This is a genomic window from Archangium violaceum Cb vi76 (assembly GCF_000733295.1).
Lineage (GTDB): Bacteria > Myxococcota > Myxococcia > Myxococcales > Myxococcaceae > Archangium > Archangium violaceum.
The window spans coordinates 1-40,702 of record NZ_JPMI01000173.1 but is presented as its reverse complement, the minus strand read 5'-3'; the positions used below and the strand labels follow the sequence as shown (position 1 = coordinate 40,702).

Annotated in this window: 42 protein-coding genes and 1 pseudogene; 22 read left to right on the top strand and 21 right to left on the bottom strand. The window is 68.3% G+C overall.

All coding sequences use genetic code 11. The features are described 5' to 3' along the window. The 4 genes and pseudogenes from Q664_RS25210 to Q664_RS25195 all read right to left on the bottom strand — a co-directional run. Window positions 1-787 (bottom strand): annotated as a pseudogene (locus Q664_RS25210) (DUF2380 domain-containing protein); the annotation flags it as partial. A gap of 56 nt (window positions 788-843) precedes the next feature. Next, window positions 844-1,026 carry a hypothetical protein gene (locus Q664_RS25205; protein WP_043400810.1) on the bottom strand — a complete coding sequence of 61 codons (183 nt, stop codon included), beginning with the start codon at window positions 1,024-1,026 and terminating at the stop codon, window positions 844-846. Between the two features lie 83 nt (window positions 1,027-1,109). Next, complete coding sequence (locus Q664_RS25200) at window positions 1,110-1,505, bottom strand: hypothetical protein (RefSeq protein WP_052518643.1); 396 nt, start codon at window positions 1,503-1,505, stop codon at window positions 1,110-1,112. A gap of 77 nt (window positions 1,506-1,582) precedes the next feature. Beyond that, window positions 1,583-2,257, bottom strand: a complete 675-nt coding sequence (locus tag Q664_RS25195; RefSeq protein ID WP_235216865.1) for an ROK family protein — start codon at window positions 2,255-2,257, stop codon at window positions 1,583-1,585. Window positions 2,258-2,280: 23 nt separating this feature from the next. On the opposite strand from Q664_RS25195, the gene Q664_RS25190 reads away from it, so the two are divergent. The 6 genes from Q664_RS25190 (at window position 2,281) to Q664_RS25170 (ending at window position 7,271) form a co-directional block, all read left to right on the top strand. Further along, window positions 2,281-3,381, top strand: a complete 1,101-nt coding sequence (locus Q664_RS25190; protein WP_043400806.1) for a hypothetical protein — start codon at window positions 2,281-2,283, stop codon at window positions 3,379-3,381. Between the two features lie 107 nt (window positions 3,382-3,488). Continuing rightward, window positions 3,489-3,890: a phage holin family protein gene (locus Q664_RS25185; RefSeq protein ID WP_052518642.1), complete on the top strand. Its 402-nt coding sequence runs from the start codon at window positions 3,489-3,491 to the stop codon at window positions 3,888-3,890. Window positions 3,891-3,998: 108 nt separating this feature from the next. Continuing rightward, the gene (locus tag Q664_RS25180; protein WP_043400803.1) at window positions 3,999-5,252 is read left to right on the top strand and encodes a hypothetical protein; all 1,254 of its coding nucleotides are present in this window, start codon (window positions 3,999-4,001) and stop codon (window positions 5,250-5,252) included. A gap of 60 nt (window positions 5,253-5,312) precedes the next feature. After that, complete coding sequence (locus Q664_RS61180; protein WP_235216864.1) at window positions 5,313-5,897, top strand: DMT family transporter; 585 nt, start codon at window positions 5,313-5,315, stop codon at window positions 5,895-5,897. Beyond that, window positions 5,885-6,286 (top strand): EamA family transporter, encoded by a 402-nt coding sequence (locus tag Q664_RS61175; protein WP_235216863.1) that lies wholly within the window; start codon window positions 5,885-5,887, stop codon window positions 6,284-6,286. Before Q664_RS61180 ends, Q664_RS61175 begins: the two co-directional genes overlap by 13 nt. 358 nt (window positions 6,287-6,644) lie before the next feature. Further along, window positions 6,645-7,271, top strand: coding sequence for a TIGR02265 family protein (locus Q664_RS25170; RefSeq protein WP_160174493.1), 627 nt, complete (start codon window positions 6,645-6,647; stop codon window positions 7,269-7,271). Window position 7,272: 1 nt separating this feature from the next. On the opposite strand, the gene Q664_RS25165 is transcribed toward Q664_RS25170, so the two are convergent. Beyond that, window positions 7,273-8,307 carry an alpha-hydroxy acid oxidase gene (locus Q664_RS25165; RefSeq protein ID WP_043400800.1) on the bottom strand — a complete coding sequence of 345 codons (1,035 nt, stop codon included), beginning with the start codon at window positions 8,305-8,307 and terminating at the stop codon, window positions 7,273-7,275. A 50-nt stretch (window positions 8,308-8,357) separates the two neighbouring features. Here Q664_RS25165 and Q664_RS62255 point away from each other — a divergent pair, with 50 nt between their 5' ends. Genes Q664_RS62255 through Q664_RS62250 form a run of 3 tightly spaced genes read left to right on the top strand, consistent with a single transcriptional unit; the run spans window position 8,358 to window position 9,240 of the window. Next, a complete protein-coding gene (locus Q664_RS62255) occupies window positions 8,358-8,579 on the top strand; it encodes a DUF6402 family protein (RefSeq protein WP_326938743.1) in 222 nt (73 codons plus the stop codon). Beyond that, the gene (locus tag Q664_RS52630; protein ID WP_152622329.1) at window positions 8,576-8,980 is read left to right on the top strand and encodes a hypothetical protein; all 405 of its coding nucleotides are present in this window, start codon (window positions 8,576-8,578) and stop codon (window positions 8,978-8,980) included. The genes Q664_RS62255 and Q664_RS52630 overlap by 4 nt, the downstream gene beginning before the upstream one ends. Beyond that, a complete protein-coding gene (locus Q664_RS62250) occupies window positions 8,944-9,240 on the top strand; it encodes an SDR family oxidoreductase (protein ID WP_084610356.1) in 297 nt (98 codons plus the stop codon). Before Q664_RS52630 ends, Q664_RS62250 begins: the two co-directional genes overlap by 37 nt. 58 nt (window positions 9,241-9,298) lie before the next feature. On the opposite strand, the gene Q664_RS25155 is transcribed toward Q664_RS62250, so the two are convergent. Next, window positions 9,299-11,560 carry a hypothetical protein gene (locus tag Q664_RS25155; RefSeq protein WP_043400797.1) on the bottom strand — a complete coding sequence of 754 codons (2,262 nt, stop codon included), beginning with the start codon at window positions 11,558-11,560 and terminating at the stop codon, window positions 9,299-9,301. A 235-nt stretch (window positions 11,561-11,795) separates the two neighbouring features. Here Q664_RS25155 and Q664_RS25150 point away from each other — a divergent pair, with 235 nt between their 5' ends. Further along, window positions 11,796-12,314 carry a transglutaminase domain-containing protein gene (locus tag Q664_RS25150; RefSeq protein ID WP_084610355.1) on the top strand — a complete coding sequence of 173 codons (519 nt, stop codon included), beginning with the start codon at window positions 11,796-11,798 and terminating at the stop codon, window positions 12,312-12,314. A 5-nt stretch (window positions 12,315-12,319) separates the two neighbouring features. On the opposite strand, the gene Q664_RS25145 is transcribed toward Q664_RS25150, so the two are convergent. Continuing rightward, on the bottom strand, window positions 12,320-13,429 hold the full coding sequence (locus tag Q664_RS25145; protein WP_052518639.1) for a spore photoproduct lyase family protein: 1,110 nt from the start codon (window positions 13,427-13,429) through the stop codon (window positions 12,320-12,322). Between the two features lie 137 nt (window positions 13,430-13,566). Here Q664_RS25145 and Q664_RS25140 point away from each other — a divergent pair, with 137 nt between their 5' ends. The 5 genes from Q664_RS25140 to Q664_RS25120 all read left to right on the top strand — a co-directional run bounded on the left by Q664_RS25140 (window position 13,567) and on the right by Q664_RS25120 (window position 18,269). Beyond that, a complete protein-coding gene (locus tag Q664_RS25140; protein WP_043400793.1) occupies window positions 13,567-13,875 on the top strand; it encodes a hypothetical protein in 309 nt (102 codons plus the stop codon). Window positions 13,876-14,025: 150 nt separating this feature from the next. After that, window positions 14,026-14,640, top strand: a complete 615-nt coding sequence (locus Q664_RS25135) for a C1q-like domain-containing protein (protein WP_043400790.1) — start codon at window positions 14,026-14,028, stop codon at window positions 14,638-14,640. Between the two features lie 224 nt (window positions 14,641-14,864). Continuing rightward, window positions 14,865-15,593: a L,D-transpeptidase family protein gene (locus Q664_RS25130; protein ID WP_043400787.1), complete on the top strand. Its 729-nt coding sequence runs from the start codon at window positions 14,865-14,867 to the stop codon at window positions 15,591-15,593. Between the two features lie 235 nt (window positions 15,594-15,828). Beyond that, a complete protein-coding gene (locus tag Q664_RS25125; protein ID WP_043400784.1) occupies window positions 15,829-16,674 on the top strand; it encodes an aldo/keto reductase in 846 nt (281 codons plus the stop codon). A gap of 125 nt (window positions 16,675-16,799) precedes the next feature. Then, complete coding sequence (locus Q664_RS25120) at window positions 16,800-18,269, top strand: methyl-accepting chemotaxis protein (RefSeq protein ID WP_152622328.1); 1,470 nt, start codon at window positions 16,800-16,802, stop codon at window positions 18,267-18,269. 25 nt (window positions 18,270-18,294) lie between these two features. Here the strand turns inward: Q664_RS25120 and Q664_RS25115 are convergent, their stop codons facing one another. The 10 genes from Q664_RS25115 to Q664_RS25070 form a co-directional block, all read right to left on the bottom strand. Beyond that, window positions 18,295-19,092 (bottom strand): cell division cycle protein 123 family protein, encoded by a 798-nt coding sequence (locus tag Q664_RS25115; protein WP_043400778.1) that lies wholly within the window; start codon window positions 19,090-19,092, stop codon window positions 18,295-18,297. Next, a complete protein-coding gene (locus Q664_RS25110) occupies window positions 19,089-19,550 on the bottom strand; it encodes an SMI1/KNR4 family protein (RefSeq protein WP_043400775.1) in 462 nt (153 codons plus the stop codon). The genes Q664_RS25115 and Q664_RS25110 overlap by 4 nt, the downstream gene beginning before the upstream one ends. 24 nt (window positions 19,551-19,574) lie before the next feature. Next, window positions 19,575-20,435, bottom strand: coding sequence for an HNH endonuclease (locus tag Q664_RS52625; RefSeq protein WP_052518638.1), 861 nt, complete (start codon window positions 20,433-20,435; stop codon window positions 19,575-19,577). A 21-nt stretch (window positions 20,436-20,456) separates the two neighbouring features. After that, window positions 20,457-20,864: a hypothetical protein gene (locus Q664_RS25100; protein ID WP_043400770.1), complete on the bottom strand. Its 408-nt coding sequence runs from the start codon at window positions 20,862-20,864 to the stop codon at window positions 20,457-20,459. A 72-nt stretch (window positions 20,865-20,936) separates the two neighbouring features. Beyond that, complete coding sequence (locus Q664_RS25095) at window positions 20,937-21,686, bottom strand: ankyrin repeat domain-containing protein (protein ID WP_043400766.1); 750 nt, start codon at window positions 21,684-21,686, stop codon at window positions 20,937-20,939. A gap of 89 nt (window positions 21,687-21,775) precedes the next feature. Continuing rightward, entirely contained in the window at window positions 21,776-24,919 is a 3,144-nt protein-coding gene (locus tag Q664_RS25090) for a type VI secretion system Vgr family protein (protein WP_084610353.1), read from the bottom strand. Window positions 24,920-24,924: 5 nt separating this feature from the next. Continuing rightward, entirely contained in the window at window positions 24,925-25,815 is an 891-nt protein-coding gene (locus Q664_RS52620) for a DUF4123 domain-containing protein (protein ID WP_052518636.1), read from the bottom strand. Window positions 25,816-25,822: 7 nt separating this feature from the next. Beyond that, window positions 25,823-26,221 (bottom strand): PAAR domain-containing protein, encoded by a 399-nt coding sequence (locus Q664_RS25080; RefSeq protein ID WP_043400763.1) that lies wholly within the window; start codon window positions 26,219-26,221, stop codon window positions 25,823-25,825. A 27-nt stretch (window positions 26,222-26,248) separates the two neighbouring features. Beyond that, window positions 26,249-28,402, bottom strand: a complete 2,154-nt coding sequence (locus Q664_RS25075) for a type VI secretion system Vgr family protein (RefSeq protein ID WP_052518635.1) — start codon at window positions 28,400-28,402, stop codon at window positions 26,249-26,251. Between the two features lie 382 nt (window positions 28,403-28,784). Then, entirely contained in the window at window positions 28,785-29,282 is a 498-nt protein-coding gene (locus Q664_RS25070) for a hypothetical protein (protein ID WP_043400760.1), read from the bottom strand. Window positions 29,283-29,616: 334 nt separating this feature from the next. Between Q664_RS25070 and Q664_RS25065 the strand changes: the two genes are divergently transcribed. The 3 genes from Q664_RS25065 to Q664_RS25055 all read left to right on the top strand — a co-directional run bounded on the left by Q664_RS25065 (window position 29,617) and on the right by Q664_RS25055 (window position 31,694). Further along, complete coding sequence (locus tag Q664_RS25065) at window positions 29,617-29,946, top strand: helix-turn-helix transcriptional regulator (protein ID WP_043400757.1); 330 nt, start codon at window positions 29,617-29,619, stop codon at window positions 29,944-29,946. Window positions 29,947-30,014: 68 nt separating this feature from the next. After that, the gene (locus Q664_RS25060; RefSeq protein ID WP_043400754.1) at window positions 30,015-30,476 is read left to right on the top strand and encodes a hypothetical protein; all 462 of its coding nucleotides are present in this window, start codon (window positions 30,015-30,017) and stop codon (window positions 30,474-30,476) included. 222 nt (window positions 30,477-30,698) lie between these two features. Then, window positions 30,699-31,694, top strand: coding sequence for an inositol monophosphatase family protein (locus Q664_RS25055; protein ID WP_043400752.1), 996 nt, complete (start codon window positions 30,699-30,701; stop codon window positions 31,692-31,694). A gap of 165 nt (window positions 31,695-31,859) precedes the next feature. Here the strand turns inward: Q664_RS25055 and Q664_RS55105 are convergent, their stop codons facing one another. The 3 genes from Q664_RS55105 to Q664_RS25040 all read right to left on the bottom strand — a co-directional run bounded on the left by Q664_RS55105 (window position 31,860) and on the right by Q664_RS25040 (window position 35,099). After that, entirely contained in the window at window positions 31,860-32,618 is a 759-nt protein-coding gene (locus Q664_RS55105; RefSeq protein WP_043400750.1) for a DUF5131 family protein, read from the bottom strand. Beyond that, the gene (locus tag Q664_RS55100; protein ID WP_075207506.1) at window positions 32,618-33,553 is read right to left on the bottom strand and encodes a three-Cys-motif partner protein TcmP; all 936 of its coding nucleotides are present in this window, start codon (window positions 33,551-33,553) and stop codon (window positions 32,618-32,620) included. Before Q664_RS55100 ends, Q664_RS55105 begins: the two co-directional genes overlap by 1 nt. A gap of 277 nt (window positions 33,554-33,830) precedes the next feature. Then, on the bottom strand, window positions 33,831-35,099 hold the full coding sequence (locus Q664_RS25040) for an MFS transporter (protein ID WP_043400744.1): 1,269 nt from the start codon (window positions 35,097-35,099) through the stop codon (window positions 33,831-33,833). Between the two features lie 78 nt (window positions 35,100-35,177). Here Q664_RS25040 and Q664_RS62245 point away from each other — a divergent pair, with 78 nt between their 5' ends. Next, a complete protein-coding gene (locus tag Q664_RS62245; RefSeq protein ID WP_200883766.1) occupies window positions 35,178-36,125 on the top strand; it encodes an AAA family ATPase in 948 nt (315 codons plus the stop codon). Window positions 36,126-36,245: 120 nt separating this feature from the next. Here the strand turns inward: Q664_RS62245 and Q664_RS25030 are convergent, their stop codons facing one another. Further along, window positions 36,246-36,812 carry a PIN domain-containing protein gene (locus Q664_RS25030; RefSeq protein ID WP_043400741.1) on the bottom strand — a complete coding sequence of 189 codons (567 nt, stop codon included), beginning with the start codon at window positions 36,810-36,812 and terminating at the stop codon, window positions 36,246-36,248. A gap of 154 nt (window positions 36,813-36,966) precedes the next feature. On the opposite strand from Q664_RS25030, the gene Q664_RS25025 reads away from it, so the two are divergent. From Q664_RS25025 to Q664_RS62240, 3 genes are all read left to right on the top strand, one after another. Further along, window positions 36,967-37,443, top strand: a complete 477-nt coding sequence (locus tag Q664_RS25025; protein ID WP_043400738.1) for a helix-turn-helix domain-containing protein — start codon at window positions 36,967-36,969, stop codon at window positions 37,441-37,443. Window positions 37,444-37,573: 130 nt separating this feature from the next. Next, entirely contained in the window at window positions 37,574-38,785 is a 1,212-nt protein-coding gene (locus Q664_RS25020; protein WP_043400734.1) for a DUF58 domain-containing protein, read from the top strand. Beyond that, a partial coding sequence (locus tag Q664_RS62240) for a transglutaminase domain-containing protein (protein ID WP_043400731.1) occupies window positions 38,782-40,702 on the top strand: 1,921 nt, incomplete at its 3' end. The genes Q664_RS25020 and Q664_RS62240, both read left to right, overlap by 4 nt.

The window sequence follows — 40,702 nt, the reverse complement described above, 5'->3', positions numbered from 1 at the left end:
CGAACTCGTGCGTGAGGTGGCCTACCAGGGCGGGCATGTCCTCCGCCGCTGACTCCACCTGTTCCGGCTCCAGGGAAGCGAGGGCGGTCATGGAGGGCTCCATCATCTTCTGCCAGCGCTCCAGCTTCACGTACAGCATCTCCACGCTGTAGAGGCGCCGGGAGAGCGTGGCGTCGGTGAGGGTGAGGAAGTCAAACCAGACGGCCAGCAGCAGCGAGCCCATCATGGCGGCCTCCAGCCGTGGGCCCGCGAGGCGCAGCAGGGCGAGCTGCATGTCCGGATCCTCCACCTCCGACGCCTCGGCGGCGAGCTGCGTGGCGGTGGCAAGCTCGGCGTCAATCCACCGCAACCGGGCTTCGCCATGGTCGACGTAGCGGACGAAGAGGCCGTTGCCCGCGCCAGCAATGCCCAGGTCGCTGGCCCTGAGTCTGGAGAGCTCGCGGGAGATGCGGCGGGTGGAGCCGGACACCTCGCCCACGCTCTTGCGAAAAGCCAGGTGGGCCGCGAGGGCGCTCCGCCACACGGTCGCGTCGACGCTGCCTGGGCCGGCCTCCGTCACCTCCTCCCGGGAGCCACGGCGACGGTGCAACCGCGCTGGTGCCTCGGGCCCAGGAGGGGAGGGCGGCTGGGCGTCGAGGACGAGCGGCGACTGCTCGCTCGTCCCTCCGGCCACGGCGGGCCCGGTGGCGCCCTGCGGGGTGTAGAGCAGGTGCCGCCCCGGGCCAGGCGGTGGCGTCAGCGACACACAGGCGTTGGACAGGGCCAGGGCAAGCAAGACAGCGCGCATCCCATCTCCTGGCCCATGGATGCGAAGAATCCGGCTCGAGCCCGACACGCGGCTCCTCAGGTGTCTGTCTTGGGGCGCGAGGCGTCTCCGGCTTCCAGCGCCTTCTCCGCGGGCTCCCGCCCCACGCGCTTCTTCTCCTTGATCATGCCCAGGCTGTTGCTCCACCACTCCGGGCACAACAGCAGGAAGAGACCACCGAACAGCAACATACCCACCAGCGATACCAGGATGACTTCCATGGCTTCTTCTCACTCCATCTCGATGTCAATCATTGGCCGGAGCGCGAGCGCACCCGGCCCTTCAGGGCTGTCGAGAGGGGCTCTCAAATGAGCAGTGAGCGGATGCGGAGGAAGACGGGGGGCCCCTGGGCGTGGGGTGTGTCCCAGAGGGCGAGTGACAAGCGGCCCTCCTCCACGGGAGTCCGAGGAGGGAGCCATACCGGCGTCGAGACTGGAGGGAGCGCGAACAGGGAGCCGTGGCTGGAGACATCCACGAGTGCGGGGGCGGGGATGTCCCGCTCCAGCGCGTCGCAGCAGTCCTTGCGCCACGTCTCCCCGTCGTGGGAGGCCTTCTCCGCCTTCTTCTCTTCATGCGGGCACGGGCAGGCGGAGGTCGTCGTGGCCTGCTTCGGGCAGTAGTGCGCGAGCCCCACGCCGCTGGCGACGGCCTGCCAGCCGAGAAGAAGCGCGAGCGTGAAGATGCGAAGGGCCAGCGACACGGTGCCCTCCCTATATGGAGGCCGGATATCCGCCGCAACCGGGAGTGGGCGGCGGGGAGCCTCGTCCAACAGGCCCGCTATTGGGAGCATTCACCCCACAGCCAGGCGGCTCCCCGGACGCCGCTCGAGTCACCGTGCAGGGCGGGGCGCAGGGGCGTGTCCACCTCCGCGCCGAAGACCCAGCGCCCCCACTGCTCGGGGATCAACCGGTACAGCGCGGAGACGTTGGACATGCCGCCGCCCAGGACGATGACGTCCGGATCCAGGATGCCGATGACGTGGGCGAGGCCGCGCGCCAGCCGGTCCGCGTAGCGCTGGAGTGCGGTGACGGCCGCGGGCTCACCGGCCTCGGCGCGCGCGGCGATGTCCGGCCCCGGGAGGCGGGTGCCGGTGAGGCGTGCGTAGTCGTTCTCGAAGCCGGTGCCGGACACCCATGTCTCCAGGCAGCCGCGCTTGCCGCAATAGCAGTCCGGGCCGGGAGTCTCCTCGGACGTGGTCCAGGGGAGCGGGTTGTGGCCCCACTCGCCGCCCACGCCATTGCGGCCCACATGCGGGCGCCCGCCGAGCGCCACGCCCGCGCCCGTCCCCGTGCCGAGGATGGCGGCGAACACCACGGCCTTGCCCGCGGCAAGTGACCAGGCAGCCAGGCTCACGCGCGGGGTCGCCCCGTGCTTGCGCAGCCGGGCGGGCTCGAAGCGGCTGGCTGCCCTGCCTTGCCGGGAACCGTTCAGCGTCCCACGTTTCCCAGGCACGGAATGGGCTCCGGAGGGACGGAATGCTGCAACCGCTGGTGGCGCTGCTGGCCGTGGCCAGCCTCGGCACGGCAGGAGGGACGGCGACTCCGCCGCGCTGCACGGTGGACTCGGAAGCGGGTCAGGTCACCATCCTGCGCGACGAGGACTGCGCCGAGCTGACGCGGTTGCGCGAGGAGCGGGACTCCCTGCGCCAGCGCTTGCTCGAGGTCCAGCGGGAATCCGGGGAGAGCGCCACGGGAGGCTCGGGCGAGGAAGGCCTCTCCGAGCCGCCGCCTCCACCCCCCGCCGCGGCCGTGGAAGCGAGTCCTCCCGAGGTGCCGAGCGCGGTGACGGAGGAGTTGCGCGCGCTGCGCCGGGAGGTGGCGGAGCTGCGTCAATCCCTGTCCGAGGCGGAGGCCCGCCGCGCCGCGGCCGTGGAAGCGCCGAAAGCCGAGCAGCCCGCGCGCGAGGAGAAGTCCGAGCGTGAGCAGGCGTTGGAGCTGTTGCGCAACACGGACATGTTGACGGTGCAGAACGCCAACCCGGCGGAGCGGCAGGTGCTGGGCGAGGTGAATGTGGCCAACCGCACGCAGACGGGCGAGGTGGGCTTCGTCCTGGAGCCGCAGGTGCGGGTGGGGACTCCGTGGAACGTGGAGTTCGGCGCGGGCGCGCAATTGCAGAACCTCGCGGGCGAGCAGGAGGGCACCACGGGCGCGGTGTCGGCCTATGCGCTGGGGCAGCTCGTGGACGAGAAGGGGGCGCGGCCGCGGTTTTCACTCTGGGGCCAGGTGACGAGTCCTCAAGGGGACGAGGGCGTGAGCGCGGAGGCGCGGGTGCTGGCGACGAAGACGTTCGGCCAGACGCGGCTGCACGGCAACGTGGGCTACAGCGCGCGCCAGGACTCGGCGGATGACTACCTGCTGGGGCTCGCGGCGGACCACCCGATTGGAGACAGGCTGCTGTTGCAGGGAGACGCGTACTTCGTGAATCCCCTGGGCGCGGACGAGGCGTCGGTGAACGCGAGCGTGGGCACGGGCCTGCGGGTGGGCCGCGCGTTCGTGGTGACGGGGGCGGTGGGGGTGAACGCGACGAGTGACGACGTGGCGCCACGGCTGTTGTTCGGAGTGCTCGGGCGCATCTAGGGAGGAGCCATGCCCATTCTCTATCCGCTGATGGGGTTGGGCGCGTGGAGGCGGAGGGCGACGTGAGCAGGTGCCGCGGTGACGCGGCGGTCGAGAGGAGGCAGGCCGTGGAGAGCTGGAAGATGCCCGAGAAGGAGCTGCCGACGAACGAGCTCGTCCGGCGGGCGATGAGCGAAGCGCGGCTGTTGGCGAAGGCGGAGCTGCTGCACGCGAAGGTGGAGCTCGCGCAGGAGGTACGGGCCGCGCGGACCGTGGGCATCTTCGCGGGCAGTGGAGCGGCGCTGGCGCTGGTGGGGCTGGCCATGCTCTTCGTCGCCGGGGCGGCGGCGTTGGCGCTGCCGCTGTGGGCCGCGGCGCTCCTCGCGGCGGGGGTGGCCTTCGTGCTCGCGGCGGTGCTCGGGGCCATCGCCTGGACGAAGCTGCCGAAGAAGCCCATGCGTCACACCCTGGAGCGCATGTCGATGGACCTCGAGGAGCTCCGGCAGCACATCGAGCTCGCGAAGCACTGAGGCCCCCCGAGACCTCGGACGGCTGGCCACGCCCCGAGCCGGGCCGGTAGGGTTCCGCGCGCGCCGGAGCCATGCGGGCTCCCGCGACACCTCCCGGAGACATCGACGATGCGGCTGCGCACGACCCTCCTGCTGGGCCTGCTCACTGGCTGTGCCACCCCGGCCTCCTCCTCGAAGACGGACGCCCCGGCCCCCGCCGGGGCCGCCCCATCTTCTTCCGAGTCCGCTCCCGCCTCGGGGAAGCTCGACCTGAAGGCGCTCTCCGCGCGCGAGCTGGCGCCGCTGTCCAAGCAGAAGGTGTCCGCGCCGGATGGCTCCTTCACCGGCGAGGTGGAGGCCACGGGCGCTCCCACCCTCCAGCGGGGGGAGGAGCTGTTCGTGCTCAGTGTGCCGCTGGGCACGGGCAGCCCGCTGACGTGCTTCGTGTACTCGGGGCCGGTGGACGCGGGGGGCGCCATCTACCGGCTGGTGGAGATGGCGGGACAGCGCACGGAGCTCACCCGGGTGCGCACCACGGACATCCGGCTCGTCGGCGAGAGCCCGGCCGTGTACGCCGAGGCGGAGTACCTGGTGAACGTGCCGAAGGGCAAGGCGGCGGGCCTGGCCAAGATGATGGTGTACCCCCATGACCGGCTGCCGCTGGTGTGCACGCACGACGAGCTGGGCTACTCGGAAAGCTTCAAGCGGGTGACGAGCGGGCTGGCCGCTTCGCTCCAGGGCCCCGGCGAGGCGCCTCCGGCCTCGCGCTACTTCGAGCTCAACGTCATCCGCGTGCAGGGCCACCCGGTGGGCTTCGAGAAGCGCGTGATGCGCGACGCGGCGGGCGGCGGGCGGCTGACGGAGGTGGAGTCGAGTCTCTTCTTCCCGCGCTCGCTCAAGGAGTTGAGCGTGCAGGACACCGTCTCCTCGGAGCTGTCCGACAAGGACGGCCGGCTGGTGGCGCGCGACTACGCCCGGGCCAGCAACGGCGCGCTCGACATCCAGATGGCGCTCAAGCAGGTGCAGGGCCGCCAGTACCACTACGAGGGCACGCACCTGGGCAAGGCGCTCAACGGCGACTTCACCGCCCCGGCGGACCTGTCCACGGATCCAGGCACCGCGCGGCTGATGCGTGAGCGCCTCCTGCCGGGCAAGGACCCGGAGCTGACGCTGCACTACTACATGCCCGCGGCCAACCCGGTGGCGCCCACGCAACAGGTGTTGCGCAAGGGAGCGGCCGGCTCGCGCGAGCTGACCGTCGAGATGGGCCCCCTGAAGGCCACGCTCACCCTGGACGCCCAGGGCATGACCGAGAGACTGGTGACCCCCATGGGCGGCTCGGAGCTGGTGCAGGAGCGCGTCCACGCGCGCGGGACGCCGTGAAGCGCGTCTGAACGCCAGGTCCATGGCGGCGGGGCGGTGCGCGTGGTAGTGCGCCCCGCCATGTCGTCCGCCCCCGGGGCCTCCCGCGCCCGCCTGCTGCTCGCCTACTTCGCCTGCTTCGTCTTCTGGGGCTCCACCTGGGCCGTCGTGAAGGTGGGCCTCGAGGATCTCCCGCCGCTGCGCTTCGCCGGTGTGCGGATGATGCTCGCTGGCCTCGTCCTGCTGCCCTTCAGTGGACTGCTCCGCGTCCGGCCGGATGCGCGCACCACGGGGCTGCTCATGGGCGTGGGGGTGCTGCAGATCGCCCTTCCGTACGGGCTGCTCTTCATCGCCCAGCAGTGGATTCCCTCCAGCTGGTCCGCGCTCCTCTTCTCCACCTACGCCGTGTGGCTGCTGCTGGTGGGGCGCCTGTTGCTGCCGGATCAACCCCTCTCGCCCCGCAAGCTGCTGTCCGCGGGGCTGGGGCTCGCCGGCATCGTCGCGCTCCAGTACGAGCACCTGCACGGCATGGGCCTCACCGGCCTGGTGCTGGCCGGGTGCGTGCTCACGCTGGTGGCCACCGTCTCCATCTCCCTCGCCAACGTGCTCGTCCGCCGCTCGCTGGCGCACGTGCCCCCCCCCTCTCCGTGTGCGTGCAGACGCTGAGCAGCTCCCTGCTGCTGCTGGCCGCCTCCTCCGCCTTCGAGTCCCACCTGCCCGGCCACTGGACGCCCCGCGCCCTGCTCTCCATCACCTACCTGGCCGTGTGCGCCACCGCCCTCACCTACCAGCTCCTCTTCTGGCTCCTCTCGCGCGTGCCGCTGGCCGTCATCGGCGTCATGCCCCTGTTGGACACGCTGGTGGCCGTGCTGCTGGGCGTGGTGATGCTCGGCGAGCGCGTGGATGCCTCGCTGCTGATGGGCGGCGCCCTCATCCTCTCCAGCGCGGCCCTGGCCAACCTCCCGTCCTCGCCTCCCGCCCCGGCCCCCTCCGAGCCCACCGGGACTTCCACCGGCGCCGGGCCCCTGGCGTCCTCCCCCCGGCGGGCGGCCTGAAGTGTTCACCGGCCCTTCCCGGGGGCGCGGTGTCGGCTAGAATGCTGCCCCCGTCGAGCGATGGGGCAATGTGCCCCACCCGTTGCAGGGCCTGTCGCTCACCCAACAGAGGGGGTTCCGGAAATGATCACACCGAGGGTGGATGCCCCTCACGGAGCGTTCGGGCGCGGGGCTGATCGGCTATACCGGGGGCATTCCCATGAGTCGTGGGCAGCGGCAATCAGGAGGACCCCCCGGGGCGCCGTTTTACCCGGAGCCCCGGTTGTGTCAGGATTTCCCGGATGCGCATGGACGCCAGCGGCCCGTGGTCCAGGAAGCGGGCAGGCCGAACGGGGCCGGTAACGGGAGGGTGCACGGCATGAGCGGCGTCAGCGAGGACTTGCGTGCGGTGCCGTCGGAGGCGGAGCTCGAGGTGGAGCACCGCCTGATGCAGGTGACTCCCCAGGACACCATGCGCGGCATGTTCTTCCGGAGCGTGAAGGAGGCGATCTTCGCGCTCCGGGGCCAGCCGGCGATGGAGGAGTGCCTGAAGGAGTGCGGTGGGGTGCGCTCCTTCGTGGACCTGTTCGCCTACCCGGCCGAGGACTTCCTGCGGATGGCGAGGCGGGCGGCGTGGTTGATGCAGGGGCCGGCCGGGGGCTTCGAGCAGTCGATGCGGATGCTGGGGTACATGGGGACGGCGGTGTTCCTGGGCAGCCAGGTGGGCAAGGCGATGCAGGTGCTCATCTCGGGCACGCCCAAGCGCGTCATCGAGTACCTGCCCATGGCCTACAAGGTGACGACGCCGGCGGGAGGCACCTGCTCGGTGATGTTCCCGGGGCACACGCGGGCCATCGTCACCTTCGAGCGCGACTTCCTGCCGAGGCCCTATGTGGAGGGCTCGCTGGAGGCGCACCTGAAGCAGGCCGGGGCACGCTCGGCGCGCATCGTCGGGAGGATGTCGAGCCCGGTGAGCTGCGAGTACGACATGAGCTGGGACTTCTGAATCAAGCTCTGAGCGGGGCGAGCACGTCGGCGCCCACGTCGGAGAGGCGGGGCAGGCCGGCGAGCGCGAGCACGTGGGCGGTGTCCTCGCGCAGCGAGTCGAGCACCTGACGTACCCCCTCGGCGCCACCGGTGGCGAGCCCCCACAACACGGGCCGGCCGAGCAGCACGGCGTGGGCCCCGAGGGCGAGGGCGCGCAGCACGTCGCGGCCGGAGCGCACGCCCCCATCCACGAGCACGGGGACGCGGCCCTGGGTGGCCTCGACGACTTCGGGGAGGGCCTCGGCGGTGGCGAGTGCGCCGTCGAGCTGGCGGCCGCCGTGATTGGAGACGATGAGGCCGGCGGCGCCGTGGTGGAGGCACTCGCGGGCGTCATCCGCGCGCAGCACGCCCTTGACGAGCACGGGCAGGCCGGAGTCCTCGTGGAGGCGGGAGATGTCCTGGAAGGTGACATCGGGGGCCTGCTCGGCGAGGGCGCGGTGGGTGAGGCCCTCGAGGTTGGCGAGGAAGTCCTGCTCGGGGAGGGGGAGGGAGGAGTCACCGCGGTTGCGGCGCTTGTGGCCCACGTAGGGCGTGTCGGCGGTGAGGACGAGGGCGCGGGCGCCGGCGGCGGTGGCGCGCTGGACGAGGGCGCGGGTGAGGCCCCGGTCCCGGAAGACGTAGACCTGGAACCACCAGGGCCCGGCGGAGGAGGCGACGTCCTCGAGGCGGCGGGAGGAGCGGGAGGAGAGGACGAGGAGGGAGCCGGCGTCGCGGGTGCCTTGGGCGGTGGCGAGCTCGGCGTCGGGGTGGGCGAGGGAGTGGAAGGCGGTGGGGGCGACGAGGATGGGGGAGGAGAGCGGGGTGCCGAGCAGGGAGGTGGAGGTGTCGACGGAGGAGACGTCGCGCAGGATGCGGGGACGAAGGCGGAGGCGGGCCCAGGCGGCGGAGTTGGCGGCGAGGGTGGACTCGTCGCCGGAGCCACCGGCGTAGTAGTCGAACACGGCGGCGGGGAGCCGCTCGCGGGCGAGGGCCTCCAGCGCTTCGTAGGGGAGCATGATGCGGGGAGTCTACACGTCACTCCCTCTCCCTCTGGGAGAGGGTTGGGGTGAGGGTCTTCCGTCCGAGCGCACCTGTCCCGGCCTCGTGTTGCCTCTCAGCAGTGCGGTACTTCCGGGTGATGAACAGGGATGACAACGCCTATCGTCGCAGGACCGGGAAGGGGGACGATTTCATGGTGTTCTCCACGGTCAAGCGGGTCCCGGTCTCCATCCAGGTCCACTTGAGCGGTATCGACTTCGACGAGTACCTGGGCAGGAAGGGTGGTTGATGGAGGCGCGCCCGTCACGCTTCGTGCTCCTGGGGGGAGTGCTTCTCCTCTTCCTCCCCGTGGCCTACTACTTCTTCCTGAAGTGGGCCGCCGGCCAGAAAGCCGAGGTGGTGAGCGTGAGCTGGAATCCCAGCCACACCTGCTCCGTCACCACCTACTTCCCCTCGTTGGGTGAGGAGCGGACGGTCAGCAGCCGCTTCTTTCATTTCTTCAGCTCGCCCGCGTTCTTCCGGGTGCACGACGCACGCGGCGCGCTCCTGCGCAGCTCCGAGTGGAAACTCTTCCAGAACGAAGCGGATGACGAGGTGGCCAGGTGGGTGGGAGACGGTCAGGCGGTCTACCCCACCCGCCAGGGATATGAGGGATGGACGCTTCCGGAGTGCGTGGGCCCCGTTCCCTGAGGCGCGGGGAGGCCCTTCCACACCCGGGTGAACGTGGTGTGCCCGGGCGTCATCGACATGATGGCGTCCACCCACCGGTTGCTCTCCCCCGGCGCCGCGGAGCAGATGAAAGCACCCTCGCGGCGCGCGTTCCCATGAAGCGCTACGCGACCAACGAGGAGATCGCCCAGATGTACCTATTCCTCGCCAGCAACGACAGCAGCTACTGCACCGGCGGCGTGTACCTGTCCGACGGCGGCATCACCTCCGGCCTCATGTAGCCGCTTCCGGAAGGATGCGCGCGCCCAGGGCTCGGGCGCGCGTCAGAAGCACCCGGGGTCAATCATCATCGTCATTCTGGGCGGCGGCTGCCTTCTGCTTCTCGTCCTCGATGCGAGCGATGGCGGCGGAGGGCAGGGCCTGGGAGGCTTCGGAAAAGAGCGCGGAGCCACGGAACCGGATGTCCGCGCAGTAGCGCTCGCCCAGGAGGTGGATGCGCTTGGGGAGCCTGGCTCCGAAATCGTATCCGCCCTTGACGGTGTGAGTCGTGATGAGGTCCGACACCCCGGAAACCTGTCCAAGTACTTTCGTGGTGTAGTCGGCGTAGATCCTCAGGTCTTCGAAGTCGATGTCCAACTGCAGGCTCGCCTGGATCGGTGCCGGATCCGTACGGTGGGCGGGCGGGTTGATGCGGATTTCGGCGAAGAAGGGACCGCCCAGCCTCAGGAGGACGGCGCCATCGGGGAGACGGATGGTTTGCGGATTCAAGAGCGCCATCCGCAGGGCGAGCCACACCATCGCCAGCTCCCGGTCCGCTTCCTCCCAGACCTCCGGGGAGATGTCGAAGCGGCCCATCTTCCAGTGCTTCAGGTAACCGGGAATCAGAAGTGACGTCTTCTTTTGCCAGATATCAGGTCGCTTTCTGCTCCAAGCTTCAGCCGTGAAATCACAAGCCTCGTAGACATCTAGCCAGAATTCCGAATCCCGCGCGGTCTCGGGGGCGTTCGGGAGCAGGATGCCCGGAGCCTTCTGTGCGTAATCCCAGTCTTCTCTCTGGACGTCCTTTTCCGTGACCACGAGCAGTTCCTCTTGACGGCTCAGCAGCAGGTCTCCCACGGGGGGGACTTGCTGTAGCTGCGGGTTGCTGGCCTTTTCGAGCTGTTTCACTCGCGCCTGGGTAATGGGAAAGGGCAGCCGCTTCTGGCCTGCGTAGTCGATCTGTTTGCCTCGCAGGTGTACCCGCAGCAGAGCGGCGGGCGGGTCGTTCGCGAGCAGCTCCTCGAGGACGGGCTTCCAGTCCGTTACCGGAGTCCGGGCCTTGGGCCGTAGGGCCTGCGTCAACAGGAGCCCGGCCCGCGCGTGCAGGAAGGCGGTGCGCTGCTTCTCTTCGGGATCCAGCCGGGCGATGAGGTGCTCGAGGAATGGGTCGGACAGGAAATCGAACTCGGACCACTCCGCTACCGCTTCCAGCAACCGGCTCAGGGGAGTGGGGTCGGGTTGGATGTCATGGGTGCGGATGAATGGGCGGTTCGCGGCGAGCCGGGCTGCCTCGGGGACGTTGAGCAGGTGCACGGTGTCGTCGACCCAGAGCGCGAGAGGCCCGGTGCGGCGACGGCGCGCCTGCTCCAGCCGGTTCTGGAGATCCGTGGCGGAGCCCTGGGTGAGCTCGACCGGGAGCTCGCGCGTCAACGCCCCAATCTGTGCCTCTGTCCGCTCCCGGGAAGTGGACGTGGCGGTGATGCCCAGGGCCAGGGCCATGCCCTGTCGGATGGACGCGTTGAGCTTGAGTCCAGCCGAGTCCTCCTCGGAGCGGAGTGCTCGCATCAGCCGGTGCTGCTCGCACGAGAACTCGGGCAGCGAGGACCTGTACGCGTATTGCTTGGGTACCAACTCCGCCAGGTCATGGGTCACCGGCTCCAGCGAGGGCAGGCGCCCCTGGGTCCGGAACAGCTCCAGCCCGTTCGTGGGCTCGATGAGCAGTGTCCTGCCGTCGAAGTCCGCGGCCAACCACCGCTCGAACTCCGGGAACTGGCGCGCGGACAGGACGAGCCCCTGCTCCTCGGCCAGCTCCTGTGCGCGCTCCCAACCCTGCTCCGGGGTCTTCACCTCCTGGTAGCGCAGCTTCTCCTTGTTCATCAGGGGGTCGAAGCTGCGCGGCAGCTTGTCGTACTGGTCCTCCAGGATGAGCAGCGTGATGGGATAGGGGCCCTCCATGATGAGCAGGCGCTTGAGCTCCGCGAAGAGCACGTCCGCCTTCTCCACACTCCACCGCCAACCCGTGGCGTCGATGATGATCCGCGCCGGGGCACCCTCGGACTTCAGGGCCTGCTCGGCCAGGTCGAACAGCGCGGGGAGTTCGGCTTCTGGAACCCGAAGCACCTCGAAGAGCAGGGCCCCCCGGGTCCGATCCTGGAAGAAGAACCGCAGCCCCTGCTCCTGGTCCTTCACCAGCCGGTTGAGCTGGGAGCTGATGGTGCTGGGGCTCCAGGACTTGTTGCCGCTGGCCCGCTGCTTCCACAGCTCCAGCCAGGCCATGGCGACCGCAGCTTGCTTTTCGCCGAGCTGCTCGATGTAGGTGTTGAGCTTCACTCCAAGGGTCATCGCCACTCCTCCGGGAATCGCTGTCAGGGATGATTCCACCTGACTACGCCTCGAAGCGAGCTGTAACTCCTTGAAATGATTGCAGTGCAACCGATTCTTGCCGGAGGGGGCTGCAAGGCGGGGTCATGCAGGAGCCACTTGCAAGGCTTGCAAGGGCTTACCTGTCAGATCCACGGAGTACCGATCGTCCTGAGCACGTACGGAGTCGTGTCCCCCCATCTCCTCAGGTGTTTTCATGAACAATCTTCTTTCGTATCCGCGGCCGGAGATCATCCGGATGATTCCGAGCCCCCACGCGCAGCGCCAGGCCATCCAGCGGTTGATCCGTCCCTGGGAGGTGGCCCATCTCGTCCGCACGGTTCCGCTGGGTTACCTGCCCGTGAACCACTCCTTCACGGAAAACGTCGCCGGCTGGTTCCAGGAGGGGGAACTCCAGTACATCGCGGATCCCTCCGGACCCTTCGATTACTGGTGTTCGCCCGCAGTGACCCTGGACCGGAAGGGAGGCGACTGCGATGACCTCGCCATCTTTGGGGCGTCGTTCCTGCGGCGCGGGGGCGTGAAGGCGAGCGTGGTCGTCGGGTCCCTGTGGTCCAACGGGACCTGGGGTGGCCACGCCTGGGTCGAGGGCTCGGACCGGTTCGGCTGGTTCCTGCTCGAGGGCACCTCAGGCGGCCTCTACCGGGGGCAGAGGCCCGCTTGGTATGTGGCGAGCCACGTCCTCTCCCCGGCGGTGTCCCCGCTCGAGGCCTGAGCGCGTCAGAACGCGTAGCGCACGCGGCAGTACGGCATGCGCCGGGCGAGCAACTCCTGGAACTCCTCGACGAGCCGCCCCTTGTACCCGGTGCGGTAGCGCACGTTGACGCCGCCGCCCTGCGACACCTTGCTCTCCTGCAACTCCGGCCGCCACAGCAGCTCCTCGGCCTTCGGGTGCCAGCGCAGGTTCACCTCGTGCAGCCGCTCGTTGTGCGTGAGGAAGATGATCTCCGCGGCCAGCTGCTCCTTCGCCCTGTCTCCAATCGTGTCGTCGATCTGCTGGAAGAGCGCGTCGTACTCGGCCTGCCAGCCGTCGGTGACGACCACGGGCGAGAAGTTGAGGTGCACCTCGTATCCGGCGGCCACGAAGTCGTCGATGGCGGCGATGCGCTCGGAGATGGGGCTGGTGCGCACGTCGAGCAGCTTCGCCTTCGCGTGCGGCATGAGGCTGAAGCGGATGCGCGTCTTGCCCCGGGGCGCGTAGGAGAGCAGCTCGCGGTTGACCAGCTTGGTGGCGAAGGAGCCCATGGCGTTGGGCAGCACGGTGAAGAGCCGCACCAGGTCCTTCACGTTGTCACTCAGGGCCGCGTCCGCCGAGCAGTCGCTGTTGCAGCCGATGTCATACACCCAGTAGCGCGGGTCCACGCTGTTGGGCTCCGCCTTGGGCCCGAGCCTCCCCGCGTGCCGGCGGATGGCCGCGAGCACCTGCTCGATGTTGACGAAGACGGTGACGGGGTTGGCGTAGCCCTTGTGACGCGGCACGTAACAGTAGGCGCAGCTCATGACACAGCCGTTGGCCGTGGAGGGCGGCAGGAAGTCGGCGCTGCGGCCATTGGCCTCGAAGCCCATGGACTTCTTCACGCCCAGCACCAGGGTGCTGCCCTTGATGCGATTCCACGCCTCGGTGTTGCCCTCGTTGCCGAAGAGGCCGGGGATGTTCCAGTGCGAGCGCACCGGCACCCGCTCGGCGCCGGGGAAGCGCGCGAGGAGGTCCCGGCCCCGGGTGAAGCGCTCGACGTCGGGCTCCAGGTAGATGCGGGACACCTTCAGCAGGTGCTCCAGCGGTCCGGTGGTGGGGGGCGGCTCGGGGGGAAACAGGTCCAGGTTCGTCACGGCGGGAGGTGGGATGCGCGGGGAGGCCCCCGGTTCCAGGCCACGTGTTACCTGGACGACCCGGCATGCGTTAGGATGTCGGCTCGCCCCACGAACGAGCCGGGCCGGTTCCCTGAGGGGTGGGCTAGGATGCATGCATGTCCAGCAAGGCGCCAGGAAGGGTCATCGACCTCCAGAGCGAGCGACTCCGCCGGGGCCTGCCGCGCTACCACCGCGAGCCCGTGCAGACGTGGCGCCGCAAGGTGAAGCTGGCGGTGGCGGGCGCCTGCCTGCTGGGCATCCTGGCCGGGCTGCTGTCGGTGGCCATGGAGTCCACGGACACGCCGCCGGGAGAAGAGGGCGAGGGCCTGTTCAGCGGCTCTCCCTTCCGCTCCTCGTCGGGCGCGAGCCCGGGTGTGGAGCCCGGGTCGGCCTGGTTCACCACCTCGGGCAGCGGCCGGCGCTGAACGCCCGCGGGCCCGTCACGTTGCCTCACCGACACCCCGTGGGAGCCATCCGTTAACCGACCGCCTGCCTGACCGTCAGGCGGGGTTGTGGGATGGGCCCGCCGGGCCAAGTCTCCCCGGACCCCTGGAATCCTGGGAAGGGAGGCTCTCATGAAGACGTCGCGGGTGGTGCTGTGGGCCGGCGTGGTGTCGCTGCTCGGCGCGGGCCTGGCATGGGCGGAGGAGCCTGGCTCGGCCCCGGGGACCCAGAAGGCGCGGGTGCTCTTCGCGAACTACAAGACGGTGGACCCCACCACCGCCCGGCAGGCCGAGTTGCTGGCCGGGGCCCGTTGTCCCGAGTCGGGCATCGTCGCCTTCAGCGCGAGTGGGACGGGCCACGTGTCGGAGGGAGGGCTCTCGCTGCTGAGCTACGCGACGACGCACACCCAGGAGGGCGGAGGCTGGGGCGCGGGAGGGGGCACCTTCGTGGCGCCGTGCACGGGCCTGTACTTCTTCAACGTGTCGTTCGTGAAGGATGCGTACCACTACGGGGCGACGGCGAACGACGTGTTCGTCCACGTGCTGAAGAACGGGATGTCCAAGGGGCGCGCCATGAGCGGCCAGGGCCACGTGGATCGGGACACGGGCGTGTACAGCGTCACGTTGTTCCTCGAGAAGGGGGACTACGTGCAGACGTTCGCCGCCAGCGACGGCCACCTGAAGCGCCACCTGCTCGAGTACAACTTCACGGGCCACCTGGTGAAGCAGGCGGCCCATGACATGTGACCATTTCCCCTCGCCCTCCGGGAGAGGAGCCCCCCGTCGTTCAAAGGGGGGGCAAGCCCCCCGGGGTGAGGGTGCCACGCCTCCCGGGTTGAACCCTCTGTCCACACTGGGGTCCACGGGTTGAAGAACGGGCCCGGGCACCCTCACCCCCACCCTCTCCCGAGGGGAGAGGGAGTATGGGTTTCCCGAGGAACGGCCGTCTCCCCTGGGGTGTCCAGCCCGGCATGACGAGACTGCTGTTGTTGCTGCTGGGGGTGCTGCTGGCGTGGCCGGCGGGGGCCACCGACAAGAAGGTGGAGGCGGTGCGCCGGGCGCGGGAGCACGAGGTGGCCAGGCTGTTCACGAAGGCGGGGGTCTCCTGGCCGCCGGAGGAGCTCTACGTCCGGGCCTTCAAGCAGGAGCGCGAGCTGGAGGTGTGGGCGGGGGCGAAGGGCGAGCGGCTGCGCAAGGTGAAGACGTTCCCCTTCTGCGCGGCCTCGGGGGACGTGGGGCCCAAGCGGCGCGAGGGCGATGAGCAGGTGCCCGAGGGCTTCTACACGCTGGACCAGTTCAACCCGCGCAGCCAGTTCCACCTGTCCATGCGGGTGAGCTACCCGAACGAGGCGGACCGGCGCCTGGGCCAGCGGCCGCTGGGGGGCGCCATCTACGTCCACGGCAACTGCATGAGCATCGGCTGCATCGCCATCCAGGACGGCCCCATCGAGGAGCTGTACCTGATGGTGTGGGCGGCGCGGGGGAAGATGAAGCGGGACGTGCCCATCCACATCTTCCCGCGCCAGATGGATGCCCGGGGCCTGGCCGCGCTGGAGAAGCACCCGAGGGCCACGCCGCACCTCCTCGCCTTCTGGCGGGGCCTGGAGCCGGGCTGGCGCCTCTTCGAGGAGACGCGGCGTCCACCTCGCGTGTCCGTGGACGCGAGGACGGGCGCCTACACCGTCAAGCCCGGGCGCTGACTGACGGAGGCAGCGCGCCCTCCGGTGCCGGTTCCGAGCAACTGGTCCAACTGTTGGACCAGTTGGTGACGCGCGCGTCCGGGGCGCGGAGGGGGGCCGTGCGAGGCGGGACGAGGGCGGAGGTGTCGGGCGTTGGCACTCGAGGGGGGCGAGTGTGGGGCAGGAGACGCCGGGAGGGGAGGCGGCATACCGGGAGCGGGGAGGAGTTGAGACCCTGGCCCCACGGGGGAGTCACATGGACAAGCGCGTCTTCGGGCCCACGGGAGTGGAAGTGCCGGTGCTGGGGCAGGGCACCTGGCAGATGGAGGACGACGACCGGCAGGAGGCCCTCCGGGCGCTCCAGGTGGGATTGGACCTGGGGATGACGCACGTGGACACGGCGGAGCTGTACGGCTACGGCGACGTGGAGTCGCTGGTGGGCGAGGCGCTGGCCGGGCGGCGTGACGAGGTGTTCCTCGTGTCCAAGGTGATGCCCAACAACGCCACCTACGCGGGGACGATTCAAGCCTGCGAGCGCAGCCTGAAGCGGCTGCGGACGGACTGGCTGGACTGCTACCTGCTGCACTGGCCGGGGCCGCACCCACTGGAGGAGACGCTGCGGGCCTTCGAGCGGCTGCGGACGGACGGGAAGATTCGCTCCTGGGGGGTGAGCAACTTCGACGTGGATGACCTGGAGGAGGTGCTGGCCCTCGCCGGACCGGGGCGGATGGCGTGCAACCAGGTGCTCTACCACCTGAGGGAGCGGCACATCGAGCACCGGGTGCTGCCGTGGTGTGAGCGGCACGGGGTGACGGTGGTGGGCTACAGCCCCTTCGGGAGCGGGGACTTCCCGGAGCCGGACAGCCCGGATGGGCGGGTGCTGGCGGAGGTGGCCCGGGCGCATGGGGCCACGCCCCGGCAGGTGGCGTTGGGATTCCTGATGAGGCGGCGCTCGCTCTTCTGCATCCCCAAGGCGAGCCACGAGGCGCACACCCGGGACAACGCGGCGGCCGGGCGGCTGCGGCTGACGGCGCACGACCTGGCCCGGCTGGAGGAGGCCTTCCCCCCGGGGCCGGTGCAGCGGGAATTGCCCGTGGTGTAGGGAGAGGTGACTGCCGGTCCAGGTGGAGCAACCGGGCGAGCGAATGCCCCCGCCGGGGTGCGGCCCTCGTCTGATAGCGTGCGCGGACGGTCCCGAGGCAGTTCCTCGGGGACGTGGCCGAGCACATGGATAACAACCCCCCATCTCCCGAGACCCAGGAGAGCTACCGTGAGTTCCTGCTGACGCGAGGGCCGTTGCGGCTCGGGAAGCTCACGCTCACGGCGCTGGTGGCCAGCCCGGTGCTGTTCGTGTTGGACGTGCTGTACGCGCGGTGGGCCCTGGGCTCGAGCCCGGACATGGGCTGGCTGGTGCTGGTGCGTCTGGGCTGGCTGCTGGTGCCGGCGCTGTTGCTGGCGATGCGCCGGGTATTGAGCCCGAGAGATCTGCCGGCGGCGATGTTCTGGACCACGCTGGTGTACGCGCTGGGCAACGACTGGGCCTTCTACCAGCTGGGCATGGAGGGCTCGGGCTACCACGTGGCCATGGTGTTCCTCAACCTGCTCACGGGCCCGTCCATGCTGCCGGTGGGCCGGTGGGCGCGCCTGTGCTTCTACGCGCTGCTGGGCGTGGCGCACGTGGGCTTCGACCTGGTGCTGTCGGCCGCGCCGCTGGCGGGCACGCTGGTGTTGGACCTCATCCTGCTGCTGTGCTCGCTGGCGGTGGCCATGCTGCTGGAGGCGCTGCACGCGGGGCACCGCAAGCAGTTCTACCTGCGGCGCAACATGCAGCGGGCGTTGCGGGAGCTGGAGACGTCGCGCGGCAAGGTGGTGGAGACGGGGCGGACGCTGGCGGGCTCGGCGCAGGTGCTCTCGACGACGATCTCCGAGATGTCGCAGCAGGCGGTGCACGTGCGCACGTCCGCGCTGCGGATCGCCACGGCGAGCGAGCAGATGGCGAGCGCGGCGGGCGCGCTGTTCCGTCACTCGAGGGCGAGCGCGACGCAGGCCGAGGAGGCGCAGCGCTACACGGGCGAGGTGGACTCGCTGGTGAGCGGCATGGAGACGAGCCTGACGGCGATTGCCCAGGCGGTGGGCCGCAGCGCGCTGAGCGTGCAGAAGCTGGAGGAGAGCTCCGAGCGCATCCACGGCTTCGTGGAGACCATCCAGGAGATGGCGGCGGCGACGAACATGCTGGCGCTGAACGCGGGGATTGAAGCGGCGCGGGCGGGCGAGCACGGGCGGGGCTTCGCGGTGGTGGCGAAGGAGGTGGGCAAGCTGGCCGAGGAGTCGGGGCGGAGCTCGGCGCGGATTGGCGAGGTGGTGGGCGGGGTGACGAAGCAGATGTCCGAGACGCTGATGGCGGTGGGGCACATCCGGGAGACGACGGAGCGCTTCACGCCGGTGCTGGAGTCGGCGCGGACGACGTTGCGCTCCATCCGCGAAATCGTGCTGCAGAACCAGAAGCTGATGGAGAAGAGCGCGGGCGAGGCGGAGCGTCAGGCGGAGCAGACGACGCACATCTCCCAGGGGTGCGCGACGCTGCTGGAGCTGGTGGACACGTACGCGCAGATGGGGACGGACGTGGCGGCCACGGCGCTCAAGCTGGGCACCATGGCGGACGAGCTGCGCAAGCTGCTGCCGGAGGAGGGGAAGTAGCCCTGGCTTGAGTCCTGGAAGGGCCTCACCCACCTCTTCCATGGCCGAGGTGGTCCCTCCCCTTCAGTGTAGAAGCGCCGAGGAAGCGAAAAGAGCCATCGAAGTCAGCGGGCACTGACCAGTCGAAGAGACATGGGTCGGTCTTGGGGAAGAACGGATTCAGCTCGAGCAGGCGGACGTTGAGGGGGCCGGATGTGTCCATTCCCTCGACGAAAACGTCGAACACCACGTTGTCGAGATGGGAAGCCTCCGCGAAGCGCTGGGAGAATTCGCGTATCGCGGTATGGAGGCTCTCCGCATTCCGCGTGATTTCAGGACGGATGCCAAGGGTCAGGCAATCGTACTGGGAGATGCCGACGAGCCTTCGCTCCTTCATGAAACAGCGGAACTCCGTCCAGCGGGGAATGTCCATCCACTTGCGGACGAAGATGTGCGGAGCGTAATGGACCTGGGCTGCCAGCCGGAGATCGAAGGCTGTTCGCTCGGAGCCCTCGGTGAGCATGCGTACCGCGGCTTCGCCTGTTCTGACGCGCAAGCCATGTTGGAGGGCATACGCGGAGTCCTTGCTGCTTCGAGAGCCGAGACGTACGAAGGCGCCCTCCGGAAATTGACGGAGGGCGACATTCAATCGCCACATCAATGAATCGATGGGAATGTGCTCGGACCTGTCTGTGCTCTTCTGGTGCCAAGTCCGGGCCTCGAGCGCCTGGGTTTCCAGCCGGGACAGGGGCACATCGGCCTGAGGGATGGACAGGTCGTGGAGCGCGGGCGCCCAGTTCTCGATGAAGGTGGGGGAGACCCTATCGAAATAGGCCTTGCTCATGTATCGAACAGGGAGTTCATGAATGAGTCGAAGTCGTCAGCCACCTCGTGGAGCAGCTCGGGCGGTGTGGGCGAGCCGTCCAGGGGCTCAAGCTTTTTGGTCCAGAAGAAGATCTTGCCTCGCAATGGGCCTCGGAGACCGAGCAGGATGAGATCTCCGCCTGGATCCCGGGCAATGGCAACCGTGTCCCCGGGAATCCGCCCCTGGAAGTCCTTGAAGTGCTCCAGGAAGTTCTCGTACGGCCCATCATGGATGGCGAGGAACCATGAAAGAATGGCTGGCCTGGGAGGCTTGTCCTTGCTGCGGAAGAGGAATTCACAAGGCGTTGGTGTCCCCCCGTTGTGTTTCAACAAGAATCGTTTGTAGGGCTCGGGCAGCTCACTTCCGATGAGTTTCTCGACTTCTTGAATGCGGGCCTTCGAAACTGGCGGCTCGGAGTCTTTGATGATAGGGCTCATGGCTCTGCTTGCTCCAAGGGCTTATCAGAACTGCGAGGGGCCATAGCGATTGCCGTCAACGATGGCTGCTCCTCCAGTATGCGGCACCTTGTTGTGGAGGTCTTGTGGGACGAGTTCCATGGTAACTCCGTCCTCTTTGTGGTGCCAGGTAAAGCCCTTGGGAGGGCTGCTCCCTTCAAGGCCTGCGGCCTTGTTCGCGTTTTTGAAGTCTTGCGAGTGGTCACCAATCATGTCGATTTCGACGCTCTTTTTGGCGTAGGGAGAGAAGTCTGGGTAGCCATCCTTGAAGGTGATGGGTTTCCCGCCTGTTACCTCCAGTATCTTCTTGCCATTTTCGGTGTTGGGGTCCGGGATCCAGTCAGAATTGCCAGGATTGTTAGGGTCAGACCAACGGCCGCCTGTCCTCGGCAGCCGCGTACCATAAGTAGGTGATATTTCTTCGTCGTCCGGACAGTCCTTGCATTTTTTCTTCTTGGCGGCCCGTTCGGCGGCTTCCTTCTTGATGCGGGCCCGCTCGGCAGCCGCGGCCAGGGTGCGGTTGTTCCGGCGCAGTTTGTTGATGGACGTGATCGTCACATCGATTCTGCGCTTGAGATCGACCATCCTCTGGGTGATGCGGGCTGCTTTCGCAGTTTTACCCAGCACGTCTCCGAGATAGGGGAACGCGGAGACCACTGACAGGCCTGCGTCCAAGAACTGTCCTCTGTACAAGCTGAGGCCGGCACTGGCGAGGTCTGAAATGGGCGTAGGATCAATCGTTCCAACCGCATCAAGGGCTGCCTGTGCCATCTCCAGGTCGAGGTTCTTGGTCAGCTTGTCCAACAGGCCCTCTGCCCTGCGAAGCTCCAAGGAGTTCGCATTGAGGGAATCCAGTTCCGCTCCCATATGGAGATGCTCCTCTTTTCATCAAGACAGGTGGATATCCCCTGTTTCGGAATACCAGGCTTCTGGGTCGTAACACCGCTCGGCCTGCTCCCAGGCGGAAGGGGGCAGCTTCGTGAACAGCGCATCCATGCGCTCGTCGATGGGGATGGACGAGTCCCTCAACACCTTGGCAATGGCCGGATGCTCATCGAAGTTGGGGGCTATTTCGAACATGATGGACACAAAGGCCGTCAGGTTCTCGGGGGTACGCAATCCATGGCCGCGGGCACGCTTGAGTCCGGCCACGACCATGTCGCGCAGTGAGTCGAACGGCAGCCCCAGCACCAGGTCCGGGCTCTCCTCTTGGATGTGCTTGGCGACAAAAGCAACGAAGCTGCTTTCGTCGTATAAAATCATACCGTCAATTTGAGCCTTCGTGAGGCGAAGCATGGGGGGCCATCCTTGCTTTCGAGGGCGTGGGTTCAGGCCGGTACCTGGACTGATGGTGTCGGGCCGGAGCCCTCAGGGCGCCGCGGGGCGGGGTGCCTTCCCGGGGACGTTGGGCGGCGGCCACTTCCCGGCTTCGCGGAGGGCGTGGCCCTCGTTGGCCGTGGGCGCCGGGTTGGGGAAGCCGATGGCGTGGAGCCGCTCCAGCAGCAGCAGCCGCTCCTGGTTCATCGGGCCGCGGTGGTCCCACGCGGGGACCTTTCCCGCTCTCTCCGCCGCGGAGCCCAGGGTGGACCCGAGCGAGTCCATCACCCAGGGCGAGGCGCCCCGGTCGAGGAACTCATTCACCAGGTCGAACCGTTTGGCCTGGGCCGTGGACAGCGCCACGGAGCCGCCGGCGTTCGTGCGCATGTTCAGGTCGGCGCCATGCTCCAGGTAGAAGTCCAGCGTCTCCCGGTTCCGGGTATCCACCGCCACCTCGAGCAGGAGATCCCCACCGCCGTAGTTGTTGAGGTCCGCGCCCGCGGCGTGGAGCCGCTTGAGCCAGTACAGGTCATCGAGCAGCGTGGCGGCGTAGAGGGCCTGGCCGGCGATCTTCCCCTTGGGGTCTCCCAGGGCGCCGTGCTCGAGCAGCGTGTCGAGCGAGCCCTTCTGCCGCGCGGCGACGGCGAGGGTCAGCCAGTTGGTGGCATCGCGGCCAACGGCCAGCGGATCCACCTCGCCACTCTCGAGCAGCCGGCGGACGGTGTCGACCTCTCCGTCGGCGACCGCCCGCGCCATCTGCTTGTCGGTGGGTTTCTCGAAATAGCTATCCGGCCCGGACACTGTGGCTCCTCCCTGTTTCGAACACCCGCCCCACAACGAGAGCATGGCGGCCCAAGCCAGCCACGGCCAACGGCGCATCATGGGTCACCCTATCGCTTTCCAAGCTGAGCCTCGCACCCGTTGGCGACGTACTGGTTCTTGAGGTTCTCCTGGTGTGTCTCCAGGCTGTTCTTCACCTGATCCATGCCATGCAGGTCCACCCGGTACAGCACCGGATCGTACCAGGCGTGCTTGAAGTCCTTGGGCTGCGGGAGGTTCACACGCCGGCCAGTGGCCTGGGGCAGGGTGCCGTTGACGAGCATCGCCGCCACCATTCCGCCCAGCGGGCCTCCCAGCTTCGTGCCCGCGATGACGGCTCCTCCCTGCACCACCGCCCGGTTGTCCTGGACCCAGTTGAGGACCTCGCCCTCCACGACGTAGGCGTTGATGTTGGCACTGGCGTTGGACATGTTCATGCCGCCCACCGTGTTGGGATGGACGCCCGCGGGGTTGAAGGTCGTCGTCTTGGCGCCGGTCATCAGGCCCGCCGCGGCCGCCATGCCTCCCCCCTTCGAGTGGCCGATGATCTCCATGTTGCCGTCCGTGGCCACATCCAGGAGCTCGGCCAGCTTCTTGGCCTTCTCGTAGTGCTGGCTCTCCATGCCGGCGCCCTGGAGGAGGTTCTCCTTCCAGTCCTTGAAGCCTTCCTTGTTCTCCGTGCCGCGGAACGCCAGGTACGCCTTGCCCTTGTCGTCCTGGTAGATGGCGGCGCGGTAGCTGGAGCCCTCGGGGGCGGTGAGGTTCTTGAGCTGCTCGTCGGAGAGGCGGCCATGGAAGATGGCCTTGAGCTGCTCATCGTTGGCCCGGGTGAAGCCCTCGGGGAGGGGGCCGGGGACGCCGCTCTGGTTGTACACGTCCGCCGCGAGCGCGGCGCGGAGCTTGGCGTGGTCCATCTCGTCAATCTGGTTGGCGAGCTGGACGCAGGTGACGGTGGGCGCGCGAGCCTGCAGCAGCGCCGACGCCAGCATGGTGGCCGCCAGGTTCATCGGCTTGACGGGCGCGAGCTCCGAGGCGCCCTGGGCCACCGCGAGTCCGCTCGGCGCCCGCACCTTTCCATCGTCCGCCAGGGCTGGCACGGTGGGTTTGGCCTCCACCGCGTCCTTGGGGGCGGTGGGCGCCACGCCACTGCCGGACAGGGCCGAGCCTCCGCTGTTGATGAGCACCTGCGCGCCCTTGATGGCGATGCCGCTCGCGTCGATGGTGATGAAGCCGCCCGGTGCCTGGATGGTGATGCCGCTCGCCGCCTCGACGACGATCTTGTTGGACTTGAGGTGGATCTCCTTGCCCGTCTCCACCGCGGTCAGCTGGCCCACCGAGGTGTGCAGGTCCTTGCCGACTTGCAGCGACTGGGTGCCATCCACCTTCTCGAGCAGCCACTGTTTGACATGCAGGTGGCTGTTCTTGTGCACCAACTCCATGCGGTTGGACTTGATGACGACGTCCACGTTCCCCGCGCCATCGATGCCGCCCACGTGGCGTTTCAGGTTCCCGCCCACGTGCTCCTGGCTGTGGCGGTGCACCGTGAGGCTCTTGTCCCGGAACACCAGCTCGTTCTGATCGCCGACCTTGCCGCCCTTCCCCTGGCCGCCGATCGTCTGGTGCCGGTCGTGCAGGATGTTCTCGAACGAGTCGTTCTTCACGTGCACGTCCATGTTGCGCTCGGCGTGCAGGAAGTACTGCTCCTTGCCCTTTTCGTCCTCGTAGCGCACCTCGTTGTAGCCCTCCCCGTTCAGCGACGAGTTGGACTTGATGGTGCTCTTCGTTTTCTCACCGGGCAGCTCGTAGGGGACCAGGTTGGCGCCGTTGTACACGCGGCCGGTGATGATGGGCCGGTCCGGGTCGCCCTCGATGAAGTCGACGATGACCTCCTGGCCGATGCGCGGGATGAACATCCGTCCCCACAGCTCGCCGCCCCAGGGTTGGCTCACGCGCACCCAGCAGGAGCTGTTCTCGTCCAGCTTGCCCTGCCGGTCCCAGTGGAACTGGACCTTCACGCGGCCCCACTCGTCCACGTGGATTTCCTCGCCCGAGGGCCCCACCACCACCGCCGTCTGTCCTCCCTGGACGTGCGGCCGGGGCGTCACCCGGGGCGGACGGTAGGGTGTCTTCTCCGGGATGCTGGTGAAGGTGTTGGTGTAGTGGAAGTCCGCCAGCGGGGCTTCCTCCTCCATCACCTGGGGCTGGCTGCCCGAGTGGCTCACGTGGGTGAGCAGGTAGCGGCCGTTGTAGTCCGCGCGCGTGTGCTCCTGCAGCGAGAAGAGCCGCCCCGGACACAGGCGCTCGCAATCACTCTCCCCCTGCGTCTGCACCCGCGAGGCCTGCCACGCCTCGAGCCGCAGCTTCGCCACCGTGGTGCCCTTGGCCGAGGAGCCGCGCCCGGGATCCTGGTACTCGCCCGGGTAGTCATACACCTCGAGGTCCGCATCCACCTCGGCCGTGTGCTCGGCGGACATGGGCAGTCCGGGCTTCTTGTAGTTGAAGTCGCGCAGGCTCGTCTTGCCCGGCCGCACCTCCTGCACGCGGCGGAAGCGCGCCACATGGTCCTCCTGCACCACACCGCCGGAAGCGCGCCGGAAGGGCAGCGTGTCCCCTCCGTCGATGGGCTTGAGGGCGGACTCCGTGTCCCCGAGCACGAGGATGTGTTTGTCCTCGTGGTGCTCGAAGAAATAGAAGATGCCGTCCTCTTCCATGAGGCGGCTGGCGAAGGCCCAGTCGGACTCGCGGTACTGCACGCAGTAGTCGCGCGGCTCGTAGGAGTTCACCAGCGAGAAGCGCACCCGGTCCGCGGGGATGCCCGCCGTCTCGAAGACCTTCTTGAGGATGGCGGGCGTGTCGAGCTTCTGGAAGATGCGGCAGTCGTGCCGGTGTTGGAGCCGCCACACCACGGGCACCACCGTGGCCCGGTAGATGGCGTAGCGCGGCAGCTCGTTCACCTGCTCGAAGCGGCTGATGATGCCGCTCAGGTGGCGGAAGCCCGAGTCCCCGCGGATGGCCAGCAGCGCCGTCTTGCCCACCACCTGCGCGGAGTCGACGTCCGGATTCTCGCAGGCCAGCTCCACCTGGAACTCGAACAGGCTCGACAGCCCCTCCGAGCCCGAGAAGTGGAGCACCCGCATCGGCTCGTCGTGGTCGCCGATGTCGAACAGGAAGACCGGAGCGCCTCCCACCTCGTGTACGTGTGCGCGAGCAACCATCGGTATCAGCCCCTTGTCCCGTTCCGGCCCGGCGGACGTTTGCCGTCCAGGGAAGGCAGCTCGACGGTGACCTCTCCATTCGAGCCGCTGAAGATGAAGCCCTCGATGTCCCCGAAGAACTCGTCCCGCGAGCCGGGCGGGCTCGAGGGGAGGAAGGCGCTCAGCACACGGGGATCGTAGTAGCGGAAGTAGAGCCTGCCCTCGACGCCCTCCGCCTCCACCATGAGGAACTTGCGGAAGTGCCGCCGCACCTGGAGCATGGGCGCGGCGCTGGTGAGGAAGATGCCCCAGTGGGCACCCCAGCCCTCCTGGACCAGCGCCTCCAGCAGCCACGAGTCCTTGCGGGGCAGGCTCACCAGGTAGGGAGCCACCTCCGCGAGTGCCGTGCCCTGGCGTCCCTCGTACAGCGAGAGGCAGACCTCCACCGACTCGTGCAGCAGCTCGAGGATGCGCGCGTCGCGTGCCGTGTCGACGATGGCGTACAGCGGGGCCTCCTGGGCGCGCAGCACCTCCAGGGCGCGGGCCTTGTGGGCCACCAGCACGGGAGGATCCGGCTGCTCGGGCTCGCGTGGTGGGGTGGTCTTCTCGAAGTACACCGAGAAGTCCGTCTGCCCCGCGCGCACCCAGGTGCCGTTGAAGATTTCTCCCTGCTCCACCGGCTCGCCGTCCAGCAGTGTCCCCGAGACGCCCGGCACCCCGTGCAGCCAGCCCCGCTTGCCGCTCCAGGACAGCTCGAACTGCTCCTCCGCCATGTCCTTGTCGTGCGGCACCGCCAACCCCGAGGAAGGAGCACGCCCCACCTTCAGCACCTGGCCGGGCTCGATGAGGGTCTTCTGATAGGCCAGCGGTCCCCAGCGCACCTGGAGGATGGCGTGGCGCATGGTTCCCGTGCTCATCGGTCCCTCAGCCCTCCTGCGCCTGGGCCTGCTCCTGCTTGCGCTTCTCGCACTCCTCGCAGAAGGGCACGCCGTCGCGCGCGGCGATGGTGATGGTCAGCCCCTGGGCGGACGAGCCGATGACCACCGTGGGGCAGCCGGCCACGATGACGCCTCCATGGGAAGTGGAGTCCCCCAGGCGGGCGGCGGGCTTGCCGCCGATGATGACGCTGGCCTCGCCCTGGGAGATGGAGTCCGACACGCCCGGGCCCGTGCACAGCAGGGAGTCTCCCACCCGCGCCGCCGGCTGATAGCCAATGAGGACGGTACCCTCTCCCGAGGTCGTGGGCCCACCCACGTGCGGTACGGGGCCCGGCTCCACCTTGGGGCACACATGCATGTCCGTGATTCGCGCTGCTGGAGGCATCGGGGTTCTCCTCTCAGGGACTGCGTCTCAGGGCGAGCTTCCGTCGTCCGCCGGGGTGGGCACGACGGGCACTGCCTCCACCGCGTCCGTGGGGGCAGTGGGCGCCACGCCGCTCCCGGACAGCGCTGTGCCGCCGGTGTTGATCTGCACCAGCGTGCCCTTGATGGCGATGCCGCTCGCGTCGATGGTGATGAAGCCGCCCGGCCCCTTGATGGTGATGCCGCTCGTCGCCTCGAGGACGATCTTGTCGGATTTGAGGTGCAGCTCCTTGCCCGCCTCCAGCGCGTGCAGCCCGCCCACCTTCATGTGCAGGTCACCGTCCACCTGCAGTGACTGGGAGCCGTCCACCTTCTCGTTCAGGTTCTCCTTGACGTGCAGGTGGCTGTTCTTGTGCACCAGCTCCATGCGGTTGGACTTGATGACGATGTCCACGTCTCCCGCGCCGTCGATTCCGCCCACCAGCAGCTTCAGGTCTCCGCCCACGTGCTCCTGGCTGTGGCGGTGCACGGTGAGGCTCTTGTCCCGGTACACCAGCTCGTTCTGGTCGCCGGCCTTCCCGTTCTTCCCCACGCTGCCAATCGTCTGGTGCCGGTCGTGCAGGATGTTCTCGAAGGAGTCGTTCTTCACGTGCACGTCCATGTTGCGCTCGGCGTGCATGAAGAACTGCTCCTTGCCCTTCTCGTCCTCGTAGCGCAGCTCGTTGTAGCCGTCGCCCCCGAGGGAGGAGTTGGACTTGATGGTGCTCTTGGTCTTGTGAGCGGGCAGCTCGTAGGGGACCAGGTTGGCGCCGTTGTAGACGCGGCCGATGACGAGCGGCCGGTCCGGGTCACCCTCGATGAAATCGACGATGACCTCCTGGCCGATGCGCGGGATGAACATGGCGCCCCAGCCCTCGCCGGCCCACAACTGGCTCACGCGCACCCAGCAGGAGCTGTTCTCGTCCTGCTTGCCCTCGCGGTCCCAGTGGAACTGGACCTTCACGCGGCCCCACTCGTCCACGTGGATTTCTTCCCCCGAGGGGCCCACCACCACCGCCGTCTGGACTCCCCGCACATGCGGCCGGGGCGTCGCGCGGGCGGGCCGGTAGGGCACCTTCTCCGGGATGCAGGTGAAATAGTTGGAGTAGCTGAACTCGCCCTGCTGCGACTCCTCCTCCATCACCTGGGGCTGGCTGCCCTCATGGCTCACGTGGGTGAGCAGGTAGCGGCCGTTGTAGTCCTCGCGCGTGTGCTCCTGGAGGGTGAAGAGCCGTCCGGGTGCCAGGCGCTCGCAATCACTCTCGCCCTGCGCCTGCAGCCGCGCCGCCTGCCACGCCTCCAGCTTCAGCCGGGCGATGGTGGTGCCCTTGGCCGAGGAGCCGCGGCCTGGATCCTGGTACTCGCCCGGGTAGTCGTACACCTCGAGGTCCGCGTCCACCTCGGCCTCGTGCTCGGCCTCCATGGGCAGCCCGGGCTTCTTGAAGTTGAAGTCGCGCAGGCTCGTCTTGCCCGGCCGCACCTCCTGCATGCGGCGGAAGCGCAGCACGTGGTCCTCCTGCACCACGCCGCCCGTGGCGCGCCGGAAGGGCAGCAGCTCCACCCCGACGATGGGCTTGAGGGCCGACTCCGTGTCCCCGAGCACGAGGATGTGTTTGTCCTCCTGGTGCTCGAAGAAATAGAAGATGCCGTCCTCCTCCATGAGGCGGCTGGCGAAGGCCCAGTCGGACTCGCGGTACTGCACGCAGTAGTCGCGCGGCTCGTAGGAGTTGACGAGCGAGAAGCGCACCGTGTCCGCGGGCACGCCGGCCGTCTCGAAGACCTTCTTGAGGATGGCGGGGGTGTCGAGCCTCTGGAAGATGCGGCAGTCATGCCGGTGGTGGAGCCGCCACACCTGCGGCACCACCGTGACGCGGTAGATGGCGTAGCGCGGCAGCTCGTTCACCTGCTCGAAGCGGCTGACGATGCCGTGCACGTACCGGGGGACCAGCTCGCCATTGAGCGACAGCACCCCCGGCTTGCCCACCACCTGCGAGAAGTCCAGGTCCTGGTTCTCGCACGCCACCTCCACCTGGAATTCGTAGAGGCTCGACATTCCCTCCGAGCCGGAGAAGCGCAGCACCTTGAGCTGCTCTCCCAATCCCGTCACTTCGAAGAGGAATAGCGGAGTCTCTCCCAACAGGTGCACGAGTGCCCGAGCGACCATGGTGCAACTCCAATCCGAATAGAGTGGACCGGCTCAACCCCACCCAAGCCGACGCCGAGGAAGCGCGACATCCTACAACGCCTCGGCCCACGAGACGGGAGCTTTTACTGGCCGACATCTCCGGGTCCACCCAGGAGGCGGCCGCTTCCAGCTTCCGAGAAACCGCTTGGGGCGGAACTGTCCACGTGGCTCGAATTTCCCGCGGTGGGCGCGTCCAGGCGGTGGGCTCACCGGGGAGGCGGGAGCCGCGCGGACGGGCCTTCACGGAGCCGCGGCCCTTCTCGGGGCCTCGGCCCGGACCGTGCGGGGGGGGGAGTGACGGCGGGGGGCACTCCACCGTCACGGCGCCGTGGGGCGCATGGGTGTGGCGCGCCGCGTGTGGCTAGAGGGCGTGCGTCTGGGCCCAGTAGGAGATGACGGCCTCGTCATCGACGATGCGGGAGTGGAAGTGGTCCCAGATGTCGGTGACGGCGACGGCGTGGCCCCGGGACAGCTTGGGGGTGAGGTAGAGGGCGTAGTACTGGGCGCCGCTGCCATCATCCACGGGGCCGAGCTTGTCGAGCGGGCGCTTCGTGACGGGGCAGAGCAGCTCGCAACGGGTGCCGGGGGGGATGTCGGTGAAGCCCGTCTTGCGCTTGTCGCCGTGGATGGGGGAGAGGTGCACGAGGCCCTCGCGCCCGTCCGGGGTGCGCAGCAGCAGGCTGACGGCGGGGTAGCCGTTGAACTTCACGTCCGAGTAGCCGACGAGGTTGTCACCGCCGGGGCCGAACGCCTGGGTGACCACGAGCGTCACGTTGTCGGAGATGGCCTGAAGGCTGTCGTGCTGCTGGGGGATGTCGTGGACCTGGAGGTTCCGGGTGTCGACGTGTTCCTTGGGCATGGTGTGGCCTCCTGGGGGGCGGAGCCGAAAAGCCGGGGGGAGATGCACCATAACGATGGAGGTTGCGCACGAACACCCCCCGCGGCGTGGCTTTTTCGGGGGCCTCGTCCCCCAAGCCACACTCGGAGCGAATCAGGGGAGTTCACGGAGAGCGGGGAGTCACCACACGCACCTGGTGCGCCAACTCCCCGGGTCGGGTCACCATACCTCCAAAGAGGGGGCCCATCGAGTCCACCCAACAAATGGGTAGTGGGCATTGACAGGACGTGGCGAGTCCGTAAGGTAGGGGCGTCTCCCATGGAGGACCCGTCGCATGCCCCGGCTCTCGGCTCGTATGGAACGTCCACTGGCGATGAACCTCGGTACCGTGGCCCATGCCGCGCGCCGGAGGGCCGGGCTCACCCAGGCGGAAGTGGCGCGCCGGGTGGGCGTGCAGCTCGAGGTGTATGGCCGCATCGAGCGCGGGGAGATGTTCCCCAGCGTCCCCACGCTGCGGCGCATCTGCGTGGCGTTGGAGATCGGCTCGGACGAGCTGCTGGGGCTGGAGCTCTCCCAGCCCTCGGGCCTGCGCCGGCTGGTGGACGCCGCGCGCGGCCTGCGCCAGCCCCAACTGCGGCTGCTGCACCGGCTGGCCCGCACGCTTCATGCCGAGCCCCGGGAGTGAAATTGAAATAGGGTCCGTGCGCGGACGGGCCGGCGTCCCTTCTTCACCTCCGAATCGAGAGACACGACATGCAGAAGCGCCAGTGGACCGTGGTCGCCGCCCTCGCCGTCATGGCGACGCAGACCGCCTGCTACAACACCCGCATCGTCACCCGCGCCCCGCCCGAGGGCCCGGCCTACACGGACCGGCAGTGGTTCACCCTCGGCGGGCTCGCCAACCTGTCGCGGCCGGCGGGACAGTCCTGCCAGAACGGTGTCTCCTGGGCGGAGAGCAAGCTGAGCGGCACCGACTGGCTCATCAACGTGGGACTGTCCGTGGCCGGTGGCATCGCCGGCACGCTGGCGTGCGCCAACACCGGGGACCCCTATGCGCAGATAGGCTGCGGCACGACGGGCGCCGCGCTGGTGCCCTTCCTGCTGTCCTCGCGGACGGTGGAGTTCACCTGCGCCGCGGCCCCCGTGTCCGACCGCCCGGCGTACCTGCCGCCCCCGTCGAACAACATGGCCCCGGCGCCCGCGCCGGTACAGTAGGCGGAGCGTGAGGCCCGGTGCCCGTGTCTCCCAGGGCACCGGGGCTCGAGTCCCCGGCGTTCCCGGCGCCCGCGCGCGGGTGGCCGCGAGGACGGGGTGGGGGTCCTCCGGGGAAGCAGGCGCCCAGGGCGCGCGGAACGGACACGGAGTCCGCTACTGTTCGCCGGGTGGTGCGTGGCCTGGAGTCCCTCTCTGGACTCCCTCTAAGGAGCGGTCCCCTTCATGGAGCAGTCGAGCGTTCGAGAGCTACAACCCATCATCGACGCGGTGCGGCTCGCCTGTGAGCTGTGCCGCCGGGTGCAGGCCGCCAAGGCGGGTGTCAGCCGCAAGAGCGACGCGAGCCCGGTGACGATCGCCGACTATGGGGCGCAGGCCCTGGTGTGCCGCGCGCTCGCCCACTCCTTCCCCGAGGAGGGCGTCATCGCCGAGGAGGGCGCGGAGGCGTTCCTCACCGTGCCTCCCGGAGAGCGCGAGCAGGCGGTGCGGCTGGTGGGGAAGCTGCTGGGCGAGCGGGTGACGGAGGAGACCTTCCTGCGCTGGCTCAACCACGGCCGGGGCGTGCGGAGCGACCGGGTGTGGGTCATCGACCCGGTGGATGGGACGGAGGGCTTCATCCACGGGCGGGGCTACGCGGTGTGCGTGGGGACGCTGGTGGAGGGCCAGCCGGTGGACGGCATCATCGGCGTGCCGGTGTCGCCGCTGGACGCGGGCGGAACGCTCTTCTTCACGGACGCGGGGCGGGCCTGGGCGGAGACGCTCGAGGGCGATGAGCCGCGCGCGTTGCACGTGTCGGATCGGGTGGATCCACCGAGCATCCGGGTGGTGGAGAGCTACGTGATGGGCCGGCGCTCGCGGGAGATGGCGGACCGGGTGTACGCGGCGGCGGACTTCGATGCGCGGCGGGCGAAGCGTTATGACGGGATGGTGAAGTACGCGCTGGTGGCGGCGGGGGCGGCGGACCTGTTCATCCGGGGGCCGCGGGACATCCGCAAGAATCCGCACAAGACGTGGGACCACGTGGCGGGCACGGCGCTGGTGCTCGCGGCGGGAGGCCAGGTGACGGGGCTGGATGGGCGAGGGGTGGACTTCTCGCAGGGCGCGGAGCTGCGCGGCACGTTGGGGCTCATCGCGAGCAACGGGCGCATCCACCCGCGCGTCGTCGAGGCGATGGCGCGGGCGGCCGGCGAGGAGTGGGGTTTCCTGCCTCAGCCGGAGTGAGGCGGGCGGTAGGCGGCGAAATACGAGATTTGAGTGCTCTGACGCCAGTAGATCTGCTTCGTACCAGTGGGGGCGAGTGAAGGTTGGAGGTTGAGCACGATGTGGCACGGAAACGTGTCAATCAGGTAGGTGCGAAGCCGAACCGTGTGGGTGGTTTGAGTCAACCTACGGCGCGGGCAGCATCGACTCCATTGATGGAGTCTGAGTATTTGGTTTTGGCAAAGGCATTTCCTCCCACGTTCTACCTTCAAGCATGCGTCCTGCCTTCTTCTTGTTTCGTCCGCCCCATTGTTTGAAGAAGAACGCCACACCGGCTTGATTGCACTGATTTCGGATATCTTTCACCCACGACTCTTCGATCTTTCGTGCCTTTGGTCCGGACTCTCCGCCGACTATTGCCCAGTCGATGCCCCGCAGGTCGAGCCCCTGAAGGGGTCCGAGGAGTGGCTCCAGGGACAAGAATTTTACCTGCGCGCGAGTTGTGCGAAGGTCATCGATACGGAAAGTATATTTTTCGTTCTCAACGCTTACGCCCATCCAGACGTTGGAGGGCCAGTCAAGGTGTTGATCGAACTCGACAAGTCGCTTAGAGCGCTTTGTGAGTATCTGAAAGCGATGCCAGTGGGCGCGCCTCATAACGTCGAAAACGCGCTGGACATATGAGAGTTGTACCTGCTCGTGGAACAGGTCGCTCATGGAGTTCACGAAGATGGTCTGTGGCTTCTTCCAGCGGAGCGGCAGCTCTAGCATGTGAGGCTGTAGCGTGAGCTCGAAGCCATTGCGGTAGTTCGGCTGTCGCATGGCATGCAGGCGCTCAGCCATCCGCTCCGCGTAACAATATTTGCACCCCGGGCTCACTTTGTTGCAACCGGTCACCGGGTTCCACGTAGCCTGAGTCCATTCAATGCCTGACCCAAGTGCCATCACTGCACCCCCTTGGTGAGCAAGTGATTCGCAATGCGGAGTGCAATTGGGGCGCCTTTTGGATTGCCAACCGCAAAGCACAGTAGATACAGCGGGCAGTTCGCTGAGTTGCGGAGTACTCGGGGGTCTGGTGCAACGTCTGCGAAGACTGACTTGAGTCTTTTGTTGAAGTATCGGCCGATGGTCTCCATGGAGGCCTTGATGACGCGTTCCTCTTCAGTTCCGAAGAGATCTGGCGTGGACTCTACTTTGTAGAATTCTTCGTACCAGTCCTTTGTGCCCAGCAAGAGATCGAGTCGCTTGCGCCACATAGGAGGAATTTCTCCCGAGCGGGTCAGGAGCCGGTTCACGCCAATACCAAGTGGAAAAAGTACCCAGAGATCGATCGCTCGTGTCTTTGCGATTGCTTCTATAGTGCTCCATTCAACCTGCATTCCATAAGGGTCGAGGAACAAGACAGCGCGACGGGAGCGCCAGTCTTTATTGCAGAGTGCCTGGATCTCCTCGTTCGCGTCACCCTGGTGGATGAGGATGTCGTTTGCGAGATCGGGGAACTCCTGCTTGAGCGCTTCCAGTTGGGCGCAGCGATCTGGGCTGCGCTCAATGAAGATGTATCGATCGAAGCGCGGTTGAGTCTTCAATGCGAGTCGAGCAGAGCCATCGAGAAGTTGTTGGGGCGCCGACGCTGCGAGATCGGGGAACAGCAGAGCTGATTGACCACCATCACTCTCTTCGTACTGGCGTGTGCGATAACCTGTCCCCGCGAAAGCATCAATGTACGCTTTCCTGAACGGACTCTCTTTTGAGGGCTTGTCCTTCAGAGCCGTCGTGTAACTCTGGAGATAGTTTGCAAGCACGTCGAGCTTCTCGGAGGTCCAATCCCCTCCGAAGCGGTGGGCTCTACCTTGAGAAGTCGTGCGCTTGCGAGTCGCCATAGCGCAATTATTCTGAACACAAGTTCAGACTATGTCTACGGTAGTCTTCACTAGAAGAGGGGCAGGTCCTCACGGTGTGTGTGGTGAGTGGCCTGGGTCTGGCTCTTTTGCTCGGCTGTAGTCCTCCCTGGGGGACGGCGCCCACCCCCTTGCCATACCGCCGGGTAACTTCAGGGCCACTGCCTGCCTTGGCTGTAGGCCTGTGCAGCCCTCTCGCCTCGTGTTGGCACTGTAGGCAATGCGTTTCCCATGCCGGCGAGGAGTGGGGTTTCCTGCCTCAGCCGGAGTGAGGCGGGCGGTACGCGGCGAGCACGTCCGTGTTGCCGCGCCACAGGCCGCGCGTCCACCCCAGCCACCACAGGCCATAGAGGATGGACGCGCCGGCGAGGGCCCAGGAGGCGGGCGCGAGCCCCACGAGCTCGGCGGCGCCACCGGCCACGAGTGAGGACACCCCGACGGCGAGCGTGGCGAGGCCGAAGTCGAGGGCGAGCACGCGTCCGCGGAGCCTGTCGGGGGTGGACACCTGGAGGCCGTAGGTGGAGAGGACCCACTGCGCGCCGCCGCCGAGGTGGGCCAGGAGCACGCACAGGGCGGCCAGGGGCAGCGAGGGGGCGAAGGGGAGCAGCACGTAGGCGAGCCCGTACGTCACCATGGAGCCGCCACACACGAGGAAGAGACGGCGGCCGTCGTCGCCGGCCCAGCGCTGGCCGAGGAAGGGTCCGAGGAGGGCGCCCAGGCCGCGTGCGGCGAGCAACATGCCCACGCCCGCGTCTCCGGAGGCGAAGCGGGCGGTGGCGAAGGCGGGCAGCAGGCCGACGATTCCATTGCCGAGCCCCACGCCCGCCTTGGTGGCGAGCAGCGAGAGGGTGATGCGGCTCTGACGGGCGAGCGTCCACACCTCGCCGAGCTGGGCGCGCACGCCATGGGCGGAGGGGGGCCCGTGGTGTTGGAGGGGGCGGCGGATGCCGGCGACGAAGAAGGCGGAGAGGAGGAAGGTGGCGGCGTTGAGGAGGAGACTGGCCTCGCGGCCGAAGGCGAGGGTGGCGAGGCCTCCGACGGCGGCGCCGATGAAGAGCATGGTGCCCCAGACGGCGCCGAGGGCGGCCTGGGCGATGGAGAGCTGCTCGGGGGGGACGACGTTGGGGACGGAGGCCTCGGCGACGGGGTCGAAGAAGGAGGAGAGGGCGGCGAGCAGGGCGACGCAGGTAATGGCGAGCGTGGGGGAGTGCAGGCGCAGGGAGGCGATCAGTCCGAGGGCGGGGAGGATGCGCAGCAGGTCCACGGAGACCATGAGGCGCTTGCGGTCGACACGGTCCGCGACGAGGCCGGCGAGGGGGGAGAGGAAGAAGACGGGGAGGACGCTGGCGGCGTGGATGATGGCGGCGGAGCCGGGGCGGCCGGTGGACTCGGTGACGAAGCCGCTGATGGCCACGAAGGCGAACCAGTCGCCGAGCAGGGAGACGACCGTGGCGAGGAAGAGGCGGCGGTAGTCCGGGTTGTGCCGCAGCAGGGGCAGCACACGGCTGACGGAGGCGGAGGCGGCCATGGGGGTGGGGGGAGCCTATCCGGAGCGGTGCTGGTACGCTGCGCGGCCAGAATGTCTTCTTCTCCCGTGAAGGTTCCTGTGACGGAGCGTGCGGCCGGGGTGCGCGCGCTGGTGACGCGGCTGGTCGACAACCTGGAGCGCGTCATCCGCGGCAAGCGCGAGTCGCTGGAGCTGGTGTTGTGCTCGGTGGCGGCCGGGGGCCATGTGTTGCTGGAGGACGTGCCGGGCACGGGGAAGACGACGCTGGCCAAGGCGCTGGCGTTGAGCATTGGCGGCACCTTCAAGCGGGTGCAGTTCACGCCGGACCTGCTGCCCACGGACATCGTCGGAGCGTCCATCTTCAACCCGCAGGAGGGGAGCTTCCGGTTCCGCGAGGGCCCGCTGTTCGCGAACGTGCTGATCGCGGATGAAATCAACCGGGCCTCGCCGCGGACCCAGTCGGCGCTGCTGGAGGCGTTGAGCGAGGGGCAGGTGACGGTGGACGGGCGGACACACGTGCTGGCGCCGCCGTTCCTGTGCATCGCGACGCAGAACCCGGTGGAGTTCCACGGGACGTACCCGTTGCCGGAGGCCTCGCTGGACCGGTTCGCGGTGCAGTTGTCGCTGGGGTACCTGCCGGAGGGGGAGGAGCGGACGCTGTTGATGACGCGCTCGGGGCCGCCGCCGCTGGAGGGGATGAAGGCGGTGTGCACGGTGGAGGAGGTGGTGGAGCTGCAGCAGCGGGTGCAGGAGGTGAGGCTGGAGGAGACGGTGGCGGACTACCTGCTGCGAATCGTGCAGGCGACGCGAGGCCACCCGAGCATCCGGCTGGGGGTGTCGACGCGAGGGGCGCTGCTGTACGGGAGGATGGCGAGGGCGAGGGCGTTGATGCAGGGGAGGGACTACGTGCTGCCGGAGGACCTGAAGGTGCTGGGGGTGCCGGTGCTGGCGCACAGACTGGTGCTGGACACGAGGGCGAGGTACGCGGGAGCGGACAAGCGAGCGCTCACGAAGGACCTGGTCGGCGCCGTGCCGGTGCCGCGCTGACGGCCACCAGGCCCACCCGCTTCAAGCCCCATCCAATCTCCCCTCTCCCCTCGGGAGAGGGACGGGGTGAGGGTGCCCGAATCCGTGTTCCATCCCCTGTGCCGGAGAGGAACTCTCGAGTCAGATACCGAGAGTCTCCTCGAGCATGGATGCGGACACGGTGAGCCCCTGGTCACGGAGTCTCTCCACGACCTCGGAGAGGGTTCGCGGCGGATTCTTCAATGCGGCTGCTTGAGCTCGAACAACCTGGGTCACCGTGGCCGCATCGAGGTCGATGAGATCGCGTACGAAATCATCCGGATGCTGCGCCTCCATTCCGTAGCGCGCGAGCACTGCGTTGGGGAAGTCCTTGAGGTTGAAGGTCACGATGACCTGGGCACCGCATCGGATGGCCGCGGCGACGACGTGGCGATCATCCGGGTCGGGTAGTCCGGTGAGGCCGTCGATGAGGCTTTCATGGCCTGAGACATGCACATCCAGGATGGCCTGCTCGAGCAACTCACGGCTACGCAGAAGCTTTTCGGGTGCCAGGTCAGGTCGCTGGGCGGCGATGTTCCGGAAGCATTCGTCCAGGATCTGCCGGGTCCACTTCACCTGGCAGAGGCCGGTGCGCCCCAGTCGGACGAGCAGGTCCCTGAGCGGTGCTGGATAGAGAACGCAGGCGTCGTAGACCACGACGAAGGGCATGCGGCATCACTATATGTCAGGTAGGGCGGCGGGGTCTACCGCTGAGGTTGTTCGCGGAGGGTCGGGGTGGACTTGCGTCCGTTTCGGATATTGCGAATATTGGTGGTGGGGAGTTGACTGTCCCTGGCTTGGAATCGGGCGAAGGAGTGAAGGCATGGCAACTACGCTGGACCTCGATGAGGTCGTGCCACCGAACGAGGCTGAGGCCCAGGCAGCCGCGCATGCGGCTCGCGCATTGGCCCGTTTTCTCAGGCCACCCAAGCGCCGGAGTCGCTACATCGCCCTTCGCCCGGAGGGAGGCTCCGCCGAGCAGGACTCCGTGTCCGTTCCGAGAGAGGCGTTCGAGTTGTTCGTGAAGATCCTGGAACAGATGGCCCAGGGCAACGCGGTGACCGTCGTTCCCATCCACGCGGAGCTGACGACCCAGGAGGCAGCCAATCTCCTGAACGTCTCACGTCCCTTCCTCGTGGGGCTGCTGGAGCAGGGGAGAATTCCGTTCCACAGGGTGGGCACCCACCGTCGCGTCCGTTTCGAGGATCTCCTCGCCTACAAGCGGCAGGAGGAGCAGCGTCAGGAGCAAGTGCTGGACGAACTGGCCGCTGAAGCACAGGAACTCGACCTGGGATACTGAGGCCTGGGGAGCGGTCGTGTGAGCCTGCTCGCCTGGTGGGCTCGGGGCCTGGAACGGCGCGTGACGGTCTGCTCCAATGCGAGCCGCTCTCCGTTCCGTTCCCTCCTCGCTCCCAAGGACACCCCCGCGCATGACCCGCCGTCGCCGCTGGTCCTTCCTGATGCCGCCCGAGGACCACGGATTCATCCGTTTCCTCCAGGACCGGTACTTCGGGCTGCTCACGCCGGTGGGGCGCGTGGTGATGTGGTCGGCGCTGGCGGCGGGCTTCCTCCTGCTGGGCGGCCTGGTGGCGCCGCTCATCCTCTTCTTCTCCTTCACCGTGTGCGCGCTGGCCGCCGCGGCCATGGTGGGCCTGCCCTTCCGTCCGCGCGTCTCGCTCACGCGCCTCTTCCCGCCCCCCGTGTCCGCTGGAGACACGCTCACCTACCGCGTGCGCGTGGAGAACACGGGCCGGCGCCCCGTGCGCCACCTGGTGGTGGAGGAGCGCCTGTTGCCTTCCGCGCTCCGTCGCGTGGGCGAGCCCCCCGTCATCGACTCCCTGGCGCCCGGCGAGCGCACCGAGGTGACGCTGCGCCTCAAGTGCACCACCCGCGGCGTCTACGAGCTGGGCGCGCTCCAGGCCGCGAGTCTCTTCCCCTCGGCGCTGGTGAAGTGGCCGAGGCGCTCGCCCGCGAAGGACCGGGTGCTGGTGTACCCGCGCTTCACCCCGCTCGAGTCGCTGGAGGTGCCGCACGGACGCAACTACCAGCCTGGAGGCATCTCGGTGGCCTCGCAGGTGGGCGAGTCCACGGAGTTCTTCGGCACGCGCGACTGGCATGACGGGGACCGGACGCGGGACATCCACTGGCCGTCCTTCGCGCGCACGGGCCGGCTGGTGGTGAAGGAGTTCCAGGAGGAATTCTTCGTCCGGCTGGCCATGGTGCTGGACGTGCAGTCGCGCTCGGTGAAGGAGGACGCGCTGCTGGAGAAGGCGCTGTCGCTGGCGGCGGGCATGGCGGACGTGCTGGCGCGGCAGGAGTACATCATCGACCTGTTCGCCGCGGGCCCCGAGGTGTTCCACTTCCAGGCGGGCAGGGCGCTGGCGCACTTCGACCACATCCTGGAAATCCTCGCGGCCATCGAGTCGGGCGAGCGGTTGGACCTGGAGGCGCTGGAGGCGGCGCTGCTGCCCGAGGCGAGCCACCTGTCCGCGGTCATCTTCGTGGTGATGGACTGGGAGCCGTCGAGGGCGGCGCTGGTGGAGAAGCTCAAGGCGCACGGGGTGGCGGTGCGGGTGCTCTCGGTGAGGCCGGACCGGGCGCCGGTGGGGCTGGCGCCGGAAGAGGTGGTGGCGCTGGCATGAGCGAGCCCTCGGACAACGACGTCTCCCGGTACGGCCGGCTCGTCGAGCTGCTGCCGGTGTTCGCGGCCCTGGTGGTGCACGCGGTGGCGCATGGGCGGTGGCTGCTGTGCGCGCCGGTGATGGTGGGGCTGCTGTGGGCGGGGCTCACGGGCGTGAGGGTGGACTACTCGCCGGTGCGGCTGCTGCTCGCGGGTGTGCTGGGGTTGGGGACGGGGGCGGCGATGCTCTGGGTGAGCGAGCCGCCGACGGCGCCTTTCCCGCCCAACATCTTCGGCCCGCTGTGCGGCGCGCTGGTGGGGCTGTCGGTGCTGTGCGGGCTGGGCCGCAACCGGTACTACGCGTGGACGTACGCGGGCCTGTTGGTGGCGCTCAGCCTGCGCGTGCGCGAGATGCGGGCGGTGGAGTGGGTGCTGGGCGGGTTGGTGCTGAGCGTGCTGCTGGTGGCCTTCCTGGAGGGAGGACTGAGGCGCTCGGGCTTCCGGGCGGCGGCGGGCTTTGGCGTCTTCACCGTGATGCTGCTGGGGATGACGCTGTGGCTGACGCGGACCATCTGGGCCAGCGAGGGCGTGCTGATGGACGCCGTGTACCGGATGACGAGCGGCTCCAATCCGGGCACCGCCGCGGAGTTCCAATCGGAGGTGGGCCTGCGCAGCCTGGAGCGCAAGGCCCGAGGCTCGGAGCGGCCGCTGCTGGTGCTCTCGGGGGCGGCGCCCGCGCGGCTGCGGACGCGGGTGTTCGACCGGTTCGACGGGCTGCGGTGGACGACGTCGAAGGAGTTGGAGGAGCTGCGGCTGTCACTGCCCCCGGGAGGCGCGGAGGCCGCGCGGACGCTGGCGCTGACGGTGCTGTCGCCGGTGGGGGCCTGGCTGCCGGCACCCGCGGGGACGCGAGCGGTGGAGGGCGTGCAACCGGAGGTGCGAGGGGGCTGGGTGTGGAAGGCGGAGGAGCTGGAGGGCTCCACGCTGGCGCTGCGCACGGCCGAGCTGGAGCACCTGCCGCCGGAGGAGGTTCCGGGGGACACGCTCACCGCGTTGCCGGAGGCGCTGAAGGCGGAGCTGCACCCGCTGGCGGAGGAGCTGACGCGCGAGGCGCGCACGCCGCGCGAGAAGGCGCGGAAGCTGGAGGCGTACTTCCACGACCACTTCGAGTACTCGCTGTACGTGGACTTGAGGGGCGAGGGGAGCCCACTGGCGGTGATGGTGAAGGAGAAGCGGCCGGCGTACTGCACGTACTTCGCGAGCGCGATGGCGGCGATGCTGAGGACGGTGGGGGTACCTGCGCGGGTGGTGGGAGGCTTCGCGCCGGAGGACAACAATCCGCTGACGGGGGCGACGCTGGTACGCGAGCGGGACGCTCACGCCTGGGTGGAGGTGTTCCTCGAGGACGAGGGGCGTTTCGTGGCGTTCGATCCGACGCCGTGGCGGAGCCGGGACGAGGCGCTGGGACTGACGCAGGAGGAGAAGGGCTTCTGGGGGAACGTGGTGGGGGCGGTGGGGACGTTCCTGCGGGAGGTGGGGGCGGGGCTGCGCTACCAGCCGTTGGCGCAGGTGAAGGCGCTGGTGGGCTCGCCGCTGTTCGGGGTGGTGGCGGCGGGGGTGCTGCTGTGGCGGCTGCGCAAGGGCAAGTGGGGCGAGCGGACGAAGACGCGGCGCGAGGTGATGGGGACGCGGGACGTGAGGCTCGCGGCGCTGTACACGCGCTACCTCAAGACGCTGAAGAAGCGGGCGGGCCTGGTGCCGGGGCCCGCGGAGACGGACGACGAGCTGTTGTCCCGTCTGCGCGAGGCACGAGGTGACGCGGTGGCCCGGGTGGCGGCGGAGTTCCTCGAGCACTACCGCGAGGCGCGCTACCGGGGAGTGCCCATGGGCCCGGAGGGAAACACACTGGTGGAGCATCTGGACGCGAAGCTGCGTGAAA

Excerpts from the sequence above, each read along its gene's own strand:
- Q664_RS25025 (WP_043400738.1), top strand. The coding sequence starts at position 36,967 with ATGGCAACTACGCTGGACCTCGATGAGGTCGTGCCACCGAACGAGGCT.
- Q664_RS25055 (WP_043400752.1), top strand. The coding sequence starts at position 30,699 with ATGGAGCAGTCGAGCGTTCGAGAGCTACAACCCATCATCGACGCGGTG.
- Q664_RS25120 (WP_152622328.1), top strand. The coding sequence starts at position 16,800 with ATGGATAACAACCCCCCATCTCCCGAGACCCAGGAGAGCTACCGTGAG.
- Q664_RS25140 (WP_043400793.1), top strand. The coding sequence starts at position 13,567 with ATGTCCAGCAAGGCGCCAGGAAGGGTCATCGACCTCCAGAGCGAGCGA.
- Q664_RS52620 (WP_052518636.1), bottom strand. The coding sequence starts at position 25,815 with ATGAGCACGGGAACCATGCGCCACGCCATCCTCCAGGTGCGCTGGGGA.
- Q664_RS25075 (WP_052518635.1), bottom strand. The coding sequence starts at position 28,402 with ATGGTCGCTCGGGCACTCGTGCACCTGTTGGGAGAGACTCCGCTATTC.
- Q664_RS25060 (WP_043400754.1), top strand. The coding sequence starts at position 30,015 with ATGCAGAAGCGCCAGTGGACCGTGGTCGCCGCCCTCGCCGTCATGGCG.
- Q664_RS55100 (WP_075207506.1), bottom strand. The coding sequence starts at position 33,553 with ATGGCGACTCGCAAGCGCACGACTTCTCAAGGTAGAGCCCACCGCTTC.
- Q664_RS25040 (WP_043400744.1), bottom strand. The coding sequence starts at position 35,099 with ATGGCCGCCTCCGCCTCCGTCAGCCGTGTGCTGCCCCTGCTGCGGCAC.
- Q664_RS25165 (WP_043400800.1), bottom strand. The coding sequence starts at position 8,307 with ATGCTCCCCTACGAAGCGCTGGAGGCCCTCGCCCGCGAGCGGCTCCCC.
- Q664_RS25125 (WP_043400784.1), top strand. The coding sequence starts at position 15,829 with ATGGACAAGCGCGTCTTCGGGCCCACGGGAGTGGAAGTGCCGGTGCTG.
- Q664_RS25170 (WP_160174493.1), top strand. The coding sequence starts at position 6,645 with ATGAGCGGCGTCAGCGAGGACTTGCGTGCGGTGCCGTCGGAGGCGGAG.
- Q664_RS25180 (WP_043400803.1), top strand. The coding sequence starts at position 3,999 with ATGCGGCTGCGCACGACCCTCCTGCTGGGCCTGCTCACTGGCTGTGCC.
- Q664_RS25070 (WP_043400760.1), bottom strand. The coding sequence starts at position 29,282 with ATGCCCAAGGAACACGTCGACACCCGGAACCTCCAGGTCCACGACATC.
- Q664_RS55105 (WP_043400750.1), bottom strand. The coding sequence starts at position 32,618 with ATGGCACTTGGGTCAGGCATTGAATGGACTCAGGCTACGTGGAACCCG.
- Q664_RS25115 (WP_043400778.1), bottom strand. The coding sequence starts at position 19,092 with ATGAGCAAGGCCTATTTCGATAGGGTCTCCCCCACCTTCATCGAGAAC.
- Q664_RS25155 (WP_043400797.1), bottom strand. The coding sequence starts at position 11,560 with ATGACCCTTGGAGTGAAGCTCAACACCTACATCGAGCAGCTCGGCGAA.
- Q664_RS25110 (WP_043400775.1), bottom strand. The coding sequence starts at position 19,550 with ATGAGCCCTATCATCAAAGACTCCGAGCCGCCAGTTTCGAAGGCCCGC.
- Q664_RS25020 (WP_043400734.1), top strand. The coding sequence starts at position 37,574 with ATGACCCGCCGTCGCCGCTGGTCCTTCCTGATGCCGCCCGAGGACCAC.
- Q664_RS62250 (WP_084610356.1), top strand. The coding sequence starts at position 8,944 with ATGGACGCTTCCGGAGTGCGTGGGCCCCGTTCCCTGAGGCGCGGGGAG.
- Q664_RS25090 (WP_084610353.1), bottom strand. The coding sequence starts at position 24,919 with ATGGTTGCTCGCGCACACGTACACGAGGTGGGAGGCGCTCCGGTCTTC.
- Q664_RS25030 (WP_043400741.1), bottom strand. The coding sequence starts at position 36,812 with ATGCCCTTCGTCGTGGTCTACGACGCCTGCGTTCTCTATCCAGCACCG.
- Q664_RS52625 (WP_052518638.1), bottom strand. The coding sequence starts at position 20,435 with ATGGGAGCGGAACTGGATTCCCTCAATGCGAACTCCTTGGAGCTTCGC.
- Q664_RS25130 (WP_043400787.1), top strand. The coding sequence starts at position 14,865 with ATGACGAGACTGCTGTTGTTGCTGCTGGGGGTGCTGCTGGCGTGGCCG.
- Q664_RS25135 (WP_043400790.1), top strand. The coding sequence starts at position 14,026 with ATGAAGACGTCGCGGGTGGTGCTGTGGGCCGGCGTGGTGTCGCTGCTC.
- Q664_RS25100 (WP_043400770.1), bottom strand. The coding sequence starts at position 20,864 with ATGCTTCGCCTCACGAAGGCTCAAATTGACGGTATGATTTTATACGAC.
- Q664_RS61180 (WP_235216864.1), top strand. The coding sequence starts at position 5,313 with ATGTCGTCCGCCCCCGGGGCCTCCCGCGCCCGCCTGCTGCTCGCCTAC.
- Q664_RS25205 (WP_043400810.1), bottom strand. The coding sequence starts at position 1,026 with ATGGAAGTCATCCTGGTATCGCTGGTGGGTATGTTGCTGTTCGGTGGT.
- Q664_RS25065 (WP_043400757.1), top strand. The coding sequence starts at position 29,617 with ATGGAACGTCCACTGGCGATGAACCTCGGTACCGTGGCCCATGCCGCG.
- Q664_RS25150 (WP_084610355.1), top strand. The coding sequence starts at position 11,796 with ATGAACAATCTTCTTTCGTATCCGCGGCCGGAGATCATCCGGATGATT.
- Q664_RS25080 (WP_043400763.1), bottom strand. The coding sequence starts at position 26,221 with ATGCCTCCAGCAGCGCGAATCACGGACATGCATGTGTGCCCCAAGGTG.
- Q664_RS25190 (WP_043400806.1), top strand. The coding sequence starts at position 2,281 with ATGCTGCAACCGCTGGTGGCGCTGCTGGCCGTGGCCAGCCTCGGCACG.